45 protein-coding genes (1 of these 45 running past the window's edge) are annotated in these 57,671 nt (G+C 69.1%); 22 read left to right on the top strand and 23 right to left on the bottom strand.

Going from position 1 to position 57,671, the window contains the following annotated elements; genetic code table 11:
• Together AB0L60_RS36595 and AB0L60_RS36590 are read left to right on the top strand one after the other, a co-directional pair.
• On the top strand, positions 1–392 hold the 3' portion of the coding sequence (locus AB0L60_RS36595) for a phosphotransferase family protein (protein ID WP_364623976.1). 745 nt of this gene lie to the left of the window's left edge; the window shows 392 of its 1,137 coding nt (coding positions 746–1,137); the start codon falls outside the window, past its left edge; the stop codon is at positions 390–392.
• A 3-nt stretch (positions 393–395) separates the two neighbouring features.
• Positions 396–1,508, top strand: a complete 1,113-nt coding sequence (locus AB0L60_RS36590) for a hypothetical protein (RefSeq protein WP_364623974.1) — start codon at positions 396–398, stop codon at positions 1,506–1,508.
• 142 nt (positions 1,509–1,650) lie between these two features.
• Here AB0L60_RS36590 and AB0L60_RS36585 read toward each other — a convergent pair whose 3' ends face one another.
• The 8 genes from AB0L60_RS36585 to mqo all read right to left on the bottom strand — a co-directional run bounded on the left by AB0L60_RS36585 (position 1,651) and on the right by mqo (position 10,906).
• Entirely contained in the window at positions 1,651–2,013 is a 363-nt protein-coding gene (locus AB0L60_RS36585) for a hypothetical protein (RefSeq protein ID WP_364623972.1), read from the bottom strand.
• Between the two features lie 402 nt (positions 2,014–2,415).
• A complete protein-coding gene (locus AB0L60_RS36580; RefSeq protein ID WP_364623970.1) occupies positions 2,416–3,867 on the bottom strand; it encodes a DUF222 domain-containing protein in 1,452 nt (483 codons plus the stop codon).
• A gap of 75 nt (positions 3,868–3,942) precedes the next feature.
• Positions 3,943–4,311: a cobalamin biosynthesis protein gene (locus tag AB0L60_RS36575; protein ID WP_364623968.1), complete on the bottom strand. Its 369-nt coding sequence runs from the start codon at positions 4,309–4,311 to the stop codon at positions 3,943–3,945.
• Positions 4,298–5,683, bottom strand: a complete 1,386-nt coding sequence (locus tag AB0L60_RS36570; protein WP_364623966.1) for a cobyrinate a,c-diamide synthase — start codon at positions 5,681–5,683, stop codon at positions 4,298–4,300. The genes AB0L60_RS36575 and AB0L60_RS36570 overlap by 14 nt, the downstream gene beginning before the upstream one ends.
• Positions 5,677–6,297, bottom strand: a complete 621-nt coding sequence (gene cobO / locus AB0L60_RS36565; protein ID WP_364623964.1) for a cob(I)yrinic acid a,c-diamide adenosyltransferase — start codon at positions 6,295–6,297, stop codon at positions 5,677–5,679. Before cobO ends, AB0L60_RS36570 begins: the two co-directional genes overlap by 7 nt.
• A 287-nt stretch (positions 6,298–6,584) precedes the next feature.
• Positions 6,585–8,741 carry a magnesium chelatase subunit D family protein gene (locus tag AB0L60_RS36560; protein ID WP_364623962.1) on the bottom strand — a complete coding sequence of 719 codons (2,157 nt, stop codon included), beginning with the start codon at positions 8,739–8,741 and terminating at the stop codon, positions 6,585–6,587.
• A 140-nt stretch (positions 8,742–8,881) separates the two neighbouring features.
• A complete protein-coding gene (locus tag AB0L60_RS36555) occupies positions 8,882–9,331 on the bottom strand; it encodes a GNAT family N-acetyltransferase (RefSeq protein WP_364623960.1) in 450 nt (149 codons plus the stop codon).
• A gap of 18 nt (positions 9,332–9,349) precedes the next feature.
• Positions 9,350–10,906 carry a malate dehydrogenase (quinone) gene (mqo, locus tag AB0L60_RS36550; RefSeq protein ID WP_364623958.1) on the bottom strand — a complete coding sequence of 519 codons (1,557 nt, stop codon included), beginning with the start codon at positions 10,904–10,906 and terminating at the stop codon, positions 9,350–9,352.
• Positions 10,907–11,145: 239 nt separating this feature from the next.
• On the opposite strand from mqo, the gene AB0L60_RS36545 reads away from it, so the two are divergent.
• On the top strand, positions 11,146–12,084 hold the full coding sequence (locus AB0L60_RS36545) for an alpha/beta hydrolase (RefSeq protein ID WP_364624035.1): 939 nt from the start codon (positions 11,146–11,148) through the stop codon (positions 12,082–12,084).
• Here AB0L60_RS36545 and AB0L60_RS36540 read toward each other — a convergent pair.
• The 4 genes from AB0L60_RS36540 to map form a co-directional block, all read right to left on the bottom strand.
• On the bottom strand, positions 12,064–12,627 hold the full coding sequence (locus AB0L60_RS36540) for an alpha/beta hydrolase (RefSeq protein WP_364623956.1): 564 nt from the start codon (positions 12,625–12,627) through the stop codon (positions 12,064–12,066). The two genes, AB0L60_RS36545 and AB0L60_RS36540, sit on opposite strands and share 21 nt — an antisense overlap.
• Before the next feature lie 66 nt (positions 12,628–12,693).
• On the bottom strand, positions 12,694–14,235 hold the full coding sequence (locus AB0L60_RS36535) for a cobyric acid synthase (RefSeq protein WP_364623954.1): 1,542 nt from the start codon (positions 14,233–14,235) through the stop codon (positions 12,694–12,696).
• Positions 14,236–14,542: 307 nt separating this feature from the next.
• Complete coding sequence (locus tag AB0L60_RS36530) at positions 14,543–14,884, bottom strand: hypothetical protein (protein WP_364623952.1); 342 nt, start codon at positions 14,882–14,884, stop codon at positions 14,543–14,545.
• Positions 14,885–14,892: 8 nt separating this feature from the next.
• Positions 14,893–15,756: a type I methionyl aminopeptidase gene (map, locus tag AB0L60_RS36525; RefSeq protein WP_364623950.1), complete on the bottom strand. Its 864-nt coding sequence runs from the start codon at positions 15,754–15,756 to the stop codon at positions 14,893–14,895.
• A gap of 128 nt (positions 15,757–15,884) precedes the next feature.
• Between map and AB0L60_RS36520 the strand changes: the two genes are divergently transcribed.
• A complete protein-coding gene (locus tag AB0L60_RS36520; RefSeq protein ID WP_364623948.1) occupies positions 15,885–16,898 on the top strand; it encodes an LLM class flavin-dependent oxidoreductase in 1,014 nt (337 codons plus the stop codon).
• Positions 16,899–16,904: 6 nt separating this feature from the next.
• Here the strand turns inward: AB0L60_RS36520 and AB0L60_RS36515 are convergent, their stop codons facing one another.
• On the bottom strand, positions 16,905–17,636 hold the full coding sequence (locus tag AB0L60_RS36515; RefSeq protein WP_364624033.1) for a GntR family transcriptional regulator: 732 nt from the start codon (positions 17,634–17,636) through the stop codon (positions 16,905–16,907).
• Between the two features lie 160 nt (positions 17,637–17,796).
• On the opposite strand from AB0L60_RS36515, the gene AB0L60_RS36510 reads away from it, so the two are divergent.
• The 7 genes from AB0L60_RS36510 (at position 17,797) to AB0L60_RS36480 (ending at position 25,758) form a co-directional block, all read left to right on the top strand.
• On the top strand, positions 17,797–18,912 hold the full coding sequence (locus tag AB0L60_RS36510; protein ID WP_364623946.1) for a TIGR03364 family FAD-dependent oxidoreductase: 1,116 nt from the start codon (positions 17,797–17,799) through the stop codon (positions 18,910–18,912).
• Between the two features lie 25 nt (positions 18,913–18,937).
• Positions 18,938–19,624 carry a phosphonatase-like hydrolase gene (locus AB0L60_RS36505; RefSeq protein WP_364623944.1) on the top strand — a complete coding sequence of 229 codons (687 nt, stop codon included), beginning with the start codon at positions 18,938–18,940 and terminating at the stop codon, positions 19,622–19,624.
• A gap of 141 nt (positions 19,625–19,765) precedes the next feature.
• A complete protein-coding gene (locus AB0L60_RS36500) occupies positions 19,766–20,797 on the top strand; it encodes a 2-aminoethylphosphonate ABC transporter substrate-binding protein (protein ID WP_364624031.1) in 1,032 nt (343 codons plus the stop codon).
• Between the two features lie 41 nt (positions 20,798–20,838).
• Positions 20,839–22,020 carry an ABC transporter ATP-binding protein gene (locus AB0L60_RS36495; RefSeq protein WP_364623942.1) on the top strand — a complete coding sequence of 394 codons (1,182 nt, stop codon included), beginning with the start codon at positions 20,839–20,841 and terminating at the stop codon, positions 22,018–22,020.
• 166 nt (positions 22,021–22,186) lie between these two features.
• Positions 22,187–23,080: a 2-aminoethylphosphonate ABC transporter permease subunit gene (locus tag AB0L60_RS36490; protein WP_364623940.1), complete on the top strand. Its 894-nt coding sequence runs from the start codon at positions 22,187–22,189 to the stop codon at positions 23,078–23,080.
• Positions 23,081–23,083: 3 nt separating this feature from the next.
• Positions 23,084–23,881: an ABC transporter permease subunit gene (locus AB0L60_RS36485; RefSeq protein WP_364623938.1), complete on the top strand. Its 798-nt coding sequence runs from the start codon at positions 23,084–23,086 to the stop codon at positions 23,879–23,881.
• A gap of 173 nt (positions 23,882–24,054) precedes the next feature.
• On the top strand, positions 24,055–25,758 hold the full coding sequence (locus AB0L60_RS36480; RefSeq protein ID WP_364623936.1) for a hypothetical protein: 1,704 nt from the start codon (positions 24,055–24,057) through the stop codon (positions 25,756–25,758).
• Positions 25,759–25,769: 11 nt separating this feature from the next.
• On the opposite strand, the gene AB0L60_RS36475 is transcribed toward AB0L60_RS36480, so the two are convergent.
• Entirely contained in the window at positions 25,770–26,123 is a 354-nt protein-coding gene (locus tag AB0L60_RS36475) for a hypothetical protein (RefSeq protein ID WP_364623934.1), read from the bottom strand.
• Complete coding sequence (locus AB0L60_RS36470) at positions 26,120–26,602, bottom strand: hypothetical protein (RefSeq protein WP_364623932.1); 483 nt, start codon at positions 26,600–26,602, stop codon at positions 26,120–26,122. The genes AB0L60_RS36475 and AB0L60_RS36470 overlap by 4 nt, the downstream gene beginning before the upstream one ends.
• A gap of 276 nt (positions 26,603–26,878) precedes the next feature.
• On the opposite strand from AB0L60_RS36470, the gene AB0L60_RS36465 reads away from it, so the two are divergent.
• Positions 26,879–27,514 carry a LysE family translocator gene (locus AB0L60_RS36465; protein ID WP_364623930.1) on the top strand — a complete coding sequence of 212 codons (636 nt, stop codon included), beginning with the start codon at positions 26,879–26,881 and terminating at the stop codon, positions 27,512–27,514.
• A 132-nt stretch (positions 27,515–27,646) separates the two neighbouring features.
• Here the strand turns inward: AB0L60_RS36465 and AB0L60_RS36460 are convergent, their stop codons facing one another.
• Both AB0L60_RS36460 and AB0L60_RS36455 read right to left on the bottom strand, forming a co-directional pair.
• A complete protein-coding gene (locus tag AB0L60_RS36460) occupies positions 27,647–28,009 on the bottom strand; it encodes a hypothetical protein (RefSeq protein ID WP_364623928.1) in 363 nt (120 codons plus the stop codon).
• Between the two features lie 320 nt (positions 28,010–28,329).
• A complete protein-coding gene (locus tag AB0L60_RS36455; protein ID WP_040859778.1) occupies positions 28,330–28,689 on the bottom strand; it encodes a DUF4254 domain-containing protein in 360 nt (119 codons plus the stop codon).
• Positions 28,690–28,951: 262 nt separating this feature from the next.
• Here AB0L60_RS36455 and AB0L60_RS36450 point away from each other — a divergent pair, with 262 nt between their 5' ends.
• From AB0L60_RS36450 to AB0L60_RS36415, 8 genes are all read left to right on the top strand, one after another.
• The gene (locus tag AB0L60_RS36450; RefSeq protein ID WP_364623926.1) at positions 28,952–29,815 is read left to right on the top strand and encodes a helix-turn-helix transcriptional regulator; all 864 of its coding nucleotides are present in this window, start codon (positions 28,952–28,954) and stop codon (positions 29,813–29,815) included.
• A gap of 147 nt (positions 29,816–29,962) precedes the next feature.
• Positions 29,963–30,370: an AMP-binding protein gene (locus AB0L60_RS36445; protein ID WP_364623924.1), complete on the top strand. Its 408-nt coding sequence runs from the start codon at positions 29,963–29,965 to the stop codon at positions 30,368–30,370.
• A 37-nt stretch (positions 30,371–30,407) separates the two neighbouring features.
• The gene (locus AB0L60_RS36440) at positions 30,408–43,757 is read left to right on the top strand and encodes an amino acid adenylation domain-containing protein (RefSeq protein WP_364623922.1); all 13,350 of its coding nucleotides are present in this window, start codon (positions 30,408–30,410) and stop codon (positions 43,755–43,757) included.
• A gap of 65 nt (positions 43,758–43,822) precedes the next feature.
• Complete coding sequence (locus AB0L60_RS36435; protein ID WP_364624028.1) at positions 43,823–44,863, top strand: ATP-binding cassette domain-containing protein; 1,041 nt, start codon at positions 43,823–43,825, stop codon at positions 44,861–44,863.
• Positions 44,860–45,693 carry an antibiotic transporter gene (locus AB0L60_RS36430; RefSeq protein ID WP_364623920.1) on the top strand — a complete coding sequence of 278 codons (834 nt, stop codon included), beginning with the start codon at positions 44,860–44,862 and terminating at the stop codon, positions 45,691–45,693. Before AB0L60_RS36435 ends, AB0L60_RS36430 begins: the two co-directional genes overlap by 4 nt.
• Before the next feature lies 1 nt (position 45,694).
• A complete protein-coding gene (locus AB0L60_RS36425) occupies positions 45,695–46,519 on the top strand; it encodes an ABC transporter permease (protein WP_364623918.1) in 825 nt (274 codons plus the stop codon).
• 83 nt (positions 46,520–46,602) lie between these two features.
• A complete protein-coding gene (locus AB0L60_RS36420) occupies positions 46,603–47,103 on the top strand; it encodes a peroxynitrite isomerase (protein WP_364623916.1) in 501 nt (166 codons plus the stop codon).
• A 223-nt stretch (positions 47,104–47,326) separates the two neighbouring features.
• Positions 47,327–47,524 carry a hypothetical protein gene (locus tag AB0L60_RS36415; protein ID WP_364623914.1) on the top strand — a complete coding sequence of 66 codons (198 nt, stop codon included), beginning with the start codon at positions 47,327–47,329 and terminating at the stop codon, positions 47,522–47,524.
• Positions 47,525–47,543: 19 nt separating this feature from the next.
• Here AB0L60_RS36415 and AB0L60_RS36410 read toward each other — a convergent pair whose 3' ends face one another.
• The 3 genes from AB0L60_RS36410 to ispG form a co-directional block, all read right to left on the bottom strand.
• Positions 47,544–49,343 carry a penicillin-binding transpeptidase domain-containing protein gene (locus tag AB0L60_RS36410; RefSeq protein WP_364623912.1) on the bottom strand — a complete coding sequence of 600 codons (1,800 nt, stop codon included), beginning with the start codon at positions 49,341–49,343 and terminating at the stop codon, positions 47,544–47,546.
• 88 nt (positions 49,344–49,431) lie between these two features.
• A complete protein-coding gene (locus AB0L60_RS36405; protein WP_364623910.1) occupies positions 49,432–50,295 on the bottom strand; it encodes a GNAT family N-acetyltransferase in 864 nt (287 codons plus the stop codon).
• Between the two features lie 234 nt (positions 50,296–50,529).
• On the bottom strand, positions 50,530–51,687 hold the full coding sequence (ispG, locus tag AB0L60_RS36400) for a flavodoxin-dependent (E)-4-hydroxy-3-methylbut-2-enyl-diphosphate synthase (RefSeq protein WP_364623908.1): 1,158 nt from the start codon (positions 51,685–51,687) through the stop codon (positions 50,530–50,532).
• 184 nt (positions 51,688–51,871) lie between these two features.
• Between ispG and AB0L60_RS36395 the strand changes: the two genes are divergently transcribed.
• Positions 51,872–52,570, top strand: a complete 699-nt coding sequence (locus AB0L60_RS36395; RefSeq protein ID WP_364623906.1) for an endonuclease V — start codon at positions 51,872–51,874, stop codon at positions 52,568–52,570.
• A gap of 35 nt (positions 52,571–52,605) precedes the next feature.
• Here the strand turns inward: AB0L60_RS36395 and AB0L60_RS36390 are convergent, their stop codons facing one another.
• The 3 genes from AB0L60_RS36390 to dxr all read right to left on the bottom strand — a co-directional run bounded on the left by AB0L60_RS36390 (position 52,606) and on the right by dxr (position 56,865).
• Positions 52,606–54,309, bottom strand: a complete 1,704-nt coding sequence (locus tag AB0L60_RS36390; protein WP_364623904.1) for a TerD family protein — start codon at positions 54,307–54,309, stop codon at positions 52,606–52,608.
• Between the two features lie 191 nt (positions 54,310–54,500).
• On the bottom strand, positions 54,501–55,703 hold the full coding sequence (locus AB0L60_RS36385; protein WP_364623902.1) for a M50 family metallopeptidase: 1,203 nt from the start codon (positions 55,701–55,703) through the stop codon (positions 54,501–54,503).
• A 22-nt stretch (positions 55,704–55,725) separates the two neighbouring features.
• The gene (gene dxr, locus AB0L60_RS36380; protein ID WP_364623900.1) at positions 55,726–56,865 is read right to left on the bottom strand and encodes a 1-deoxy-D-xylulose-5-phosphate reductoisomerase; all 1,140 of its coding nucleotides are present in this window, start codon (positions 56,863–56,865) and stop codon (positions 55,726–55,728) included.
• 93 nt (positions 56,866–56,958) lie between these two features.
• On the opposite strand from dxr, the gene AB0L60_RS36375 reads away from it, so the two are divergent.
• Positions 56,959–57,243, top strand: coding sequence for a DUF2631 domain-containing protein (locus AB0L60_RS36375; protein ID WP_364623898.1), 285 nt, complete (start codon positions 56,959–56,961; stop codon positions 57,241–57,243).
• Positions 57,244–57,671 lie beyond the last annotated feature (428 nt).

Raw genomic sequence — 57,671 nt, 5'->3', positions numbered from 1 at the left:
CGGGCAATGTCATGTTCGACGAGTTCGATCCGGTCGCGGTACTGGACTGGGAGATGGCCGCCATCGGCCCGCGGGAACTCGACGTGGCCTGGACGATTCTCATCCACCGGTTCTTCCAGGACATCGCCACGCGGTTCGACCAGCCGGGCCTGGCCGACTACATGCGGCGCGCCGATGTGGAGAAGCTCTACGCGGAGGCCAGCGGGCACGCCGTGCGCGACCTGGACTGGTACCTCATGTACGCCGCGCTGCGGCACGGCATCGTGATGGCCCGCATCCGGCGGCGGATGATCCACTTCGGCGAGGCGGCCGACAACGACGATCGCGACGACTACGTGATGCACCGGCACCTGCTGGAATCCATGCTCGACGGCACCTACTCGTGGGATTGAGAGATGACGCAGAATCAGATCAACTCGCTCGACGAATACCCGATCCACCAGACCCCGCTGTCCATGTCGCGGGTCGGGACCAGTGATCGGAACTTCTACGACCGCAACTACTTCAACGCGCTCGACACCGGCAGTGACACCTTCCTGGTCACCGGTTTCGGCGTATATCCGAACCTGGGCGTGACCGACGCGTTCGCGACCGTGCGCCGCGGCGACACCCAGCGGGCCGTGCGGTTCTCCGACACCCTGGCCGAGCGCAGCCTCGAGCCCAAGGTCGGCGGCTACCGGATCGAGATCGCCGAACCGCTGCAGAAGATCCGCGTGCTCTGCGAACACGAGGACCTGTCCTTCGACCTGACCTGGGAGGGTTCCTTCCCGGCCGTGGCCGAACAGCCGCACACCATCCTCACCGGCGTGCACCGGCCCATCATCGACGCGCAGCGCTTCGCGCAGGTCGGAACCTGGTCGGGCACACTGCATGTCGACGGCACCGATATCAGCGTGGACCCGTCCGCATGGTGCGGCACCCGCGATCGCTCCTGGGGGATCCGCCCGGTCGGCGAATCCGATCACCCGGGCCGGCTGGGGTCCGAACCGTCCGAAGGCTTCTGGTGGCTGTACGTGCCGCTGCTGTTCGACGAGTTCTCCATCATCGTCATCGTGCAGGAGGAGCCCAACGGCTTCCGCACGCTCAATGACGCCACCCGGATCTGGAAGGACGGGCGAGTCGAGCAACTGGGCTGGCCCCGTGTGCATCTGACGTACAAGTCGGGCACGCGCATCCCGACGCGGGTGCGCCTGGATCTCACCACGCCCGACGGCAAGCCGCTCGAGGTCGAAGTCGAGGCCGGAACCTTCATGGCCCTCAATGTCGGTTGCGGTTACGGCGGCGACCCCGACTGGCAGCACGGCCAATGGAAGGGCCGCGACTGGTCCGAGAGCAAGCTCTACGACCTGACCGACCCGGCCATTGTCGGGCGCATTCCGTTCGGCGTCATCGACCATGTCGGCAAGGCGCGCTGCGGCGACGCCGAGGGCTGGGGACTGTTCGAGCACGGCACCATGGGCCGCCATGATCCGACCGGATTCGCCGATTGGGGTGCTGTCGCACCCTGATCGCGCACAGCCGCAGCCCTCGCCGGCAACCAACCACCCGGCGGGGGCTGCGGCGTGTGAGAGTGACGTCAATGTCGGCAATTCCGGTGGCCTACTGTGGAATTCACTGATCGCGGACACCACGGCCCGGATGAGGAAGTGGTCAGGTGGAGGGCCACCAGTAAGTGGCGACCATGTAGAGGCTGAGTAGGAAGCCTGCGACGAAGATCAGGGCACCGATCGCGAGTGCCCAGGTGGGGCGCCAGCCGTGGCGTCGAGCTATGCGACCGAGCTGCCAGGAGACGGCTCCACCGGCTGCCCAGGTGTACAGGGGGAACGCGCCCAGGCCCAGGATGATCTGGGGTGGGCAAGGGTGCCGCCAGCCGCAGAACTCTGGGATGCCGTCCAGGTCTCTGATGATGAGGAAGGACAGGAAGGCTGTGGCGCAGAAGCCGACAGTGCCCCAGAAACGCCACCACATCAGGAAGGTGCGCCAGCCGTCGGGTACGAGGGTGGGATACGCCACAAGGCAAAAGATAAAGAACAAAACGCAAAAGACAAAAGACCAAAGGACGCCTGGAGAAGGGAGGGGGACGGGCTTGGGGGCGCGCCTTCGTCTACCAGCCCGCTCACCTTTGAACCTGCATGTGGGTGTCGCTGCAGGAGGTATTCGCTTGGATCTCGGGGTTGGGGTATCCGCAGGATGGGATGTCGCGAGGAGGAGACCGCTGTGGTTGTTCGGTGTTCGAGGATTTCAAGGTGGTCTTGCGGTGGGTTTTGTCCGTAGAAGGTGATGCGTGCCGTCCGTGGGCCGGGATCGGCGGGAGATGGCTCCCAGCCCGGCGGCAGCCCAAGTCCGGCAGGGCAGGCGAGGGTGACCACACTCCCCGGTCCCTGCGCACACCAGCAGCACACGAGCAGCCGGGAATCACGCCGCCCGTGCACCCCACCTCCGGCAACTCGAATCGATCGCAGCGGCGACCCACTCCCCCACGTAATGTCGATCGTTCACCCGCGCCATGCCCGTGGGGTCAAGACGTTTCGGGGCAATCCACCCGGCACGCCCCCGATACGGGGAATCCTTGCCCATGACAACGGTTTTCCAACCCCCGGCACTGCCATTCACCAGCGCATGGCAGCGATCGCAGGCCAGGGTCAGATTGGTCAGATCCGTGGACCCGCCCTTGGCCCAGTCCGTGATGTGGTGCACCGCACACATGCTCGCGGGGGCCTCGCATCCCGGGCGGGTGCAACCCTTGTCGCGAGCGATCAACGCCAACCGCTGAGCCGGGCTGGCCAGGCGCTGGCAACGCCCCAGATACAGCGGCAACCCGTCCGCGTCGAGGACCGCCAGCACCGGACGCGTGCCCTCGGCCATCTTCAACGCCTCGTCGATCGAGACGTGCCCGCCGGAAGCGGTGGTCGCGACCCCGGCCCCACGCTCGAGATCGGCCAGGTTCATGGTCAGGATGGCCTGCACCGGCAAACCACGATGCGAACCCAGCCTGGCCGGGTCGACACCGGGCTGCAGCAACGCGAACAACGCGTCGTGGGTGCGCTGACCAGCATCACGACGGTCACGACGCGCAGCAGCCTCGAGGACCGTCGAATCGACGACCTTGGCCGTGGCGGAAACGCTGTCGGTGTCGTCGAGGTTGCACATGCCCGGACGCGCGAGCTTGGCGAACACCGCATCGAGCAGAGCCCGCAGCTCAGGGGTGATCCAGCCTTCGATCCACGACATGCCATCCACCCCGGGACGGCCCAGGATCAGGCCACGGCGACGACGGCGATCGGCATCGGAGACGACCTTGCCGTCGGGGTCGATGCGGGCGAGGATGTCGCGCCCGATCTTGGGCAGGTCATCAGGCCAACCAGTGCGGGAATGGCCGACCAGGATGTCCTCGGCCTCCGCGCGCGTCTCGGCGGGAATGTCGGCAGGCAGGTGGGTCATCACGTCGATGATGTTGCGAACATGATCACGCGAGATATCGCCTGCCTCAAAGGCTTCGGCGGTCTTCTCCAACGCGGCCGGACGCAGATGACCGGTGGGCTCGAAGAACTCCCCGCACCGGCGGGTGATCTTCACCCGCACCGACGCGTCGTACCGCGACAGGCCCAACGTCTGCCGCAGGAACGACACCACGCCCTTCGCCCCACTGCCCTCGGGCAGCGAACGATTGCAGGCTTCGACGATCAAACGTGAATCCAGCGCCGACAGTTGACGTTTGCAGGTTTCCAGCCGCTGCATCAACTCCACGACATCACCATCGGAAAACGGGTTCAGGTTGCCGTGGAGGACGGAATTCGACAGGGTTTCCACAGCGGCTGCCAGATCGGCGATACCGCATGCGTCGAGTGTCACCCCCATCGAGTTCATGCATTGATTTTACCGCTACAGCAACAACATAGGAATCCGAAATGTCCTGTATTACTCCGCTTTTCACATCTGTGACTACGAATTTAATTCTGCCGCAGCGATAACAACCCCACCAAAAACGGTTTTGGCGATGACCAAATTCCCGCTATCGCCGGCAAGCACAGCAGCCGCCTCAGCGACGCTAGCGCTCCCCACGGCAAGCGCGACCCGCTCCGACGGATTGGGAACGGAAACGGCCTCCAGCTCCGTGAGCGTGAATCCCACCAGCTCGACACCCAACCGGTCGGCGGCCGCTCGGATCCCGGGCTCTCCGATCCGCCGCTCGACGGTCGCCAAGCAGCGGATCTCCCTGTCGCCCAACGCGTTCCGAATGGCAGCGAGGATCGCGTCGGCGGTTGTCCCGGGACGGAGTCCAACCCCGACAGCCAATTCAGGCCGGGGCATGGGTGCGGGCGAAATCAGCTGCGGTGGTGATGAATCGGTCGATGGCCGCTGGATTCCCGGCGGGGTGGGTGTGCAGGTAGGACGCGTGGACGCGATGCACTGCCGCACCCTCGCGGACGGTCTCGCCGGAGGGAGCGCGCCAGGCCCAGGCCGCAGCGGCGGATCCGGGGGTGACCAGGCGGGTGCGGTGGAATTCGTGGCCGCGCACGCGTGCGCCCGCGCTCCAGAGCGGAGTATCGGTGAGCGCCACCGCGTCCCGGTAGCCGAGGGTGAGGCGCGGGCCGAATTCGGCTTCGGCGTCGATGACCCCGGCCATGCGGTGACCGTCGAGGGTGCGGGTCAGGTAGAGCAGGCCCGCGCATTCGGCGTGGATCGGGAGACCGCGGCCGGCCTGTTCGGCGATGGCGTCGAGCAGGCCCGTATTGGCCGCGAGTTCGGCGGCGTGCTCTTCGGGGAAACCGCCGGGAAGGACCAATCCGGCCGCACCGGAGGGCAATTCGTCACGCAGCGGGTCGAAGACTCGCACCTGCGCGCCCGCCGCCGCCAGCAGCTCGCGATGTTCGGCGTACCCGAAGGTGAACGCCGGTCCGCCCGCCATCGCCACCACCGGCCCGGATTCGGCCGCCGCCACCTCGGCACCGGGATCCCAGTCCTGCCCCTGTGCGCTCGACGCGGCCAAGGCGGCCACCGCCGCGAGATCGATATGTGCCGCAACGAGATCCGTCATGGCGTCCACGGCGGCCTGGGCCGCCGAGCCGTGCTCCACCGCCGGGATCAGGCCGAGATGCCGTGACGGCACCGTCAATTCGGCCAGCCTCGGCAGTGCACCCAGTACCGGCAGCCCGACGCGGGCGCAGGCCGCACGCAGCACCTGCTCGTGGCGTTCGCTGCCGACCCGGTTGAGGATCACTCCGCCGAGCCGGATTCCGCTGTCGTAGGTCGCGAATCCGTGCAGCAGGGCCGCCAGGCTCTGGCTGTGCCCGCGCGCGTCGACCACCAGGATGACCGGCGCGCCCAGCATGGCGGCGATCTGGGCGGTCGAGCCCTCCGCGACGGGTTCGGTGTGGTGCTCGTCGATGCGCCCGTCGAACAGGCCCATGACGCCCTCGACGACCGCCAGATCGCAGCCCTGGCTCCCGTGCCGGTACAGCGGCACCACGCGGTCGGGCCCGACCAGCACCGGATCCAGGTTCCGCCCGGGCCGTCCGGCCGCCAGACCGTGGTATCCCGGGTCGATGTAGTCCGGGCCCACCTTGAACGGCGCGACCCGGTGCCCGGCCCGGCGCAGCGCGCCGATCAATCCAGTGGCCACGGTTGTCTTCCCGCTCCCCGAGGCGGGCGCGGCGATGACGACCGCGGGCGTGTTCACCATTCGATGCCGCGCTGGCCCTTGCGGCCCGCGTCCATCGGGTGCTTCACCTTGGTCATCTCGGTAACCAGGTCCGCGGCCTCGATCAGCGCCTGCGGTGCGTCGCGGCCGGTGATCACCACATGCTGGTTGCCCGGCCGGTCGCGCAGCGTCTCGACGACCTCGTCCACGTCGACCCAGCCCCATTTGAGCGGGTAGGTGAACTCGTCCAGCACATAGAACCGATGCTGCTCGGCCTCCAGGCGACGGCGAATCTCCTGCCACCCCGCCAGCGCCGCGGCCGCATGATCCTCATCGGACCCCTGCTTCCGCGTCCACGACCAGCCCTCCCCCATCTTGTGCCACTCCACGGCCCCGCCGACCCCGGTCTCATCGTGCAGCGTCCCGAGCGTACGGAACGCGGCCTCCTCGCCCACCTTCCATTTCGCGCTCTTCACGAACTGGAACACCGCGACATCGAACCCCTGATTCCAGGCCCGCAGCGCCATTCCGAACGCCGCCGTCGACTTCCCCTTCCCGGGCCCGGTGTGCACCGCGAGCACAGGCAGATTCCGACGCTGCCGCGTCGTCAGCCCGTCATCCGGAATGCTCTCCGGCAGCGGCACACCCTTCGGCATCGTCTCCAGCTCCTTCCACACCGACTCGTCGGTGAATCACGGTGCCATACGCACCCGGCGCGCCGACCCGCGCCCCGGTCCAGGACGACGACCGGTCACCGGTTGTGGTGATGGCCCGGGCCGCTCCGGAACCCCGGCGCACGCCCCGATCCGGATCCGCCGACCGCCACGGTGCGGCGTCGCCAACGTCGGCGAGGCCTCGGACCCAGAGTCCGCCAAGGGTTTCGGCGGCCATGTCACGGGTAATCTCATCCGCCGCAACTGGCGGCGGCGGAACGGGTGGGTGGTCAGGCGGCTCGGGTGGCGCGGACGATGCCGGCGACGGAATCGCCGGTGAGGGCTGTCAATTGGAGGTAGCCGGCGCGGAGGGCGGTGGCTATGTCGCGAGCGAGGTTCAGGCGGATCATGCCGCGTTCGCAGTCGATGACCATGGCGGTGACGGCGTCGGCGGCGAGCATGCGGGCGGCGGTTCGGGCGCGCGGGAGCGGGTCGGTGCCGCCGGTGGCCCGGCCGTCGGTGAGGAGGACGAGGAGGGGGCGGCGGTGGGGGTCCCGGGTCCGTTCGCGGCGGATGAGGTCGCGGGCCTTCAGGAGGCCCTGGGCGAGTGGGGTTTTGCCGCCGGTGCGGAGGTCGGCGAGGCGGCGGACGGCGATGTCGACCGATGTGGTGGGCGGGAGGACCAGTTCCGCGTCCTGGCCGCGCATGGTGATGACGGCGACCTTGTCGCGGCGCTGGTAGGCGTCGCGGAGCAGCGCCACCACCGCGTTGGTGACGGCGGCGAGGCGGTCGCGGGCGGCCATGGAGCCGGAGGTGTCGACGACGAAGACGACCAGGTTGCTTTCGCGGCCTTCGCGATACGCGCCCCGCAGGTCGTCGGGGGCGAAGGCGAGGGGGCCCGACAGGCGGCCACGCTCGAACTGGCGCGGGGCCGCGGCGAAGATGGTGCCCAGCAGATGCAGGCCGGTGGAGGTGTCGTCGGTGGTGCGCACGACGCGGCCCTGCCGGGTGCGGGCACGGGAGCGGCGGCCGGGCGCGCCCTCGCCGACGCCGGGGACCTCCCAGCGCGGGGGCTTGGGCAGGGTTGCGGTGGGGGCTGCGACGCGGCCCTCACGGCCGGCCGAGTCGTTCCGGCCACGCCGATCGTCGTCATCCGAGCGCGGGTCACCCAGTGAATTCTGCCCTCCCCCAGGGAAATCCGGGCCGCTGTCCGGCTCGAGGCCATGATCCGAATCCGGGCCGTCACCCGGGGTGTCGGAGTCACTCGGCAAGGGGTCCGAGCCATCTATCGACCCACCGCCGCCATGGCGCGAGTCCGGTTCGGCGCCAGGTGAATCGGCGTGTTCCGGGTTCAGGCCGGGATTCTCGGCCCCGTCCGCCGGATCCTGCGGTCCCGCACCGTTGTCCGGCGGGACCGCTTCACCTTTTCCCAGGCTGTCGTCCTCCTCGGCGCGCGCCGCTTCCTCGGCCGCGTTCCGCATGGCGTCGTCGAGTTGCTCCTCGCTGATGCCGGGCTCGTCGAAGGGATCACGGCGACGGCGGTGCGGCAGCGCCAGTTCGGCGGCCACGCGGACGTCGGCCTCGGTGACCGCGGTCGCCCCGCGCCAGGCCGCATGGGCGGTCGCGGTGCGCGCCACCACCAGGTCGGCGCGCATGCCGTCGACATCGAAGCTCGCGCACAGGGCGGCGATGCGGCGCAGCTCGACATTGTCGAGACCGACGTCGGCGAGTTTGTCGCGGGCGGTCAGAATGCGTTCGGCCACTTCACGATCCGCGGCGGCGTAGCGGCCGGCGAAGGCGCCGGGATCCGCCTCGTAGTCCAGGCGGCGGCGGACGACGGCCATCCGCACGTCCACATCGCGGGAGGCGACCACGTCCACGGTGAGCCCGAATCGGTCCAGCAGCTGCGGCCGCAGCTCGCCTTCCTCCGGATTCATGGTGCCCACCAGGACGAATCGCGCCGGATGCGTGTGCGAGACACCGTCGCGCTCGATGTGCACCCGCCCCATGGCGGCCGCGTCGAGCAGCACATCCACCAGATGGTCGTGCAGCAGGTTCACCTCGTCGACGTAGAGCACGCCGTGATGCGCGGCGGCCAGCAGCCCCGGCTTGAACGCCTGCTCCCCGTCCCGCAGCACCCGCTCCAGATCCAGTGACCCGACCACCCGGTCCTCGGTGGCGCCCACCGGCAGTTCCACCAGCCGTGCGGGCCGCGCCCCCGACTCGTCCACCACCGGTGGCAGCAACTGCGCCAGCGCCCGCACCACGGTCGATTTCGCGGTCCCCTTCTCCCCGCGCACCAGCACCCCACCGATCCCCGGGTGCACCGCGCACAGGATCAGCGCCAGCTGCAACCGCTCCTGCCCCACCACCGCGGAGAACGGAAACCCGGCCTCGTCACCGGCCGTACGAACACTCTCGGAGTAAGCCACAGGAGAAACGGACACGACCCCAACTCTAAGGGCGTCGCCGTCTCCCACCCCGAGCACCCCTTCCCGGTCGCGCTGCCGACCTGGGCCACTGGGTGAAACAGCAGCGCCCGCTGTGGGTTTCACAGCGGGCGCGGGGTTGTTCGGTGGGTGCGGGGTCAGCCGCGGCGCATCGGGATGTGCGGGATGCCGTCTTCGATGTACTCCTCGCCGTCGGGCTTGAAGCCGTGCTTGGTGTACATGTCGAGCAGGTAGGTCTGGGCGTTCAGGCGGACGGTCGCCGAGCCGGCTTCGGCCAGGGCGGCCTGCAGCAGGCGGGTGGTGTAGCCGTGACCGCGGGCCTCGGGGGCGGTGCAGAGGCGGCCGATGCGGAAGGACTTCACGCCCTCGTCGTGCTCCTCCATGAGGCGCAGGGTGCAGATGACCTCGCCCTCATCGTCGAGCCAGAAGTGCCGGGTTTCCGGTAGCAGGTCGAACCCGTCCAGTTCCGGGTACGCGCACTTCTGCTCGACGACGAACACCTCGACGCGAAGTTTCAACAGCTTGTACAGCGTCGCGGTGTCCAGGTCTTGGGACCACGACCGTTTGAGAGCAACCGTTGACATCATCGCGTCTTGCTATCACATCTAGGCGTGAGAAGCGATACCGACGGGCTTGGGCGTGTTGTCCGAATCCACCGAATCCAGCTGCAGAGCCTTGGTGGACCAGTCCCAGACCTCGCGATACAGGGCCTGGTTCTCGGAGAGCTTGACGCCCAGCGACGGCACCATTTCCTTGAGTTTCGGCTCCCACGTGGAGAATTCGCGCGGGAAGCACTTCTTCATGACGTCCAGCATGGCGCTGACACAGGTGGACGCGCCGGGGGACGCGCCGAGCAGACCGGCGATGGTGCCGTCCTCGGCCGCCACGACCGCGGTGCCCAGCTCCAGCACGCCGCCCGCGCCCTTGCGGCGGATGACCTGAACACGCTGACCGGCGATGATCAGCTCCCAATCGTCGCCGTCGGCGCGCGGAATGAACTCCTCCATGGCACCGATGCGACCGGCCTGCGACGTGAGCAGCTCACCGACCAGGTAGTTGACCAGGCCCATCTCGGTGACACCGACACCGAGCATGGAAAACAGGTTGTTCGGCTTCACCGACTTGATCAGGTCGGTCATCTTGCCGTCCTTGAGGAACTTCGGCGTCCAGCCGGCGTACGGGCCGAACAGCAGGCCCTTCTCGCCATTGATGACGCGAGTGTCCAAGTGCGGCACCGACATCGGAGGCGCACCAACCGACGCCTGGCCATATACCTTGGCCTCGTGCTGAGCCACCAGGCCCGGATTGGTGCAGCGCAGGAACAGACCCGACACCGGGAAGCCCCCGAAGCCGCGGATCTCCTTGATGCCCGATTTCTGCAGCAGCGGCAGCGCGCCGCCGCCCGCGCCGACGAAAACGAACTTCGCGTTGATGACCCGCACCTTGTGGCTGCGCAGGTTGCGGACCTTGACCAGCCAGGAGCCGTCGGACTGCTTGGTCAGGTTCAGCACCTCGTGGCCGAAGGCGATGTCGGCACCCGACGCGCCCAGGTAGGCCAGCAGTTCCTTGGTCAGCTCACCGAAGTCGATATCGGTGCCCGCCTCGGTCCAGTTCAGGGCGACCGGGTCGGAGAAGTCGCGCCCCTTGGCCATCAGGGGCAGGCGACGGCTGAATTCGGCTGCGTCGTCGATGAATTCCATGCCCTCGAACAGCGGGTGCTTGGACAGCGCCTCGTGGCGCTTGCGCAGGTACTCCACGCCGTCCGGTCCGTGGGTGAAGCTCACGTGCGGGATGGGGTTGATGAAGTTCGACGGGTTGGCCAGCACGCCGTTCTCGACCGAGTAGGACCAGAACTGGCGCGAGACCTGGAAGCGCTCGTTGATGTCGATGGCCTTGGTGATCTCCACCGAGCCGTCGGCGTTCCGCGGCGTGTAGTTCAGCTCGCACAGGGCGGAGTGGCCCGTACCGGCGTTGTTCCACGGGTCGCTGCTCTCCGCGGCCGCGGCCTCCAAGCGCTCGAAGATGGTGATCGACCAATCCGGCTGCACCTGTCGAAGCAAGGCACCGAGGGTGGCACTCATGATGCCGGCACCTATGAGTACTACATCGGTCTTTTCAATCGTGGCAGCGTTCGACACGGCGTTGATCGACTTCCTTGTCATTTGTGGGTCACCAGGTGGAGGTTAGGTTACCCGTCGTTCACTTGGACTCAATTCTGCCCCTGACCATTCCCGAATCCTGCTTCGAAATCCCCGAATGTGAGAGATCCCTCCCAAATGGACATCGTCGGGACGCGGTCTATGTTGGGCGTGTGACCTCCGAAACGTCATCCACCACGTCGTTGACCACCACCTGGCAGCCCGATGTGCTGGGTGCCGACTACCAGCAGCTGACCATTCCGATGGGTCCGGATCCGGACGGTGAGGGCGACGTGGTCGCCACCCTGGTCCGTTATGCCCCGGCCGACGCCCCGGTCGCCACCCGGGCCGTGCTGTACGTGCACGGGTTCACCGACTACTTCTTCCAGGAGCACCTGGCCCAGCACCTGGCCGCCCAGGGCTATGCCTTCTACGCGCTGGATCTGCGCAAATGCGGACGCTCGCAGCGGGCCGGGCAGACCCCGCACTACGTGAGCGATCTGGCGCTCTACGACGGGGAACTGAACCGGTCGCTGCAGGTCATCCGCGAGGAGACCGAGCTGCCGGTGCTGATCATGGCGCACTCCACCGGTGGCCTGGTGACCTCGCTGTGGCTGAACCGATTGCAGGCCACCGGTGGCGCTCGCGCGCAGGGCATCACGGGCCTGGTGCTCAACAGCCCCTGGTTCGACCTGCAGGGCCCCGGCTACTACCGCTCGGTGGGCACGCCGCTGCTGGAGGGCCTGGGCCGGTTGCGGGGGTTCGCGAAGCTGCCGCTCGGCGTCTCCACCGCGTACGGTGACAGCCTGCACCACAGCGTCTCCGGCGAGTGGGATTACAACCTGGACTGGAAACCGTTGAGCGGCTACGCGGTTCACGCCGGCTGGCTGCGGGCGATTCGCCGCGGTCAGCTCCGGCTGCACAAGGGCCTGGACATCGGTGTGCCCGCGTTGATCCTGCGGTCGAAGGCCACCAAGTTCATGAGGAAGTACGGACCCGCCGCCGACCTGGCGGATCTGGTACTCGACGTCAAGCAGATCCAGCGCTGGTCGGGCTGCCTGGGCGAGCGCACCAATATCGTGCCCATCGAGGGCGCGCGGCACGACGTGTTCCTGTCGTCGGAGACGCCGCGCACCCAGGCGTTCAGGGAGCTGAATTCCTGGCTGAAGTGGCTGGCCGATTCACCAGAGGCTGGTGCGTAGCACCACTTCGGTGGCCAGCTCGTGGCCCGCTTCGGCGGCCACATCGGCGACATCCATGGGGACCAGCCGGAATTCGCCGTAGACGAACCGGCTGGAAGCCTCGGCCACCGGACGCGGCAGGCGCTTGGTGGCCAGCAGGGTGGTGGGGATCTCCACCGGCGGGCAGGAAGGGTCCTTGACGGCGCCGTTCGCGCCCGGCGCGGCCGGATGACCGCCGCCGGCCACGATGAGGCTCATGAAGCGGCCGAAGCCGCGGGCGGCCAGCTGCCAGGCCAGGTCCGCGCCCGCGCCGCTGCCGACCAGGTTGGCCCACGGGACCTTCAGCTGGTCGAGGATGGCGAAAACGGTGGTGGCGTCGAGACCGTCGATCGATTCGATCGCGATGGTGTGCAGGTCCGAGGTCTGCAGCCGGGCACAGACCTGGTCGTAAATATCGGCCGGATCGCCCGCATCGGGTAGCAGCAGGACGTGGTGCCTGGTTTCGGGTCCGCCGACTCGCACCGCCCACTCGCGGTCACCGACCGTGATCCGCCGAGATTCCATGTTCGATCACGCTACAGGAGCGCCGGAGGGGCCGAATGCGAGTCGGGCGGATTTTTGTGACGGCGGTCACTTCTTGACGGTCAGAACGGGGAGACCCGCGGGCGCACCCGCGGTGATGAGCTGTTCGAGCGCGTCCTGGTCGAGGTGCTTCTCCATGAGGTCGGCCAGCAGATCCAGCTGGGCGGCGCGCACCTCGGCGACCGAAACAGTGTCGGAGACAACGAAATCGGTGCGGCGCGCCCGTTCGGCAACTACCCGCAGCCAGGCGCGGCGAAACTCGTCCGACTCCAGGGCTCCGTGCAGATGGGTACCCCAGATCGCCTCGCGCACACTGCCTTCGGGAGCGCCGTCGAGTTCGAACCACGGGTCGTCGCCCTGCCGGGTGACACGGCCGTGGTGGATCTCATAGCCGTGCACCGGGAGATCGCTGTCACGGCCCGGCACACCATGATTCGGGACACGGCCGCTGGAACGGCGCAGCACCTTGGGGTCGGCGAACTCGATCTCCAGGTCCAGCAGGCCCAGGCCGGGGACGGTGCCCACGGCGGATTCGACCGGATCGACGATGGTGCGGGCCAGCATCTGGTAGCCGCCGCAGATGCCGAGGATGGGGCCACCGGCCGCCGCACGCACCGTCAGGGCGTCGGCAATCCCGGTGCGCCGCAACCACTCCAGGTCTCCGACGGTGGATTTGCTGCCGGGAATGACGACCAGGTCCGCTCCGGCCAGACGAGACGGGTCGCTCACCCAGCGCACGGACACCCCGGGTTCGCAGGCCAGGGCCTCCACATCGGTGGAATTGGAGATGCGTGGCAGCCGGATCGCGGCGACCGTCAGCCACTCTGCACCAAGCGGCGGGCGGGAACGGCCGACGGGGGCGTCGGCGACGGTGCCGAGCGAGTCCTCCGCGTCGATCCAGAGGTCCTCGGCAAACGGGATGACACCGAGCGCAGGCCGCCCGGTCAGCTCGGCGAGCTGGTCCAGCCCCGGTCGCAACAGGTCCACATCGCCCCGGAACTTGTTGATGATGAACCCGGAAATCAGTTGCTGGTCTTGGGGTTCCAGAACCGCCACGGTCCCGAACAGGTGGGCGAGCACTCCCCCGCGATCGATGTCGCCGACCACCACGACCGGCAGATCCGCCGCTCGCGCTAAACCCATGTTCGCCAGATCCGTTGCCCGCAGATTGATCTCGGCGGGCGACCCCGCGCCCTCGCAGATCACCACATCGAATTCGGCTCGCAGCGAGGCCAATTCCTCGGCGACAATGGCACGCAACTGCTGCCGATGCCGGAAATAGTCCTTCGCCCCCACGGTGTCGACGGCCTTGCCGCGCACCACCAGCTGCGAGCGCCGATCACTCCCGGGCTTGAGCAGCACCGGGTTGAATCGCACGCTGGGTTCCAGCCCACAGGCGCGAGCCTGCAAGGCCTGCGCCCGGCCGATCTCCCCGCCGTCCAGGGTGACGACCGAGTTGTTCGACATGTTCTGCGCCTTGAACGGTGCGACCCGCACCCCGCGCCGCGCCAGCATGCGGCAGAGCCCCGCCACCACAACGCTCTTCCCCGCATCGGAGGTGGTCCCCGCGACCAGCAGAGCGCCCTTCACCCGGGTCACCCGATACCGTCCACCGCAGAGCCGCTCCCCATGCTCCGCGGTACGACACTCAGCCCACGCCTCGCCGACATCCGGCGAAGCCCGGCCGCGACCATGCTCACCCCCGCTTCGGAGGTGGCGCCCGCCGCCGACGGAGCACCCTTCACTCCTGCGATCCGACGCTCCACCGGCAGCTGAAGTCGAGGACGGTGACGCCGCACGCGTTCCGCGCTCTCTACTGCGAACTGGCGGCAAAATCCGTCCACCACAACGCTTTTCCCGGCGTCCGAGGTGACACCCGCGACCGGCGGCGCACCCGTCACCGCGAGCTGTTCCCCGCTCGCGAACCGCCGGTGTAGGCGTCCCGGCCGAGGTAGGAGTCTCGGCCGCTACTCGTGTAGGCATCCCGGCTCGTGTAGACGTCGCGGCCGTCGTCCGCTTCTACGTCCGCGCTGTCGCTCACTTCGACGTCGGGCTGCTCGCCGGGGGCGTCGTCCGCTTCCGGCACCTGCCGTCCCGCGGCGAGTTCGACGTGGCGTCGCATGGTGGCGCGGAGCGCGCCCAGACCCTCGTCGCGGGGGTTGGGCGGGAGGACCCGCGAATTCTTCCGCCGCGGGCCGCGGGAGCCGATGGCCCGAGTTCTGGTACCCCGCTGGGGCATCGCGACCCTCACGGGAGCGTCAGGATCTCGGCGCCGTCGTCGGTGACGACGAGGGTGTGTTCGAACTGGGCAGTCCACTTGCGGTCCTTGGTGACCACCGTCCAGCCGTCGTCCCAGATCTCGTAGTCGATGCCGCCCAGGTTGATCATGGGCTCGATGGTGAAGGTCATGCCCGGCTCGATGACCGACTCCACGGCGGGCTGGTCGTAGTGCAGGATGACCAGCCCGGAGTGGAAGGTGGGGCCGACGCCGTGGCCGGTGAAGTCGCGGACCACGCCGTAGCCGAAGCGGTTGGCGTAGGCCTCGATGACGCGGCCGATGACGTTGAGCGCGCGGCCCGGCTTGACCGCCTTGATGGCCCGCATGGTGGCCTCCTCGGTGCGCTCGACCAGCAGGCGCACCTCCTCGTCCACATCACCGGCGAGGAAGGTCTTGTTGGTGTCGCCGTGCACGCCGTCGATGTAGGCGGTGACGTCGATATTGACGATGTCACCGTCCTCGATCACGGTCGAGTCCGGGATGCCGTGGCAGATGACCTCGTTCAGCGAGGTGCAGCAGGACTTGGGAAATCCCTTGTAGCCCAGGGTCGACGGGTACGCGCCGTGGTCGAGCATGTACTCGTGCGCGATCCGGTCCAGCTCGTCGGTGGTGACACCGGGCGCGACGGCCTTGCCGGCCTCTTCCAGGGCCTGGGCCGCGATCTTGCCCGCTATCCGCATCTTCTCGATGGTCTCCGGGGTCTGCACCCAGGGCTCGTGCCCCTCCTTGGCGGTCTTCTTCCAGACGTACTCGGGTCGCTCGATGTTCTTCGGGACCTCGCGAATGGGCGACTGCTGCCCGGGTACGAGGGGCTTGCGGGTGCGCACAGACATGGGTACCAGACTATCTGCCGGTCCGGATCGCGAGATTCCCAGGTCCGGGTACGGGGGAATTCTTCCGGACCGTGGTCCGTTTATCCTCTCGGTTGACTTGGAAACAAGACTCGAGAGGGGTTCCGGCCGTGGAACTGGGACTGACGACATTCGCTGAAACTCATCCCGTCGGCGGAGACGGGCCGGTGCCGACCGCGGGCGAGCGGTTGCGGCAGGTGGTCGAGGAAGCAGTGGCCACCGAGCAGGCCGGGCTGGACGTCTACGGCGTCGGTGAGCATCACCGCAAGGACTTCGCCGCGTCCTCGCCGGCCGTCGTGCTGGCGGCCATCGCGTCACGCACCGAACGGATCCAGCTCACCAGCGCGGTGACCGTGCTGAGCTCCGCCGACCCGGTGCGGGCCTTCCAGGACTTCTCGACGCTGGACGGGATTTCGAACGGTCGGGCCGAATTGATGGCCGGGCGTGGGTCGTTCATCGAATCGTTCCCGCTGTTCGGATACGACCTCAGCGACTACGACGAGCTCTTCGAGGAGAAGCTCGCGCTGCTGCTGAAGATCCGCGAGGAGGAGCCGGTCACCTGGTCCGGCAGGTTCCGCGCACCGCTGACCGACGCGATCGTCTACCCGCGCACCGAGAATCGGCCGCTGCCGGTGTGGATCGCGGTGGGCGGCAGCCCCGAATCCGTCGTGCGCGCGGGGCTGCTGGGCCTGCCGCTGGCCATCGCCATCATCGGCGGGCAGCCGGCGCGGTTCAAGCCGCTGGTGGATCTGTATCACCGGGCGTTGGAGGAAGGCGGGCACGAGCCGCAGCCGGTGGCGGTGCACGCGCACGGGTATGTCGCCGACACCGACAAGGAAGCCGTCGAGGACTTCTACGCGCCGTACGCGCGGGCCATGTCCGGAATCGGGCGCGAGCGCGGCTGGGGTCCGATGACGCGGCAGCAGTTCGATGCGCTGCGCTCGCAGAGCGGTTCGCTGTTCGTGGGCACGCCGGACCATGTCGCGGAGAAGATCGCCGATGTCCGTGACACGCTCGGACTGGACCGGTTCATGCTGCACGCCAGCGTGGGCACGCTGCCGCACCAGAAGGTGCTGCACGCCATCGAGCTGCTGGGCGGAAAGGTCGCCCCGCAACTCGGCTGATCGGCGTCAGTAATCGGTGAGTCTGGCCTGGAACGCGATGCGGTCGCCGCGGTAGAGCGAGCGCACGCGTTCGATGGGCACGCCTTCACCGTCCACGCTGCGGCGGTGCAGCAGCAGCATCGGCAGGGCCGTCGTGCATTCCAGCAGGGCGGCCTCGCGCGGTGAGGCGAGCACGGTTTCGATGCGCTCGGTGGCGACCGCGTAGACCACGCCCATGCCGCGGGTGGCGGCGTACAGCGAGGTCTCCGGGTTGTAGAACTCGCGCAGCACGGCGAAGCGGTCCAGCGGCATCCAGGTGCTCTCCAGGCCGATGCGCTCGCCGTCGGCGAGCAGGATGCGCTCCAGATGCATGACCGGTGTGCCGCGTTCGAGCGCGAGGTCCCGGGCGGTGTCCTTGTCCGCCGGAATATCGGTCCATTCGACGAGCAGACGACCAGGTTTGCGGCCGAACTTGATCGCGCCCTCGGTGTAGGAGCGCAGCGACAGGGGCTGCACCATCTTCGGGCGCGAGACCACCGTGCCGCGGCCCTGACGGCGAATACGGCCTTCCACCAGGAGTTCTCGCACCGCCTGACGCACGGTTTCGCGGGCGACGCCGCAGCGCAGGGCCAGTTCGCGTTCCGAGGGCAGCGGGTCGCCCTCGGAGAGTTCGGCGAGCAGCGCCTCGAGTTCCGCGCGCACGCGGTACGACTTCGGCAGGCGCGCGTTCGGCGCGGAATCGGTTCCAGCGCCGGGCATTTCGCCCAGCGGACGGCCTGACCCCACCTGGTCTTCCACCCCGGCAGCCTCCCTCGTGTCCATGACCCCAGCCTACACAGAATTGGTCTATACCAATTATTAACCTACCGTTTCCACACGAAACACTCGTAGGTCTAGACCATTGCCCAGGATGATTCCCATGCGATTGGTCATCATCGGCGGAGGGATCCTCGGTACCGCCCACGCTCTGGCCGCCATCCGGCGCGGCCACCACGTCATCCACCTCGAGCGCGAGGTCGAAGCCCGCGGCGCGACCGTGCGCAACTTCGGTCTGGTGTGGGTATCGGGGCGCAGCGCACACGAATTGGAGCTCACCCTGCGCTCACGGCAGCTGTGGGAGGAGATCGGCGGCCAGGTCCCCGGCGTCGGCTTCCGCGCGGCCGGTTCCCTCACGCTGGTGCGCTCGGAGAACGAGCTCGCGGTGGCCGAGGCCGCCGCGGCCCACCCGTCGGCCGCCGAACGCGGCTTCGAACTGCTCGACGTCGACCGGGTGCGCGCGCTGAACCCCGCGCTGCGCGGCAAATTCCTTGCGGGCCTGCACTGTTCGACCGATGCCGCCGTGGAGTCCCGGCAGGCGCTGCCCGCCCTGCGGCGCTACATGGAGGCCACTGAACGCTACGCCTTCTACGCCGGCACCGAGGCCCGCGCCGTCACCGGCACCACCGTGATCGACGACCGCGGCCGCCGCCACGAGGGCGATCTGGTGCTGGTCTGCCCGGGCGCCGCGCACACCGGCCTGACCCGCGAACTGGTGGGCGACATTCCGGTGCGCCGGGTGCGGCTGCAGATGATGCAGACCGCTCCCCTGGGCGAACCGCTCACCACCGCCATCGCCGACGGCGACAGCTTCCGCTATTACCCGGCCTTCGCCGGCCCGGAGCTGGACCGGCTCAATCGTGAAGAGGCGCAGCCCTTCACGGCCGCCCAGCACAAGATGCAGCTGCTGGCCGTGCAGCGCCTGCACGGCGGGCTCACCATCGGCGACACCCACGAGTACGACGAACCGTTCACCTTCGACGTGGACGAGGCCCCCTACGAACACCTCACCGGCGTGATGGAGGAACTGCTGGGCCGCAAGCTGCCGCCGATCGTGCGGCGCTGGGCGGGCGTGTACAGCCAGTCCATCGATCCGGGCACCATCGTCACCCGCGCGCAGGCGGCCGACGGCGTCTGGGTCGTCACCGGTCCGGGTGGCCGCGGCATGACGCTCGGCCCCGCCCTCGGCGAAGAGACCGCCGCCCTCCTCTCGCTCTGAGACCTCCTCGACCAAAGGAATCACCGTGTCCGACAAGCAGATCGAACTCGCCGTCCTCGATATGGCGGGCACCACCGTCGCCGACGACGGGCTGGTCGAGCGGGCATTCGAGGCGGCCATCACCGCCGCGGGCGTGCCCGCCGAGGGCCCGGAGCGCGCGGCGGCCCGCACCTTCGTGCAGGACACCATGGGCCAGTCCAAGATCTGGTGCTTCCGCACCCTGCTCGGCGACGAGGACCGCGCCCAGCTCGCCAACCGCGCCTTCGAGGCCGCCTACGCGGAATTCGCCGACGCGGGTGTGAATCCGATTCCCGGTGCCGCGGAGGCCATTTCGGCGCTGCGGGCGGCGGGCATCAAGGTGGCGCTGACCACCGGGTTCAGCCGCGAGACCCAGGACAGGCTGCTGAACGCGCTGGGCTGGAACGACATCGCCGATCTGGCCCTGGTCCCCTCCGACGCCGGGCGCGGCCGCCCCTACCCCGACATGGTGCTCACCGCCGTGCTGCGGCTGGAAGCCGACGCCGTGGATCGCGTTGCGGTGCTGGGTGATACGTCCAGCGATATCGCCACCGGCCTGGCCGCGGGCGCGCGCATCGTCGCGGGCACGCTGACCGGCGCGCACACCGAGGAGCAGCTGCGGGCCGCGGGAGCGACCCACGTGGTGCCGTCGGTCACCGAATTCGCGCAGCTGCTGCTGGCCGAGCGCGGCTAGAGAATTCCGCCGCCCGGGCGCGCCGCGCCCGGGCGGCGGAGTACCCCATCCCTTCGATTCCATCCGGTCTTCGACTCGACCGTCCCCTGAACCGAAAGTGCAGTCACCGTGCGTATTTCGAACAACCGCCTCGCACGCAACATCGCCCGCACCGCTCTCATCCTGACCTCCGCCACCGCGGTCGCCTGCAGCCTGACCGCCTGCGGCGGCACCGGCAGCGACTCGAAGGACGGCAAGACGGTCACCGTCTACTCCGTCGATGGCCTCGGCGACTGGTATAAGCCCGTCTTCGAGAAGTTCAAGGCGCAGACCGGCATCACGGTCAACGAGGTGGAAGCCGGCTCCGGCGAGGTCGTCAGCCGGGTGGAGAAGGAACAGTCCAACCCGCAGGCCGACGTCGTCGTCACCCTGCCGCCGTTCATGCAGAAGGCCGACAAGTCCGGGCTGCTGCAGGCCAGCGGCGTAGACACCGGCGCGGTCGCCGCCGCCGACAAGGACGCCAACGGCAAGTGGGTTTCCCTGGCCGGCAACTACCTGTGCTTCATCGCCAACCCGTCGGTCGACGCCACCAAGCTGACCTGGGACGACCTGCTCGAGCCCGGCTACAAGGGCAAGCTGCAGTACTCCACCCCCGGCCAGGCCGGTGACGGCACCGCGGTGCTGGTGCTGCTGCAGCAGCTCATGGGCAAGCAGGGCGCGCTCGACTACCTGGCCAAGCTGCAGGCCAACAATGTCGGCCCGTCCTCCTCCACCGGCAAGCTGCAGGCCAAGGTGGACAAGGGCGAGATCCTCATCGCCAACGGCGACGTGCAGATGAACCTGCAGAGCGTCAAGAACGGCTCCAAGTTCAACGTCTTCTTCCCGGCGTCCGCCGACGGCAAGAAGTCGACCGTCTCACTGCCCTACCTGATGGGCATGGCCAAGGGCGCGCCGCATTCGGACGCGGCCAAGAAGCTGATGGAGTTCCTGCTCTCGGCCGACGTGCAGAAGTCGCTGCCCGACACCTTCGCCATCCCGTCCCGCACGGATCTGGCGAGCGCCCCCGCCACCGGCAACGGTCCGTCCCCGGCCTCGACCATCAAGGACGTGACCGTCCTGCACCCCGACTGGACCTCCGTGCTCGACAATCTCGACGCCGACGTGGCCGCCTACACCAAGGCCACCGGTAGCTAGCGCACGGCGTCAGTCCGATACCAGCCCCAGGAGCAGCAACCATGTCCTCCGCGTTGACGACATCCACGGTGGCCGGCGAGACCACCGACGAACCGGCCATCGTGTTCGACCGGGTCGGAGTCACCTACGGCCGCGGCCGTAGATCCACTGTGGCACTGGCCGATTTCAACCTGCGGGTGGCCGCGGGGGAAACGGTCGCGCTCCTGGGGCCCAGCGGTTCCGGCAAGTCCACCGCGCTCAAGGCGCTGGCCGGGTTCGTCCGGCCCACCGCGGGCGCGGTGCGGCTGGCCGGCCGCGACGTCACCGACCTATCCCCCGCCAAGCGCGGCATCGGGGTGGTGGTGCAGTCCTACGCGCTCTTCCCGCACATGCGGGTGCACGACAACGTGGCCTTCGGGCTTAAGGCACATCGTGTGCCGCGCAAAGAGATCGGGGCCCGGGTGACCGAGGCCCTGGACATGGTCGGCATGGGCGCCTACGCCGAGCGGCTGCCGCGCGAGCTGTCCGGCGGGCAGCAGCAGCGCATCGCCATCGCGCGGGCGCTCGCCATCCGGCCCCGGGTGCTGCTGCTCGACGAGCCCCTCGCGGCGCTGGACGCGCAGTTGCGCCAGAACATGCTCGGCGAGCTGCAGCAGCTGCGAAAAGCCTTGCCGGACACGGCAATGCTGTACGTGACCCACGACCAGGCGGAGGCGCTGGCGCTGGCCGACCGCATCGCGGTCATGCGCGACGCGCGGCTGGTCGACATCGATACCGCGCACAAACTGTGGCAGCAGCCCGCCACCGAATTCACCGCATCCTTCCTGGGCGGCGCGAATCTGCTGGCCTGCTCGGTCAAACATGTCTCCGGCACCGCCGCGCTGGTGACCGTCGGCGAGCACACGCTGCGCGCGGACGCGCCGCCACCCGGCGTGGGACGCCCGGATTGGGCACCGAATGCCGACGCCCAGCTGTGCGTCCGGCCGCACACCGTGCGCATCGTGCCGCTCACCGAACGAGATGCGTTGCACGCCACCGTGATCACCAGCGTCTGGAAGGGCGCCTCGACCCGGCTGCACCTCGATGTGGCGGGTATCCCCGCCGAGCTCACCGCGGATGTCCTGGGCCACACCGAGATCGCGCCCGGTGACCGCATCGGCGTACACTTCCCCGACCCGGCCGGGGTGCTCATCCCGCCGGGCATCGGCACCGACTCCGCCGCCGACGGCGAGGTCCGCGCATGACCGCCTCCCCGACCCGTCGAGATACGGGTGAATTCGACTATGCCGCAGTGACATCGAGCCCACCGCTGGAGGAACGGCGGACGGTGTCGCGACGGCGCGCGGCGACCGCCGACGAGGGGTCCGAGCTGTTCGCCGGATCGGCCGCGGCGCGGGACGGGAGGCCGTCATGACCGCGCTGCTCGAGTCTCCTTCCGCGGCAGAGGCTCCCGGGACTCGCGAGCCGGGACGGTCGTGGCGGCCGGTGCTGTGGACACTGCCGCCGGTGCTGACGGTGCTGCTGATCGCGGTGTATCCGATCGTGCGGGTGCTATTGGAATCGACCAAGACCAAGTCCGGGCGAGGGGTCGGGACCTGGTCGGCGGTGCTGGCCGAAGAGTCGTTCCGGAATGCGCTGATGCGCACCGTGACCATCGCGGTCAGCTCGACCATCGGCTGCCTGCTGCTGGGGACATTCCTGGCGATCGTGCTGGCATTCGTGCCGTTTCCGGGTTCGCAGCTGGTGGGCCGGCTCATCGACTCGGTGCTGACACTGCCGTCCTTCCTCGTGACACTGGCCTTCACGTTCCTGTACGGGACAGTGGGGGCGGTGAACGCGCTCATCAACCAGATCGCCGGTGGTACGCGGCCGGTGGTGAACTTCCTCAGCACGCCCTGGGGTGTGATCCTCGCCGAGGTCACCTTCTTCACGCCGTTCGTAGTGCGGCCGCTGCTGGCCGCGTTCGCGCAGCTGCCGCGCGAACAGCTGGATGTGGCCTCCAGTCTGGGCGCCTCACCGTGGCGGGTGCTGGCGCAGGTGGTGATGCCGGAGGCCTGGCCCGCGCTGGCGGCGGGCGGCAGCCTCACGCTGCTGTTGACCCTCAACGAATTCGGCATCGTGCTGTTCACCGGGGCCAAGGGTGTCATCACGCTGCCCGCGCTGATCTACACGCGCGGCATCGTCACCTTCGATCTGCCGGGGGCCGCGGTGCTGGCCTCGGTGCAGGTAATGCTGTCGCTCGGCCTGTATCTCGGATACCGGCTGCTGTTCGCGCGCCTCACCGGTGCGCGGAAGGAGAGCTGAACCATGCTGGTGTGGACCAGGCGCGGGCGGGCCGCGGTGCTCGCCGTGTTCGGGGTCGTGGTGGCCGTGGTGTTCGTGGCGCCCATCGCGACCGTGGTGGCGGCGGCACTGGCCGGACGCTGGAACGGGCCGCTGCCCTCACAGCTGGGGTTCGCGAACTTCTCCCGGGCGCTGTCGGGCGAGGAGTCCGCGAGCCTGTCGGTGAGCCTGCAGACCGCGCTGCTCGCGGGACTGCTCTCGCTGGCGCTGGGCACCTGGGCGGCGCTGGCGTCGATGGAGGCGCCCGGCTGGCTGCGGCGGCTCACCGACGCGGTGTTCCATGTGCCGGTCGCGGTGCCGTCGGTGGCGATCGGCCTGGGCGTGCTCATCACCTTCAACGAGCGGCCGCTGCTGCTGGGCGGGACCAAATGGATCGTGATCCTGGCGCACACGGTGCTCGTGCTGGCCTACGCCTTCAGCGGGGTCTCCGCGGCGCTGGATCGGCTCGACCCCGGCTACCGGCAGGCCGCCGAATCGCTCGGCGCCGGACCGGCGCGGGTCCTGTTCCGGATCACGCTGCCGCTGCTGCTGCCCGCGCTCGGCGCGGCGGCGGGGCTGGCCATCGCACTGTCCATGGGTGAGCTGGGGGCGACCATCATGGTCTACCCCGCGACCTGGAAAACCCTGCCGGTGGCCATTTTCGCGGCCACCGACCGCGGCGAAGTCTTCGATGCCGCGGCCAGTACCACGCTGCTGGTGCTGGTCACCCTCCTCACCCTGGTGATCCTGGGCCGCTTGAAAGGTCGTGCGGCGCTGCGCTGACTGCCGGGTCAGCTTTCGGGTCGACCGCACCACACCGCTGACCGCGAATGAGGGGACGGTCAGCGGTGTCTTGCGTTTATTGCCGGGCGTAGCGGACAGTTGAACGGTTAGGCTCGCCGGGTTATCGGGTTCGTTCGCGTTGTCGGAGTTACTGCTCGGGCGGGGGTAGTTCGATGGTGGTCGTAGCAGGGTTGTCCGGTGAGTCCTATGACGTGGACAACGAACCGTTCTATACCGGGGGCAGCCGGTCAGTGCAGTACCTGTGCCGGGATCCGCGCGGGCAGCAGCGGCTCTACAAGCTGTACCGGACTCCGGTCACCGGTCTCGACGCCATCGAATCGGCCCGGCAGGCCATGCTCTTCGGGCGGCAGACCGTCCTCGCCGCCGAGGCCGCGGGCGGATCCACCGGGGACGCCGCCGAGGCGGTGAACTGGCCGATCGATCTGGTAATGCACGAGGGAATGCCGGCCGGGACCGTGCTGCCGTTGATTCCCATGGACTTCCTGCAGCCGGACGGGCGGCCGCGCACGCTGGATCAGTTGTGGGCCGCGCCCGGGCAGGTGGCGTCATATTTCCGGGCCGGACTGACGATCCGGCTGAGCGACATCGCGCGGGTGCTCGAAGAGCGGCAATTCGTGCACGGGGACCTGTCCGCCAAGAACGTGCTGTGGCAGCCGGCCGCGCCGCTGGCGTACGTCATCGACACGGCCGGGCCGGCGACGCTCGATCCGGTCCACGACCGGTTCAAGGATCGGTACGACCTGGCGGTGCTGGTGTATCGGACGTTGCTGCCGGATGCCGGGGCGGGGGCGCCCGGTGCGCCGTGGCAGCCGTCCGGGGTGCCCGCAGATCTCGATCCGCGGGTGCGGGCACTGTTCGACCGGGCCTTCGGCAATGGCGGATTCGGGCCGGACGCCCGGCCCTCCGCGACGGAGTGGAGTGACACGCTGCGGGCGGTGTACCTGACGCCCGACGGTGCGAACTATGTGCCCGAGGCGCTGGCGGTGCTGGATCGGCACGCCGGGCAGCCGGCCAGTGCGCCCGCCGTGCCGACGGTGGCATTCGGCTCGCCGACCACGCCGAGCCCGCCGAGCGGGTGGTCCACGCCGCAGCAGCCGGTGGCGTATTCGACTGCACCGCAGTCCAATACGGCGAACACGGCACTCAAGGTGATCCTCGGCGTCCTGCTGGTGGTACTGGTCATCGCCATCGCGGTGGGCGCGGTGGTGCTCACCGGCAAGGACTCCACCAAGAATTCTGCCGCCGGGACCTCCACGACAGCCGCCGTGACCACGACGGCCCCGCCGACCAGCACCACCGCGGGCTTCGACAAGAACACCCTCAACAAGCAGTCCACCGACAAGACCCCGTTCACCGCGGACGCCCTACTGCCGCAGAGCTTCACCGACAGCAAGGGCGTGGCGTTCACCCGCCACTCCTTCGGCCCCAAGGACTGCGTCTCCAGCAACATGTCGCAGAACGTGAAGACGGCGCTGCAGAACAACAAGTGCCAGCAGATGATGACCGGCGTCTACCTCGACTCCTCCGAGAAGATCCTGACCTCCATCGAGGTCTTCGCCTTCCCCTCCAACACCGAGGCCGAAACCCTCTACAACGGCCTCAAGGGCCAGGACCAGATCTGGGACGTCTGGTGCCCCACCCAGGGCGTCGGCTCCAGCGTCTGCCAGGCCAACACCGACACCCTCTTCAAGGCCACCTACTCCAGCTGGGGCAGCCAGGAATACCGCTACCTCTACGAGTCCTACTCCCTCTACATCAACCTTACAGTCGACGCCTCCCTCGAACCCAACCTCGAGGCCTCCGCCCGCACGATCCTCAACCTGGTAGGCCCCGACAACTACTGGAAAGACCGCTGACCCAACCCATCTCAATCGGTGAGCTTGGGATGACCCGTGCCGGCGTGCATGATCCAAACGGTTCGCTTGTCGTCGTCGATCAGGTACCAGATACGGCCACCGCCGGTCACTTCGTACTGCCAGCGCTCCAGGGTGGCCCCCTTCCACAGCGTTGATCCCAGTGCACCTTTGAGACGGTGGTGCCGGTCCGGATTCGCGGTGGAGCGTGGGTCGTCGCGAATCGTTTCGAAGGCGCGGCGCAGGTTGGCCCCGGCCTGTCGAGCAAGGTCCTCCCATCCGGCAACGGCTTCGGTTGTGGCGAAACGGATTTCAGATTCCGGGTCGATGGCAGGCGGGGCGACGCGATCACCTCGTTTGGGACTCACTCGTCACCCCCGGGGAGATCCGGCGGTTCGACCGCACCCAGATCGCCTTCGGGCTCGCGAGTCAGGAGCGCCAGCAGGGCGGGGTCCGCATGGATTTCCGCGGTGTGCCGCCATTGAGTCAGCAGGGTGGCGAGCGGGGCCAGGTTCTCCAGCGACGCGGCACCCTGCGCCACCGATACCAGCTCGGTCACAAACTGATCGACGTCCGAATCCGGCAGGAATGTCACCCACGGCAATGCGTCGGGCAGTACCTCCCGGACCGCGTCCGCACCCAGACGCCGGACCAGCCCGGCCAGCAGCCGGGACGTGAAATCGACGACCGCTCCCTCGGCATCCAACTGCTCCACCCGCATCAGTGCCAGATCACCGGCGTCGCGCCGCCGCAACCGCAGCGCGCGCACCCGATCCAACCGGCCGGCGGTCACCGCCGGCTTGTGTAGCAAATCGCTGAATGGGACCACGTCATAGGCAGCGCTCATAACATCCACACTACCTCGGATGTCTAATAATCGGCTGCTGATCAGGTGAAATACGACCTGAATCGGCGACGCCACCGCGGGATGTCCGTAAGGCCTTGCAGCGGGACACCGGCGGGACCAGTTCTATCTGTGTGCACGTGCGTACCTCGGAGTGGAGAGCGGCGGGCTACCGGGCGGATCGAGCGTGGTGGCTACCAAAGGCGCTCGACGGATAGATCATCAGCGGGCCAACGGTTTTCGGCACTCACAGCCGCTGGGTGCCGATACTCTGGGGTGATGGTGCCTGTGTCGCATGTGGTGGCATTCGGGGTGGCGGCGGTGATCCTGATTGTGATTCCTGGGCCCAATGTGATGTTCGCGGTGGGGCGGGCGTTGGTGTTGGGGCGGCGGGCGGCGGTGTTGTCGGTGGTGGGGACAGGGGCGGGGACTGTCGTGTGCTTGGTGGGGGCGGCGGTGGGGTTGGGGGCGTTGTTGATGGCCTGGGCGATGCTGTTTCTGGTGGTGAAGATCGCGGGGGCGGCGTATTTGATCTGGTTGGGGGGCATGGCTATTCGGGGGCGGCGGAAGCTCGGGGAGAGTTTGCGGGCGGGAGTGCCGGAGGGGGCGCAGCGGCGGGTGATGCGGCAGGGGTTCGTCGTGGGGGCGACGAACCCGAAGACCGTGGTGTTCTTCGCGGCGGTGCTGCCGCAGTTCGCGGTGCCCGCCAACGGGTGGCTGCCGGTGCAGTTCCTGGTGCTGGGGGCGATCTTCCCGGTGCTGCAGGTGCTTTCGGATGTGGTGTGGGCGCTCGGGGCGGCGTCGGCGCGCGAGTGGTTCGTCCGGTCACCGCGGCGACTGGAGGCGGTGGGGGCCACCGGCGGCGCGATGATCATCGGGGTGGGGACGACGGTGGCGCTCTCCGGGAACGGATGAGATCGGCTGCGGCGGAACGGGTTGGCGGTCCACCGACGGCGCCGGGTCCGGACGACAAGAATTGGGCCGGTACCCGTTCGACGGATACCGGCCCAACCTTCTCCGGGTGAGGGATCAACAAGACCCGAAGTCTCAGAGGCCGGCGGTGGTGGCCAGCAGGGTGCGCGAATAGGTGGCGTCGGTGGCCTCGATCAGGCCGGCTGCCAGCAGGTAGGCGGCGGCCATGTCGAGGGCAGAGTGCCGCAGGGCGGTCAGGGCCTCGGTGAGCTGGCGGCCCTTGTGTTCGAAACCGCGCCGGAGTTGGTGGGCGGAGTCGAAATCCCCGAAGCCGCTGAGGGTATGAGTATCGTGGCTGCGCTCGATTTGCGGGTCCAGTGCGTCTGCGAACCGCAGGAAGTGTGCGGCGCAGTTACGCGCCGCCCCCACCTCCAGGCGGAATGTGCCATCCTGGGCCCGCCGGTAGAGCTCGGTGGCCGTGCCCTCGCCCGTGTTCATGACGAACTCCCTCCCTCGAATTGTGAAACGCCGTATTACAGCCGCATTGTTGTGAATCCGCCGCCATGTGAATGAAACATGGCGTGAACAAAAACCGCGCGGATGGTTTTGGGGCGCTCCGCGATTTATCCAGGCGGGCGTGCCGCGCCAGTCGACCACGCGGCACGCCGGGCGGGGCGCCCCGTTGCGCCCGCCGTCTCGGGCGGGCGACGTCCTACGGTTCGAGCGACCTATTGGTCCGATAACACGACTCGGCTGACGTCACCGCTGACGATCAACGATTCGGTGGCAATACATCAATTGTGTCAATGCATTTGGAATCATTGTTCTGGTAAACGGCGGCGGCCACCGGCCACGTCGATTACGAGATCAGTGTAGCCGTCCACCAGTTCGGCCAGGTGGTACCAGTGTTTATGGGTGTTGTCACTGGCCGCGCCCTCGTGATCGATCACCTGGTTGGCCTCCACCCAGCTCCGGGCCATGCGGTCGACGACCGCGCCCAGGCTCTCGGTGTGCAGCGTGGCGCCGTTGCGGTGTTGCGGCAGTTCCTGTTCCACCCAATCATTGATATCGTCAACGAGTTCACTGCGGCGACAATCGATCTCGCTGACCATCATGGGATCCCGTACCTGGCCGCGACGTTCGTGCAGTTCGGCGAGAGCGTGCGCCGACCGTAGCAACACTCGATCTTGAAATCGCCTCCCCTGGAAGGCACAGAGCAATTGCGGAGCGGTCGGCAGGACGCCGGCTATCGACATGGTCATCGAGACTCCCTATACGCACCCGACAGCATCACTAATCGCACCAACATGATTGGTCTCCGGATTCAGCTATACCGGTCATCGGATCGGTTGTTCACGAATAGGCTAGCTGGATCATGCTCTTACAAATGCAAGAACGCAATACTGCGTTCTAGCAAGTGCGACAAGGGAAAGGGCTGTCATGGCAGGCAAGCGCACCGTGCTCACCGTCCGTTTGCGGCGGCTCGCCGCGATGCTGCACGAGATGCGCGAGAACGCGCAGCTCAGCAAAGAAGTGGTCAGCGCCAAGACCGGCATCAACGTGACCACCCTCTACCGCATCGAAACCGCTCAGGCCAGGCCCCAGCGCCGCACCCTGACGGCCATGCTGGACCTCTACGGCATCGGCGAGCCGCAACGTTCAGATGCCTTGCAGTTGCTGGTGGATGCGCTCCGCCCAGGCATGGCACGGTCTTTCGAGGATGCGGTGTCGGAGGTCTACGGCGCCTACATCAACTTCGAAGCCGAGGCGCTCTCGGCTCGGTTCTTCCAGTCCACCTATATCCCCGGCCTGCTACAGACCGAGGCGTACGCGAACGCGGTCTACCAGACCACCATGCCCAAGATCTCGGATCAGGTTATCGAGCAACGGATCCGGGCGCGCCAGGAGCGGGCCAAGGTGCTCACCAAGGACGATCCGCTGGAGCTGTGGGTGGTGCTGGACGAGGCCGTCATCCGCCGGCTGGTGGGCGGCCCGGAGGTGATGTTCCAGCAGTTCACCCTGCTGCTGGAGCACACCGAGAAGCGCAATGTGATCCTGCAGATCCTGCCCTTCGACGCCGGCGCGCACCCGGGCATGCTGGGCTCCTTCACGCTGCTGGACTTCCCGGACCCCGCGGACCCGGAGCTGGTCTATGTGGAGGGCATCGCCAGCGACGAGCTCATCGAGGGCCATCCGGAGGTGCGCCGCTACGGCGTGATGTTCGACCAGCTCCGGGCCATGGCGCTGAGCCCGCGCGACTCCATCACCATGATCTCCCAGACCATGGAGGGTCTGGGCGGCTGATCTTCCACCCACCCCAGGGTGGGTTCACCCGCACCCTCGGAGCGGGTTTCGGCAGCACTGTGGTCGCTATCGGCCACGGCACGCGGCGGCGACAGTAGATACATACCGAACGCCACCGCAAGCGCCCCTCCGAGAGGATGATGTTCGATGTGCAAGCCGGTCGAATCGCCCGCCGCCATCGCGATGACCGCCGCCGACTGCGAACTGAGCTACGCCGAACTGGATCGCTGGAGCAACCGCCTCGCGCGCATGCTGCTGCGGCTCGGAGCCCACCCGGGGGCCCGCATCGCGATCGCGGAGACCCCGCAGCTGGAGGCCGCGGTGTCCCGTCTGGCCATCACCAAGATCGGCGCGATTCCGGTGCCGCTCACCACCGAAACCACGGTGGCTCGTGCCGATTTCGGCGTCACCACCAAGGACGGCCGGGAGCGGATCACCGATCCGAGCCGCTGGCTGGTGCTCGACGAACGCTCGACGCTGGTGCAGTACCTCACCGGTTCGGATGCCCCGCTCACCGCGGCGGAACTGCCGCCGGCACGGGAGGCCGCAGCCTGACCGTACCGAATCATTGTCGCCCGCAGGATGTTTCAGAATGGTTTTCAGCACCCTGTCCACATCCACCCCTGATTCGTCCGCGGCCTTCGCTCTCTCGGCGGCCCAGCGCGGCATCTGGTTCGCCCAGCAGCTGGCGGGTGACACGCCCGTCTCGATCGCCCAGTACGTGGAACTCACCGGCCCCGTCGACGTGCAATTGCTCGCCGACGCGACCCGCCGCGCCGGGCGCGAGTTCGGCACCGGATACCTGCGCCTGACAGAAATCGACGAGCTGCCCTGGCAGCTCGTGGACACCACGCTCGACGACACGATCGACACCGTCGACCTGAGCGGCGCGCCCGATCCGGTGGCCGCCGCGCGGGCGTGGATGCATGCCGAATACACCGCGCCCCTGGACCTGACCCGCGACCGGCTGTGCCTGATCGCCATGCTGCGCCTGGGCCCGGACCACTGGTACTGGTACTCGCGGTTCCACCACATCCTGATCGACGGCGTCGGCGCGCTCACCATGCTGCAGCGCACCTCCGAGATCTACAACGAGGCCGCCGTCGGGCACGAGATTCCGCCCGGCCGGGCCGAACCGTTGCAGCGCATCGTGGAAGCCGATGCGGCATACCGGGATTCGGACAAGCTCCAGGCCGACCGGGAGTACTGGCGCGCGCATCTGGCGGGCCTGCCCGAACCGGCGCAGCTGGGCAAGCGCACCGGCGCGGTCGACGCCCACCCCCGCCTGCTCAGCGGCACGCTGCCGGAATCCACGGCGGCCCTGCTGGATTCGCTCACCACCGCCCTGTCCACCAGTCCGGCGCCGGTCGTGGTGGCCGCCTTCGCCGCCTATGTCGGCGCCATGACCGGGGCGGGCGAGATCGTGCTGAGCCTGCCGGTGTCCGGCCGCACCACCGCCGTGCTGCGCCGCTCCGGCGGCATGGTCGCCAATGTGGTGCCGCTGCGGCTGCGTCCCTCCCCCACCGCCACGGTCGGCGATCTCGTCCGCGCCACCCAGGGTGAGCTCACCGCCGCGCTGCGCCGCCAGCGGTACCGGCAGGAGGACATCATCCGCGACCTCGGCTGGGCCATGGACGAGGTGGCGGGCTTCGGCCCGACGGTCAATCTCATGCTCGCCGACACCCGGATCCGCCTGGGCGGGGTCACCGGGCAGCTGCACGTGCTGACCTCGGGCCTCATCGACGACCTGTTCGTGAACGTCTATCCGGGCGGCGGCGCGGAACGCACGCACATCGACTTCCAGGCCAATCCGAACCGCTACGACGAGCCCGAACTCGCGGTGCTGCACGCGCGCTTCCTGGAGTTCCTGCACCGCTTCCTGGCCGGTGGCGCCGAACAACCGCTGGCGGCGGTGACCACGCTCTCCGACACCGAACGCGCCGAACTGGTCCCCGCACAGGGCCGCGACGGCACCGGTCCGCGCACGCTGCCCGAGATCCTCGCGGCGGGGGCGGGCCGGGACCCGTCGGCCATCGCCCTGCGGGTGGACGGGACCGCGCTCACCTACCGTGAACTCACCGAGTACACCGATCGGCTGGCCCGGGTGCTGATCGCGGCGGGGGCCGGACCCGAACGCACGGTGGCGATCTCGATCCCGCGCTCCGCGGAGTCGGTGCTGGCCATGTGCGCGGTCGCCCAGACCGGCGCGGCGTTCGTGCCCGTCGACCCCGGCTATCCGGTCGACCGCATCGAGCACATGCTCACCGACAGCGGCGTGGTCGCGGGCGTGACGGTGGCGGGTTCCCGGGCGGCCCTGCCGGATCGGGTCGAGTGGCTGGTGCTGGACGACCCTGCCACCGAGAAGCTCTTCGCCGCAAGCGATTCCGGTCCGATCACCGACGCCGACCGGCGTGCGCCCCTGCATCTGGACCAGGTCGCCTACCTCATCTACACCTCCGGCTCGACCGGGCTGCCCAAGGGCGTCGCGGTCACCCATCGTGGCCTGACGAATCTGGTCACCGGTTCCGGGTCCGCGTTCGGCGTCGGATCGGATGCCGTGGTGGCGCACGCCGTTTCGCCGAGTTTCGACATCTCCGTGGAGGAGCTGCTGGTCGCTCTCGCGGTCGGCGCGACGGTGGCGGTGGTACCGCCGGCCGCCTACGCGGGCGAAGAGCTGGCGCGGGTGCTGCGGCACCTGGAGGTCACCCACCTGAATGTGACACCGGCCGTGGCGGGTTCGCTGGAACCGGACACGCTGCCGCGGCTGCGCACCGTGGTGGTGGGCGGCGACTCCTGCCCGCCCGAGCTGCCGGTTCGCTGGGCCGGGCGGTGTGTCATCAATGGCTACGGCCCGACCGAGGCCACCGTCACCGCCACCCTGAGCGCCCCGCTCGCCCCCGGCGATCCCATTACGATCGGCGCGCCTTCGCGGGGCATGGGGGCGGTCGTCCTCGATCCGTGGCTGCGTCCGGTGCCGCCGGGCGTGACGGGTGAACTGTATTTGTGCGGGCCGGGTCTGGCCCGCGGCTACCACCAGCGCATCGGCCTGAGTGCCGAACGTTTCGTGGCCAGCCCGTTCGCCGCGGGCGCGCGCATGTACCGCACCGGCGACCTGGTGCGGTGGCGCCGGCGCGGCGGCCGCTGGGAACTGGAGTACCTGGGCCGCGGCGACACCCAGGTGAAGGTGCGCGGCTTCCGTATCGAACTCGGCGAGGTGGACGCCGCGGTGGCGCGGTATCCGGGGGTCGAGATGGCGGTCACGGTGGGCGCGACCACGCCCGGCGGTGCGACGGCGCTGGTGTCCTACGTGCTGGCGGCCGATTCGGTGGTCGCGCCGGAGGAGGTGAAAGCCACGGTGGCCCAGTCGCTTCCGGCGCACATGGTGCCGTCGGTCGTGATGGTGCTGCACTCGCTGCCGCTCACCCCGGCGGGCAAGGTGGATCGCCGCGCACTGCCCAGACCCGATTTCGGATCCGGCCCCCGCGCCGGTCGCGCACCCGCCACCGAGCGGGAACGTGCGCTCGCGGAGGTCTTCGCCGCGGTGCTCGGGGTGGAATCGGTTGCGGCGGACGACAATTTCTTCGCCCTCGGCGGCGACAGCATCGTGGCCATCCAGCTGGTGGCGCGCGCCAAGGCGGCCGGACTCGGGCTGCGGGCCCGGGATGTGTTCGAGCACAAGACCGTCGCGGCGCTGGCCGTCGTCGCCACCGAGGTGACCGCCCCGGTGGTCCAGGAACTGCCCGGCGGCGCGGTGGGCACGGTGCCGCTCACCCCGATCGTGCACGCCATGCTCGAGCAGGGCGAGACCTGGCCCAGGTTCGCTCAGGCCGTGCTGATTCCACTCCCCCGGGCTGAAGACATTTCCGCCTCCGGCGCTGAAGACAAATTCGCCTCCGGCGCTGAAGGCATTTTCGCCTCCGGCGCTGAAGGCATTTTCGCCTCCGGCGCTGAACACATTTTCGCCTCCGGCGCTGAACACATTTTCGCCTCCGGCGAAGTCGGCCGATCCCGGCTCACGGTCGCGGTGCAGGCCCTGCTCGACCGGCACGACCTGCTGCGCAGCACCCTCACCCACCGGCCCGCGAACGGCAGCGGCCCGTGGGAGTGGCGGGTCGGCGCGCCCGGCACGATCGAGGCCGGGGCCCTCATCGAAACCGTGACCGCCGCACCCGGCACCGACGGCGAGGACGAACTGCAGCGCGCGGCCGACCTGCTGGATCCCGCCGCCGGGATCGTGGCCCGCTTCGTGCTCATCGACCGTGAGGCCGCCCCGCCACTGCTGTGGGTGGTGCTGCACCACCTGGTCACCGACGGCGTGTCCTGGCGCATCCTGCTGCCGGATCTGGCCACCGCCTGGGCGGGCGGACCGCTCGCGCCGGTGGGGACCTCGTTCCGGCGCTGGGCCCACGGGCAGGTCGAGCAGACCGCCGCGCGCGCGGCCGAGATCCCGCAATGGCGGCGGATCCTCACCACACCGGACCCGCGGCTGGGCACCCGGGCCCTGGATCCCGAGCTCGACACCGTGGCCACCATGGGGCAGCTGCGGACCGTCATCGACAGCGATACCGCCACGGCCGCACAGGAACTCATTCCGGCGCGCTTCCACTGCGGACTCGACGACGCCCTGCTCACCGCGCTGGCGCTGGCGGCGAGCCGCTGGCGGCGCACCCGCCGGACGCTGCTCACCGTGGAGGGGCACGGGCGCGAGGAATCGGTGCTGCCGGGTGCGGACATCTCACGCACCATCGGCTGGTTCACCAGCGTGTTCCCGGTGGCGCTCGACCTCGGCGACCTCGACCTCGACGACGCCTTCCGGGGCGGGCCCGCGGCGGGCGCGGCGCTGAAGGCGGTGAAGGAGCAGCTGCGGGCGATTCCCGACAAGGGCGTGGGCTTCGGCATGCTGCGCTACCTCGGTACGGGACCCAACCGACTCGACGATTCGCCCACGCCGCAGATCAGTTTCAACTATCTCGGCCGCACGGGCGCGGGCGTGGAGCATCCGGGCGGCGCGGAAATCCCGTGGGTGCCGGTCAGATTCGCCGCCACCCAGGACGATCGCGCACCGCTGGCGGCGGTCGTCGACATCAATGCCTTCCACACCGCCGCCGGCCTCGAGGTGACCTGGGCCTATGCCTCACGGCTGCTCACGCCCGGGCAGGTGCGGGAGTTCGCGCGGCTGTGGGGGCGGGCGGTCACCGCGCTGGTGACCCATGCCCGGCACGCCGGAGCCGGCGGGCACACGCCCTCGGACTTCCCGCTGGTCACGGTGGATCAGGCGCAGATCGACGCCTGGGAGCGGGAGTACGCGGACCTCACCGCCGTCTGGCCGCTGTCGCCACTGCAGTACGGCCTGCTGTTCCACGCCCGCTACGACACCGACACCGCCGACGGGTACACCGTCCAGACCCGGCTGTCGCTGGCCGGCCGGGTCGATGCCGGGCGGCTGCGCACGGCCGCGGCGGCGCTGACGGCCCGGCACGAGGTGCTGCGGGTGGCCTATGTCGAGACCGCCGACGGCCCCTGTCAGCTGGTGCTAAGCGAGGCCGAGATCCCCTGGCAGGACATCGATCTCACCACCATCGAGGAACCGGCCGAACGGCAGCGGGAACTGGCCCGGCTGATCGCCGTGGACGCGGGCACCCGCTTCGACCTCGCGCGGCCGCCGCTGCTGCGCTTCAGCCTGATACGCACCGAACCCGAGGCGTACACGCTGCTCATGACCAATCACCATCTGGCCCTGGACGGCTGGTCCACGCCGCTGGTGGTGCGCGAGCTGCTGGCCGGATACCTGGCCGCGGTCACCGGGCACGAGATCGCGCAGGCGCCGGCGCACTCGTATCGCGAATTCCTGGCCTGGCTCGATCAGCAGGACGACGCCGCGTCCCTGGCGGCCTGGACCGAGGCGCTGGCCGGGGTCGACGCACCGACGCGCGCGGTGCCCACCCTCGCGGGCATCGCCTCGACCGAATCCGGCATGGTCTCGGCCGAATTCACCGCGGCGCGACTGGAACGGCTCACCGACACCGTGCGCACCGCCGGGGCCACGGTGAACACCGCCGTGCAGGCCGCGTGGGCGCTGCTGCTGACCATGCTCACCGGCCGCACCGACGTGGTGTTCGGCGGCACGGTCTCCGGGCGGCCGCCGCAGCTGGCCGGGGTCGAGGAGATGGTGGGGTTGTTCATCAACACCCTGCCGGTGCGAGTGCGGCTGGATCCCGGTGAGCGCGTGGGCGATCTGCTGGCCCGGGTGCAGGCCGAGCAGGCGCGGCTGCTGGACCACCAGCATGTCGGGCTGGCCGCCATCCACCGGGCGGTCGGGCTGCCCGAGCTGTTCGACACCCTCACCGTCTTCGAATCCTATCCCATCGACCGCGAAACCCTCTCGCGCGCACTGGATATCGCGGGCATGCGGATACTCGACGTGTCCGGCACCGACGCCACCCCCTACCCGCTGAACCTCATGGTGATCCCGCAGCGCGCCGCCGACGGCAGCGAAAGCCTCACCATCACCGTCAAATTCATGGCCGACGAACTGCCCGAGACCGCCGCGCGCCGGCTGCTCGACCGGTTCGTACTGCTGCTCGACCAGATCGCCGACCATCCCGAGCGCCGCACCGCGCAACTGCAGCACTGCGATCCGATCGAACGCACCCGGCTGCTGCCCGTCCGCGGCGGCACGCCCACCCCCCTGCACACCCTGCCCGACATCCTGGCCGCGGGCGCGCGTGTCCATCCGGACGGCATCGCCCTCAGTTCCGGCGCCCTCAGCATGACCTACCGCGACCTCGACGCCTGGTCCAACCGCTTCGCGCGAGTCCTGTTGCGGCGCGGGGTCGGCCGCGAGAGCTTCGTGGTGCTGGCCCTGACCCGGTCGGTGGAATCCGTGGTGGCCGTCTGGGCGCTGGCCAAGACCGGGGCGGCGTTCCTGCCGCTGGACCCCAGCTATCCGGTCGAGCGCATCGAGCACATCCTGAGCGACTCCCGCGCGCCCATCGGGGTGACGGTGTGCGCGGTCGGCGAGACCCTGCCCGGCAGTATCGACTGGCTGCTGCTCGACGACCTCAACACCATCCGCCGGGTCATGACGGTGTCCGACGCGCACATCACCGACGCCGAACGCGGCGGGCCCATCAACCTGGCCCAGACCGCCTACCTCATCTACACCTCCGGCTCGACCGGCAAGCCCAAGGCGGTGCTGCTGAGCCATCGCGGACTCGCCAATCTCGTTGCCTCGCAACAGAGTCTGCTGGACCTCGACGAAACCTCCAGCACCCTGCAGGTGGCCTCGCCCAGCTTCGACGCCTCGGTGCACGAACTGCTCATGGCACACGGCGCGGGCGGGCGGCTGGTCATCTCGCCGCCGGATGTGTACGGCGGCAGCGCACTCGAGGAACTGCTGCGCACCGAAGGCGTGACACACGCGGTCATCACGCCGTCGGTACTGGCCACCATGAATCCGGCGGGACTCGACGAACTCGGCTGCCTCTCGGTGGCCGGTGAGGCGGCCGGACCCGAACTGGTGGCCGCCTGGTCCGCCGGGCGGCGGCTGGTGAACCTGTACGGCCCCACCGAATTCAGCGTGTGGGCCACCGGGCCGGGTGAGCTGCTGGCGGGCGAACCCATCACCATCGGCGCGCCCATTCGCGGCGCGGCCGCCCTGGTGCTCGACGGCTGGCTGCGGCCGGTGCCCGTCGGGGTGACCGGGGAGCTGTATCTGGCCGGTCCCGCGCTGGCCCGCGGCTACTTCAACCGATTCGGGCTCACCGCCGCCCGTTTCGTCGCCAACCCGTATACCGCGCCCGGCGCGCGCATGTACCGCACCGGCGACATGGTGCGCTGGGTGGAGGTCAAGACGCCCGACGGCGCACGGCTGGAGCTGGAGTACCTGGGCCGCAGCGACTTCCAGGTCAAGATCCGCGGCCTGCGCATCGAACTCGGCGAGATCGACGCGGTGCTGGCCGCCGACGAGCAGGTCGACTACGCCGCCACCCTGGGCTGTCCCGGCCCGAGCGGGCAGACGGTGCTGGTCTCCTACGTGGTCGCCGCGGCCGGGCACACCCTCGACACCGAACTGCTGCGCACCCGCGTCGCCGCCGCGCTGCCGGGCTACATGGTGCCGAGCTACCTCATCGCACTCGACGACGTGCCGCTGACACCGGTCGGCAAGCTCGACCGGAATGCGCTGCCCGCACCGGATTTCGCGACCCTCGACCAGCGCTACCTGGCCCCGCGCACCGCCGTCGAAACAGCCGTCGCCCAGGTCTTCGCCGACGTCCTCGACGCCGAGTGCGTCAGCATCGACCGCTCCTTCTTCGACCTCGGCGGCAACTCGCTCACCGCCACCCGCGTGGTGGCCCGCGTGAACGCCGCCCTCGGCGCGACCATCGCCCTGCGCGACCTCTTCGACGCGCCCACCGTCGCGCAACTGTCGTCCCGCATCGTCCCGGGCACCGAGACTCCCGGGCTGCCGGCACTGGCCCCGCGCATCCGCCCGGACCGAATCCCGTTGTCCCCGGCACAACAACGGATGTGGGTCCTCAACCGCCTGGACCCGGGCTCCGCCGCCTACAACATCACCGCGGCCCTGCGCCTGCGCTCCGCCTCCCCGCGCTTCGGCGAGCTGGATACGGCGGCCCTGCGCGCGGCGGTCGCCGACGTGGTCGCCCGGCACGAATCGCTGCGCACCATCTACCCCGCCGACGCCGACGGCCCCCGGCAAGTGGTGCTCAGCGCCGAAGCCGCCGCGCCGCAGATCAGCTTCGCCGAGACGGACGACGGCCCGGAGCTGCGCGCGGCCATTGCCGAAAGCACCGGGGCGGGTTTCGATCTCACCCGCGAAGCCCCGCTGCGGGTCCGGGTGCTCCGGCTGACCGGCCCGGCCGAGGTGCACGTGGTGGTGCTGGTGGTGCACCACATCAGTGCGGACGGGGCCTCCATGGCACCGCTGGCCACCGACCTGGTGACGGCGTATCTCGCGCGCAGTGGCGGCGCGGAGGCCGAGCGGCCGCCGCTGCGGGTTCAGTACGCCGACTATTCGATCTGGCAGCGGGAACTGCTGGGCGACGAGGCCGATCCGGAATCGCGTGCCGCACAGCAGATTCGGTACTGGAAAGAACGGCTGGCGGCGACGCCCGACGTGCTGGAGCTGCCGACCGACCGGCCGCGGCCGGCGGTGCAGAGCCTGCGGAGCACGGATCTGGAGTTCCGGCTCGACGCCGGATTGCACGCTGCGCTCACCGAATTGGCGGCCGCCACCGACACCAGCCTGTTCATGGTGCTGCACGCGACGCTGGCGGTGCTGCTGTCGCGGCTGTCCGGCACGCCCGACATTCTGATCGGGACCGCGGTGGCCGGGCGCGGGGAGGCGGCCCTCGACGACCTGGTCGGCATGTTCGTGAACACGCTCGCCCTGCGCACACCCGTGGATCCCGCCACCGGGTTCCGGGAGTTCCTGGCGCAGGTGCGGGCCACCGATCTGGACGCCTTCGCGCACGCGGAGGTGCCGTTCGAGCGGCTCGTGCAGGTCCTGGACCCGCCGCGGTCGACGGCCCAGCATCCGCTGTTCCAGGTGTCGTTGTCGCTGCAGAACTTCCAGCCGCCGACGGTCGAATTCCCCGGGCTGAAGGTGACGGTCGAGCCCATCGAGCGGGACGCCTCGCAGTTCGACCTGACCTTCGATCTGCGCGCCCCGCTGCCCGGCACCGAGGCAGCCGGACTCGACGGCACGCTCACCTTCGCCACCGACCTGTTCGACGAGGCCACCGCCGCGCGGCTGGTGACCCGGTGGCAGCGGATCCTCACCGCCGTCACCGCCGACCCCGGGGTCCGACTGTCGGATATCGACCTGCTCGACGCCGCCGAACGGACCGCGCTGGTGCCGCTGCGCGGCCCGCGGCGCCAACGGACCACCACGCTCGCCCAGGTTTTCCGGGCCGCCGCCACCGCCCACCGCCTGTGCCCGGCCATCATCGCCGACGGGCGCGCGGTGTCCTATCGCGACCTGGACACCGCCTCCCAGCGGCTGGCCATGCAGCTCTCGGCCGCCGGAGCGGCATCGGAAACGATTGTGGCGCTGGCCCTCTCGCGCGGCGTCGAGCTGATCACCGCGATCTGGGCCTGCGCCAAGGCCGGAGCCGCCTTCCTGCCCATCGACCCGCGTCACCCCCTGGACCGCATCGATCACATGCTGGCCGACTCGCGGGCGGTGCTCGGGCTCACCACCAGCGCGCATCGGCCGCTGCTGCCCGACACCGTCGGCTGGCTGGTACTCGACGATCCCGCCGCGTCCAGCGTGCGGATCGCAGTGGGGCAGAGCCGGATCCGCGCCATGACCACATACCCCGATCAGCCCGCATGGCTCATCTACACCTCCGGGTCCACCGGCACACCCAAGGGCGTCTCCGTCTCGCATCGCGGCATCGCCGACCTCGTGCGGGCTCAGCGGGAACTGCTGGGCCTGGGTGAGCACTGCCGCGTACTCCAGGTCGCCTCACCGAGCTTCGACGCCTCGGCCTTCGAGGCGCTCATGGCCTTCGGGTCCGGCGGCACCGCCGTGGCCGCCCCGCCCGAGCTGTTCGGCGGCGAGGCGCTGTCGGATCTCATTGCGGCGCAGGGTGTCACGCACCTGGTGATCACGCCCTCGGCGCTGGCGACCCTGGACCCGCAGGCGGTGTCCAGCGTGCGGGTGCTGGCCGTGGCGGGCGAGGCCATCGGCCCGGACCTGGTGGCCCGGTGGTCGAGCGGGCGCACGCTGGTCAACCTCTACGGGCCCACCGAATTCACCATCTGGGCAACGGCTTCCGAACCCCTGACCGCCGGACAGCCGGTCACCATCGGCACTCCGATCCGCGGTGCGGGCACCCTCGTTCTCGACGATCGCCTGCGCCCCGTGCCAATGGGTGTTGCCGGGGAGCTGTACCTGGCCGGACCGGCCCTGGCGCGCGGTTATCACGCGCGCCCGGGTCTCACCGCGGCCCGCTTCGTCGCCGACCCGTACGGGCGGCCCGGTGAACGGCTCTACCGCACCGGCGATCTGGTGCGCTGGATCGGCTACCTCGACGAACCGCGCCTGGAATACCTGGGCCGCACCGACTTCCAGGTCAAGGTGCGCGGCCAGCGCATCGAACTCGGCGAGATCGATGCGGCACTGTCCGCCGCCGAGGGCGTCGAATTCGCCGTCACCCTGGGCGTTCCCGGACCCGGCGGCGCCACCGCGCTCGCGGCGTATCTGCTGCCGGAGCCGGGGCGCGAGGTCGACCTGGCCGCCGTGCGCGCCCACGCCGCCGACCGGCTGCCCGGTTATATGGTGCCGACCGCGTTCGTGGTGCTCGACGCCATCCCGCTCAATGCCGTCGGCAAGCTCGACCGCAGGGCGCTGCCGGCGCCGGTATTCGAGGCCGCGACCGAATACCGGGCACCGAGCACCGAGCTGGAAACCGTGCTCGCCGAGCTCGTCGCCGAACTGCTCGGCCGCGACCGGGTCGGCGTGCACGACTCGTTCTTCGCCCTCGGCGGCGACAGCATTCTCGCCATCCAGCTGGTCTCCCGCGCCCGGCTGCGCGGCATCGAACTCACGCCCTTGCAGATCTTCGAGCATCGCACCGTCGCGGCGCTGGCCGCGCTCGCGGCGGCCGCGGGCGAGACCGTCGTCCTCGAAGAGCTGCCCGGCGGCGGAGTCGGCGAGCTGCCGCTCACCCCCATCGTGCGCTGGATGCTCGAACGCGGCGGCGACCACCGCAGATTCGCGCAGACCGCGGTGCTGGAACTGCCGCAGGGCATCGAGCGCGACCAGCTCGTCGCCACCGTCACCGCCGTCGTGGACCACCACGACGCATTGCGCGCCCAGCTCGCCTACGCGGGCGACTGGCGGATGAGCATCCGCGAACCCGGCTCGGTCGATGTCGACGCGCTCCTGCATCGCATCGAATTCGACACCGCAGACGCGGTCGACCTGCGCGAATACGCCGTCACCGAACTGGATTCCGCACTCGGCCGCCTCGACCCGGCCACCGGGACCGTCCTGCAGCTGGTGTGGCTGGACCCGGCTCCGGACAGCCCCGCCGACCGCCGCGGCCGCCTCATCCTGGTGGCCCACCACCTCGTCATCGACGGTGTGTCCTGGCGCATCCTCATTCCGGACCTGATCGCCGCTTGGGCGCAGATCAGCGGCGACACGCCACCGATCCTGCCGGAGACCGGCACCTCCCTGCGCCGCTGGACGCACGCGCTCGAGGAAGCCGCGCAACGCGAAACCCGCACGGCTGAACTGGATTACTGGCGTGAGGTGGCCGCCACCCCCGACCCGCCGATCGGGCCGCGCGCGCTCGATCCCGCCGTCGACCGGGTGCCGGCCGTCCGCACCGTCGAGGTCGAGCTCGACGCGGACGTCACCACCGCCCTGCTCACCGCCCTGCCCGCACTGTTCGACGGCACCGTCGAGGACACCCTGCTGGCCGCGCTCACGCTGGCCGTCATGCGCTGGCGCATGGAACCCGGCGCGGCGGTGCTGATCCGGCTCGAAGGGCACGGGCGACAGCAGGAAGTCGTTCCGGGAGCCGATCTGTCCCGCACCATCGGCTGGTTCACCACCGTGTACCCGGTGCGACTCGACCTGTCCGACATCCCGATTCGCGACGCCTTCGCCGGCGGACCGGCCATGGGCACGGCCATCCGGGCGGTCAAGCACCAGCTGATGTCCGTGCCGGACAAGGGCATCGGCTACGGCATGCTGCGCTACCTCAACCCCGAGACCGCCGCCGAACTACCCGGCCGGGTGCCCGGCCGCATCGGCTTCAACTACCTCGGCCGCTACGCCACCGCCGACATTCCGGCCGGGCTCGAAGATCTCGGCTGGCTGCCCACCGACGAGTTCGGCGACCTGCACGCCACCGAACACGCCGACGTGCCCGTCACCGCCGAGATCGAGATCAATGCCGTCGTGGCCGGGGAACGCCTGCAGGCCGCCTTCACCTTCCCCGAAACCCTGCTGCCCCGCCACGAGATCACCATGCTGGCCCACCTGTGGACCGACGCGCTCGCCGCCGCAGCCTATTTCGGCACCTCACCGGCCGCCGAACTCGCCGCCGAGGCCGAACGCCAGTATCAGCGCGACCAGCAGGCCGCGGCCGAACTCGCTGCCATCCGGGCGGATTCGCCGCCGGGACTCGGCCTGGACGTGGTGCTGCCCATCCGGCCCGGCGGCGACGAGCCCGCCCTGTTCTGCATCCATCCGTCCTCCGGCATCGCCTGGACCTACCTCGGCCTGGCCGACACGTTGAACCCCGGCCGTCCCATCTACGGCCTGCAGGCCCCCGACCTGTCCGGCGAACCGCACGCCCGCAGCATCGCCGACTTCGCCGCGCGCTACGTGGCCGAAATCCGCCGACTGCAACCCCGCGGCCCCTATCATCTGCTCGGATGGTCCTTCGGCGGCCTGATCGCCCACGCAATCGCCGCCCAGCTGGCGGCAACCGGAGACGAGGTCGGCACCCTGGCCCTGCTCGACGCGGACAGCACCGATATCGACGGTGACAGCATCGACAAGCTCACCGCCGGCTCCTTCGTCGCGGCCTTCGGCTCGGTCTTCGGGATCACCGACATCCCCGCCGACACCAGCGCCGAACAGGCCGCGGCCATGATTCGCGACCGCATGGGCGGCGTCAGCCTGGTCGACGCACAGACCCTGGAACGCATGGCCGCCTCCTACAACGCCTCCGCCGCCACCCGTACCGGCTACCAGCGGCCCGTATTCCACGGCGACGCACTGTATTTCAGCGCCACCGTGCACACCTCCGACATCTTCGGACCCGCCGGCTGGCGACCCTGGATCACCGGGACCATCAGCAACCACGACATCGACGTCAGCCACGACGAACTCACCGCACCGCACGCGCTCGCGGCCATCGCACGCATTCTCGACGCACACCTGGGAGGGACGCCGTGAACACCGACAGTGGCAAACCCGATACAACAAACGTGGAAACCAGGACGGTCGCACGCCCGAGCAGCGTGCACACCGGCGTCGACGGCGTGGTCGTCGAAGACGTCGAGAAATCCTTCGGCGCGGTCCGGGCGCTGCGCGGCATCACCTTCAAGGCCGCGCCCGGCGAGGTGCTCGGCATCCTCGGACCCAATGGCGCGGGCAAGACCACCACGGTCAATATCCTGTCCACCCTCATCGCCCCCGACAGCGGGCGCGCCCTGGTCGCCGGGCACGACGTCGTCACCGACGCCGCCGCAGTCCGCCGATCCATCATGCTGACCGGGCAGTTCGCGGCCCTCGACGACGCCCTGTCCGGGTACGAGAACCTCGTCATGTTCGGCCGCCTCATGGGCCTGCGCAAACGCGCCGCCCGCGCCCGCGCCGACGAACTCGTCGAGGAATTCGACCTGGTGCAGGCCGCTGGACGCCGCGTCGGCACCTACTCCGGCGGCATGCGACGGCGCATCGACATCGCCTGCGGACTCGTGGTGCGGCCCGAGGTGGTCTTCCTCGACGAACCCACCACCGGTCTGGATCCGCGCAGCCGGCAGGGCGTCTGGGACCTGGTCGGCGGATTCCGCAAACACGGCATCACCACCCTGCTCACCACGCAGTACCTCGAAGAGGCCGACGCGCTCTGCGACCGCATCATCGTCATCGACCACGGCCTGGTCATCGCCGACGGCACCGCCGACGAGCTCAAGGCCCGCACCGGCGGCAGCTACTGCGAGATCGTGCCGCTGCGCATCGAGGACCTGCCCGCCATCGCCCGCGCGCTCGGCGACCTGCTGCCCGCCGCCAATCGCGAAGCGCTGACCGGGGATTCGGACCGGATCGCCATCCCCGCGCCGGAGGGCGCCAAGACCCTCGCCGAGGCGCTGCGCCGGCTCGACACGGCCGGAATGGAACTCGTCGACATCGCGCTCCGGCGTCCCTCCCTCGACGACGTCTTCCTCCAGATCACCGGGCACATCGCCAAATCCGAAGAGGCCGAAGACGATTCGCCGTCGGTCCGGTTCCGGACGACGGACGGGCGCTTCAGCGCCGAGGATCGGAACCGGGCATGACTGCCGTCGAGGCCGCACCGGCCGGGTGGCTCACCAACGTCCGCGCCACCCCCGCGACCCTCGCCCAGTGGTGGGTGCTCACGGTGCGGCTCATCGTGCCCTCGGTCAAAACCGGCGAAATCATCACCGCCATCCTGGCACCCGTCACCTTCACCGCCAGCTTCTACATCCCGCTCAACCGCGTGATGTCCTTCGCCGGACTGGGATTCAGCAGCTACGCGCAGTTCATGGCGCCGATCGTCATCCTGCAGGCGTGCGCCTTCACCGCGGTCTCCGCCGCCTTCCGCGCCGCCACCGACGCGGTCTCCGGCCTCGACCGGCGCTTCGACGCCATGCCCATGCACCCGCTCGTCCCCGCCGCGGCGCGCATGTCCTCCAATGTGTTCCGGCTGCTCATCGGGCTCGCCTCGGCCGTGGTCAGCACCCACGTCATCGGGTTCCGCTTCGTTGGCGGCACGGTGCACACCCTGGGGTTCCTGGCCCTCGGACTGGCCATCGGCATCGCGTTCTGCCTCGGCGCGGACGCCATCGGCACCGCCACCCGCAGCCCCGAGGCCACCACCCAGGTGCTGGTACTGCCGCCGCTCATCCTCGGCATGCTCTCCACCGGTCTCGCCCCCGCCCACCAATTCCCGCACTGGGTCCAGTTCTTCGTCCGCAACCAGCCGGTCTCCCAATTCGCCGAGGGGCTGCGCGCGTTCGGCGGCGACACCCTCGGCAAGGCCCACCCGGTGACCTGGTCCCTCATGATGCCGCCGCTGCTGTGGCTCGTGGGCAGCACCGCGCTGGCCTGCTACTTCATCGCCCGGCAGAACCTGAAGAGGTCCTGATATGGCCACCCTCGACCACCCCGAACTCGCCGCCGACACCATCGGCTTCGGCGAAGGCTCGGCCCCAGCTCTGCTGCGGCATACCTGGATTCAGACCCAGCGCCTGCTGCTGCGCTGGGTCCGCGACCCCATCACGCTGCTCGAAACCCTCATCGTGCCGTGCCTGCTGCTGCTCATGCTCGATATCGTGGTGGGCTCGCAGATCCAGAAGTTCTCCGGCCACAGCGCCCTCTACGGATCCACCCCCATGGTGACCCTGGTCGGCGCACTCTCCGGAACCGTGGCCAGCGGCGTCATGCTCGGCCGGGAACGGGAGGCGGGCATCCTGTCCCGCTTCTGGGTGCTGCCGGTGCACCGTGCCTCCGGGCTCGCCGCGCGCATCATCGCCGAGGGTTGCCGCATCTTCGCCGGAACCGTCGTGATCATCTGCTTCGGCGCCGCGCTCGGCTTCCGCTTTCGGCAGGGACCGTTGCAGGCCTTCGCCTTCCTGTGGATTCCGGTGCTGTTCGGCCTGGCCTTCGCCACCATGGTCACCGCCATCGCCGTGTTCACCGCCAAGTCCACCCTGGTCGAGGCCGTCGCACTGCTGTCGTCACTGCTCATGTTCTTCAGCACCGGATTCGTGCCGCTCCCGGCCTACCCCCAGTGGATTCAGCCCGTGGTCCGCGATCAGCCCATGTCGGTCGCCGTCGACACCATGCGTGCGCTGGCCGAGGGCGGACCCGTGGCGGGCCCGCTCATCCGGACCCTCGCCTGGTCCGCCGGCCTGATCATCGTATTCGCCATCCCCTCCGCCTACGGCTACCGCCGGGCCAGCCGCCGCTGAGATCAATACCCCTATCCGGGAATGTCGGCGCCCGGGCGCGGCTACCTCCCGCGGCTACGCGCCGGCCGATTAAGCTGTCCGCCGTGCTCGAACCCGAAACCACCGTCGCGCCGCACCCCGATATCGCCCACCTCGCCCCGCTGCTGGGCACCTGGCGCGGCCGCGGCCGCGGCGAATACCCGACCATCGAACCGTTCGAGTACCTGGAGGAAGTGCACTTCGGCCACGTCGGCCGCCCCTTCCTCACCTACCGGCAGCGCACCCGCGCCGCCGACGGCAGCCGGCCCATGCACAGCGAGGCCGGATACCTGCGGGCGATCAGCCCCGACCGCATCGAGCTCATCCTGGCCCATCCCACCGGCATCACCGAGATCTGCGAGGGCAGCCTGGTGACCGAGGACGGCGAGCTGCGCCTGGAACTCGACTCCACCTCGATCGGCCTCAGCAGCACTGCGAAATCGGTGACCGCGCTGGGCCGCACCATCACCGTCGCGGGCGACACCCTCGAGTACTCGCTGCGCATGGCCGCAGTCGAGCAACCGCTGACCCATCACCTCGCGGCGACCATGCAGCGGGAAAACTGACAGGGAACTTCGGGCTCCAACCTAGCCCGTCACCTGCCGCATCTTCGCCCAAACGGAATGCGGCAGCACACTTGTGGGTTGCCTCGGCATAAGTGACCGATTACCGTTTCTTCCATTGGCAAACAGTCAGCCAACCCTTAATGAGCACCGGATCACCACCGTGTTCGCCGATAGCGGCGAACGTTCGGGTCTCCCAACTCATCCCCAAACAAGGGAGAGGGACATGAAGCGCTCGGCCCTTCTGCTGATCACCACCGCAGGCATGATCCTCGCCGGTGCGGGCGTCACCGAGATCCTCGGCGACGCGTCCAGTGACGGACCACCCGTCCAAGCCCTTGCCGACCAACGCTTCGTGACCGACAACTCCGGCGCGATCCATCCTGTCGCCTGCTCGCGACTCGACACCTACAGCGAGCGCTGACGCTGCCGGGCGGTGGTCCTCAGTAGCCCGGGGGCAGGGCCGCGAGCATGTCCCGCGTCACCGCCACCGCATTGTCCGAACTGCCACCGCGCACCAGCAGGGTCGCCCAGGCCAGATCACCGCGGTAGCCGATGAACCACGAGTGCGAACCGCCGTCCACCTCGGCCTCACCGGTCTTCCCGTAGACCTCGCCCTGATCGACGATGCGCTCGGCCGTACCGCCGAGCACCACCTTGCGCATCATCAACCGCAACCCGTCGATGACCTGCGGCTTCAACTGCGGCCGATCACCCGACACCTGGGTCGGATGGCCCGCGATCAGATACGGCACCGGCGTCGAACCGTGCGCCACCGTCGCCGCCACCATCGCCATGCCGAACGGGCTGGCCAGCACCTTGCCCTGACCGATGCCGTCCTCGGCGCGCTGCACCGGATCATCGTCGAGCGGCACCGAACCCGACACCGTCGGCAGGCCCGCCATCGTGTAATCCGGGCCCAGCCCCAGCGCGGACGCGGCCGTGCGCAGATCCTGGCCACCCAGCTCCGAGGCGAGCTTGGCGAACGAGGTGTTGCAGGAACGCTCATAAGCGGTCGCCATGGCCACGTTGCCGACGCTGAACAGGTCGTAGTTGGGAATCGTGCGCTCCCCCACCACGATCTGGCTCGGGCACGGCACCACGGTGTCCGGGGTGGCGTGGCCGGCGGTCATGGTCGCGGCGGCGGTCACCGTCTTGAAGGTCGAGCCCGGCGGATAGAGGCCGATCGCCGCCACCGGGCCGTCGGCATCGGCCGCCTCGTTCTGGGCGATGGCCAGCACCGCGCCGGTGGAGGGTTGCAGCACCACCATCATGGTCTGCTCGGTGCGGGCATCCACCGCGCTCTGGGCGGCGTTCTGGATGTAACGGTCGACGCTGAGCGAGAACGACGGGGAGGTCTGGGGATCGACCTCCTGCAGCACATCGGTGTCGACGCCATTGGCGTTCACGGTCACCACGCTCCAGCCCGCCTTGCCGTCCACCTCGTCGATGACGGTCTTGCGGACCTGGGTCATGAGGTCGGGGGCGAAGTGGCGGTCGGTGGGGACCAGATCGAATTCCTTGCTGAAGGTGACCCCGGACAGCCCCAGCAGCTGCGAATTCACCTCGCCGAACTCCCATTCCGAGAGCAGCGCCGCGGTGTAGGCGCCGTCGGCCTTGCCGGCCGCGCGCGACAGCGAGTCCGGGGTGAGGTGCGCGTCGAAGCGGTGCAGGGCGTTCGCCAGTGCCGCGGAGACCCTGGTCGGATCGGACGATGCCGACGGTTTGAACAGCACCCGGTACAGCGTGCCCGGCACCATCACATCACTGCCCGAGCGTTCGTTCACCCGCGCCCGGGGCGCGGGATTCGAACGCAGTTGCAGCGTCTGGGTATTGCCCAGCTGCGGGTGGATGTCGGCGGAGGACCAGCGCACCTGCCACTGCCCGTTGGCGCGGCCCATCTGCAGCTGGCCCCGGTATGTCCAGACGCGGTCCTTGGGCAGATGCCATTCGTAGGTGTAGTCGACGATGGCGGTGTCGCCGGTGACGCGGGCGGCGCCGGTGGTGGCCACCAGCTTCTCCGCCTGCAGCTGGTCCCACGCCGAAGCCAGTGCGGCGCCGGCCTTTTCGGGCTGGCTGGTGCGGTCGGCCGCCGCCTGCACCTCATGGTCGGCGAAGGCGGAGACGAAGGCCTCGGCCGCCTGCGCGGGACCCTGCGGACCCGACGAGCAACCGGCCGCGGCGGCGGTGACCGGGAGGGCGACCGCAGCGGCGATCAGCATGACGAAGACCCGTGTTGACATCGGCTCAGATGCTAGAGCCAACTACTGGCAAACCGGCGCGGACACACTGCACCGGAACGGATTTCATGCTCACATCACAGAATGTGGCTCAATCCAGCAGCACGGTCGCAAAGGTGGCGACCTGACGGAACCCCACCTTGCTGTACGCACGGCGCGCAATTTTGTTGTAGCAGTTGACATATAGGCTGGCCGTGCGCCCGGAGGAGACCACCACATTGGCCACGGCCGCGGTGCCCGCCGTGCCGTAGCCCTGGCCACGCTTGTCCGGATGGACCCATACGCCCTGAATTTGTCCGGTGCGTCGCGACAACGCGCCGACTTCCGCCTTGAAGACGACCTCACCGTCCTCGAATCGTGCCCAGGCCCGGCCGGATTCGATGAGCCCCGACACCCGGCGGCGATAACTGCGCCCGCCGTCACCCGTGCGGGGATCGATCCCGATCTCCTCGGTGAACATGGCGACCGCCGCGACCAGATACCGGTCGATCTCCTCGGGCCGGACCCGGCGCACCCGCAAATCCGGCGCAATACTCGCGGGCCGTTCCAGCGCGAGCAGCGGCTGATCCTCGCGCACCTCCCGCGGCGTCCCCCAGTGCTCGGCCAGCAACTCCCACAGCGGCAGGGCCAGCTCGCGCCGCCCCACCACCGACGAGCACAGGCGGGGCCCCTTGATCGCGCGCTCCGCGAAGGCCTTCATATCGTCGCGACCACCGCGCAGCGGAACCAGATTCGCGCCCGAGAAACACAGCGACTCCGCCGGCCCACCCCGGGTCCACAGTTCGCCGTACACCCCGCGCGGGTCCAGCCCGTACTCCTGCAGGCGCGCGGCGACCATACAGGTCGCCACCGGATCGGTGTCGAGCACACGCAAGACCTGCGTCAGATCGCGGTTCGCGAGCTGACGGGTCCCGGACGTCCGGCCCCTGCGAGTCGGCTCCAGCACACTCCGCACGCTCACAGCCTGCCAGAACTTCCCGGCCCGCGCCGCACGATTGTCCCCAACCGCCCACCCATCAGGCAAAAGCCCCAACCCCCAACCCAATCCAACCCCTCGGTACGACATCCGCCCCACACCACTCCGAACGCGGCGGCCGGTACGGGGTCCAGGGCCGAGGCGCGAACGACGAACGGCCCGGGCGGCAGCGGCGGTGATGCCGATGCGGACCGGGCCGGGGCTGGGGTGTGGCTAGCCGGCGGTAACGACCGGGGCGCCGGATTCGGTGGTGTCGCCCATTTCCTCCGCGAGGCGCATGGCCTCCTCGATGAGGGTCTCGACGATGAGGTGCTCGGGGACGGTCTTGATGACCTCGCCCTTGACGAAGATCTGACCCTTGCCGTTGCCGGAGGCGACGCCGAGGTCGGCCTCGCGGGCCTCACCGGGGCCGTTCACGACACAGCCCATGACGGCCACACGGAGGGGGACCGCCATGCCTTCGAGGCCCGCGGTGACCTGGTCAGCGAGCGTGTAGACGTCGACCTGGGCGCGGCCGCACGACGGGCAGGAGACGATCTCCAGCTTGCGGGGGCGCAGGTTGAGGGACTGGAGGATCTGGGTGCCGACCTTGATTTCCTCGGCGGGCGGGGCGGAGAGGGAGACGCGGATGGTGTCGCCGATGCCCTCGCTCAGCAGGGAGCCGAACGCGACCGCTGACTTGATGGTGCCCTGGAATGCCGGGCCGGCCTCGGTCACACCCAGGTGCAGCGGGTAGTCGCACTGCGCGGCGAGCTGGCGGTAGGCCTCGACCATGATCACCGGGTCGTTGTGCTTGACCGAGATCTTGATATTGCCGAAGCCGTGCTCCTCGAACAGGCCCGCCTCCCACAGCGCGGACTCGACCAGCGCCTCAGGGGTGGCCTTGCCGTACTTCTCCAGCATCCGCTTGTCCAGGGAGCCGGCATTGACGCCGATGCGGATCGGAATGCCCGCGTCACCGGCCGCCTTGGCGACCTCCTTGACGCGGCCGTCGAACTCCTTGATGTTGCCCGGGTTCACCCGCACGGCGGCACAGCCCGCGTCGATGGCGGCGAAGATGTAGCGCGGCTGGAAGTGGATGTCGGCGATCACCGGGATCTGCGACTTGCGGGCGATGGTCGCCAGCGCGTCCGCGTCCTCCTGACGCGGGCAGGCCACGCGCACGATGTCGCAGCCGGACGCGGTCAGCTCCGCGATCTGCTGCAGGGTGGCGTTGACGTCATGGGTCTTGGTGGTGGTCATCGACTGGACCGAGACGGGGAACTCACTCCCCACTCCGACATTGCCCACCATCAGCTGGCGCGTCTTGCGCCGTGGTGCGAGGACGGCCGCCGGTGCGGCCGGCATCCCCAAAGTGATGGCACTGCTCACGATCGGCTGCCTACTTTCGACTTAGTCCTCACCCTTACCGGCTCCGAGCTTACCGAGGCTCTGATACCGGTCGCCCTGTGACGGCGGCGACAAGGGTACCCGCGCCGACTGCAGGACTCGGAATCGGCCCGGGGCCCACGCTTCATATTCGTTGCCATCGACGCGAAGGTTTACGCTCCGAAAAGTGAAGGTAGCGAATCCAGATCCGTGGCCGGCGACACCGGAAGAGGCCGTGGCACTGCAAGATCAGCTGCGCACGCGGGTGATCGCCGCCAACCCCCGGCCACCGGAATTCCGGACGATTGCCGGGCTTGACTCGGCCTACGACGACGACGGCAATGTGGCGGCCGCCATTGTGGTGCTGGACGCCACCACGCTCGAGACCGTCGAGACCGCCACCGCGCGCGGCACCACCGATTTCCCGTACGTGCCGGGCCTGCTCGCCTTCCGCGAGCTCCCCACCACCCTGGCCGCCCTCGAAAACCTCACCGTCACACCGGATCTGCTCGTCTGCGATTCCCAGGGCCTGGCCCACCCGCGCCGCTTCGGCTTCGCCTGCCACCTCGGCCTCTTGACCGGCGTGCCGACCATCGGAGTCGCCAAGAACGCCTGGGGCGAGTTCGAGGAGCCCGCCCCCGAGCGCGGCTCCTCCACCGTCATCACCATCGACGGCGACCCGGTCGGCCGCGCCCTCCGCACCCGAGCCGACGTCAAACCGATCTACGTCTCGGTCGGCCACCTGATCGACCTGGATACCGCCTGTAGCCAGGTCCTCTCATTGACCCCCGAATACCGCCAGCCCGAAACGACGCGCCGCGCCGATCATCTGTGCCGCCAGCTCCTCCGCGAAATCTCCGCTACCGGAACAACTTCACCGCATTGAGGCGCGGGTTCCCCACGTTGAGGCGCGGGACACTGTCAGATGCGTGCGCCTTTGGCCAAGTTGCAGCCCCGGCACAGGATCTGAAGGTTGTCCACACTTGTCGCACCGCCTCGGCTCCAAGGAATGACGTGGTCGAACTCGAGGTACTCCTGGGCGCCGCATTCGGCGCATTTCCCGGCGTCACGCTGCCAGACCTGCGACTTCACATCCTGCGGAATCGCACGGGAGTCGCGTTGTCCCGGCGCGAGCACCCGACGTTTGGCGATGCGCAGCGTGCCCTCCAGCACGGCGGCGACGAACTCGGCATCCCGCACCCGGTAGCGACCGCCGCCCCGGGCCGTCGTCGCATCGATCACCACCGTGTCGTACTCGTGCCGAACGGACACGATCTTGGCCCACGCCAGTTCGCTCCCCGCACCATCGCCGATGAAACGCAATTTCCGGCTGCTGCCGATCAACCGCCCCGCGCTCTGTTTCGGACCGCTGGCCAGGTATCTGATCTGCACCGCGTCGACGTCCACGTGCAACAGCTCGTCCATCTCGAGGTGCAGATCGGGCCGGCTCACCCGGGGTAGTTCCCCGGCCCGCACCTGAGTGAGCGACCGACCGCGGAGCATCCGTTGCCGCAAACCATGGATCAGCGATCCCGCGGCGGACAGATCGGCGGCGGCCTCCAACTCGGAGACGGTCCGGTCGAAGTCGTCCAGCTCCTCCTGGTCGATCTGGTCGTCGGCGAAAGCGAAGGCGACCATCCGCTCCAGGTGAGCGATCGCCAGCGGCCGCAACGCCTCGCGTCCGGTGAACTCGCTGACCATATGGAAACGAAGCACGACCCAGAGTTCGGCCCAGCGCGCCCCACGGGGCCCGTCTGCGGTCAGCACCTGCCATGCTTGGCCTCGCCAAGTCTCCATCAGCTGGTGGACTTCGCGAAGACACCATTGGCACGGCGAGTCGACAACAAGTCGGCCTACCGCGGACCGGTCGGTGCGCCGGCTCGGTGGTGCGCCACCAACTCGACGCACCGCCCTCGGCCGGCCGCAGCGCTCGCAGGTCGCTGGATCGTGCTGTGGGTGTTGCGGCCGCCGGTCCCCTGTCCAGGCCGTCCCGTCCCACCACTGCAGTTGCCCGGCGCTCTGCGGCGCCACGTACCAGCCGGGAGCCATGACCGGCGCAGACACCTCGGCACCCGCCATTGGCGGCGGTACCGCTGGAACAGCCGGTGGCGATGGCGGCGCCTGATCGTCGTCCACCGCAACGCCGAACTCCTCGGCGAGGCCACGCAATCCGCTCGACCAGCCCTGTCCGACCGCACGGAACTTCCAGCCACCGTCACGGCGATAGAACTCACCGAACACCATGGCCTGCACCGATTCCGGGCTCGAAATACGGTGATCGAACAGCCGACGGCCGTCGTCCTGAACGCTGATCACCAGCGTTGGAACGTCCTGGAAGGAACCGGTCGCGACGGATCCCGCGATCACGACACGGTCCACCCCGGGCTCGATCTCGCTCAGGTGCACCGCCAGTCCGGCCCGCCCGATCGTGATCTGTTCCAGCACAACGGCACCGGACGGATGGCGGGGCGCATTGAAGAAGACGAAATCATCGTCGGATCGGATCTTCCCCGTCGTGGCCAGCAGCAGAGCATGTGGGTCGACTTCCCGATCGCCATCCCATTCCAACACCAGCGATACCGCCGACGCGGCCACGAGCGCATTTGCACCACGCGCCAACTCCACGACCCAGACCCCGTTCCTCGTGCACAGTTGATCTCGAGCCGCGCTCTGCGCCAGGAACTTTGGATTTCCGATCCGCACCCGAGCCCAGTTGCGGCCTCGGCGAGACAGACTACCCAGCCGCACCGACACCCATCAGCGGACCGCTCAGGTCGACTGATGCCGGTTCCGTTGGAAGCCAGCCGTTTTCAGGCTCAGGGGAACAGCTTGACCGGATTGACGATGTCGGCGACCAGGGTGAGGATCATGTAGGCGCCGCCTATGACGACTACGACGTAGGTTGCGGGGAGGAGCTTCAGGTAGTCGACCGGGGCGCCATCGGGGAGGCCCTTGCGGTTGCGGAAGAGGTTGCGGAGCTTTTCGTAGATGACGACGGCCATGTGGCCGCCGTCGAGGGGGAGCAGCGGGAGCAGGTTGAAGGCGCCGAGGAAGAAGTTCAGGCTGGCCAGGGTCAGGACGAACATCGACCAGAGGCCATGTTCGGCGGTCTCGCCGCCGATCTTGGAGGCGCCGTAGACGCTGACGGGGGTCTCGGGGTCACGGGTGCCGCCGGTGACGGCGTGCCACAGGTCGACGACCTTGGAGGGCATCTGGGCCAGGGATTCGACGGTGCGCACCGCGATCTGGCCGGTGAACGCGCCCGACGCGGGAATCGCGCTGAGGATGTTGTGCTGGACCGGCGCGTAGTAGTCCTGGCCGACGCCGACCTTGGCGACGGTTTTCGGGGTGCCGTTCTTGTCGGTGTAGACCGTCGCCATCTGCGGGGTGACCTGGATCGGCAGGGTCTTGCCGTCACGCTCGACGGTGTATTCGAAGGTGCCGGTCTGCTTCTCGGTCTGGGTGCGGAAGTCGTTCCAGGTCTTGATCGGGACGCCGGCGACCGCGGTCACCCGGTCGCCGCGCTGCAGACCCGCGAGCTGGGCCGGGCCCTGCCCGGTGCACGGCAGCAGCGACTGGTCGGGAGCCATATTGGCCACACAGCTCATCGCCCCGAGCTGGGTGGCCGGCGGCTGATCGAAACGCGGCAGCCCCCAGCCGACCGCGAGCAGCACGATGAGCAGGTAGCCGATGAGGAAGTTCATCAGGATGCCGCCGGACATCACCAGCAGCCGCTTCCAGGTGGCCTGCCGGTACATGGCCCGGTCGAGTTCCTCGGGTTCGAGCTCGTCGAGGGCGGTCATGCCCGCGATATCGCAGAACCCGCCCAGCGGCAGCGCCTTGAGACCGTATTCGGTCTCGCCGCGCCGCCAGGAGAAGACCTTGGGCCCGAAACCGATGAAGTAGCGGCGCACCTTCATGCCGGTGGCCTGTGCGGTCCACATGTGGCCGCATTCGTGCAGGGCGACCGAGGCCGTGATCCCGAGGGCGAACAGTACGAAGCCGATCGCGTAGACCATCCGGTTCCGAGCCCTCCTGGTGTCAGCCGCGCACGATCGTGCGTGCGGTGTCGCGCGCCCACGTATCGACCGCGAGCACCTCGTCCAAGCTACCGGGTTCGGCGCTCCAGCGGTCGGCGGACTCCACGACGCGCGCGACGGTGCGCACGATGTCGGGGAATCGGATGAGCCCGTCGAGGAATGCCTGCACGGCGATCTCGTTGGCGGCGTTGTAGACCGCGGTCACGCAGCCGCCGGCCTTACCGGCCTGCCGGGCGAGCTCGACAGCCGGGAAAACCGTGTTGTCGACCGGCTCGAAAGTCCAGGTGGAGGCGGTGGAGAAGTCGCATGCGGCGGCCGCGCCGGGAACGCGGTCCGGCCAGCCCAGGGCGAGCGCGATGGGCAGCTTCATATCGGGCGGGCTGGCCTGGGCCAGGGTCGAGCCGTCGGTGAAGGTGACCATGGAGTGCACGATGGACTGCGGGTGCACGGTGACGTCGATGCGGTCGTAGTCGATGCCGAACAGCAGGTGCGTCTCGATCAGCTCGAGGCCCTTGTTCACCAGCGACGCCGAGTTCAGCGTGTTCATCGGCCCCATGGACCAGGTCGGATGGGTCTTGGCCTCGGCCGGATTCACCGATTCCAGCATCTCGGTGGTCCAGCCGCGGAAGGGTCCGCCGGAGGCGGTGAGCACCAGTTTAGCGACCTCGCCCGCGCTGCCGCCGCGCAGGCACTGGGCCAGCGCCGAATGTTCGGAGTCCACGGGCACGATCTGTCCCGGCTTGGCCGCCCGGGTCACCAGCGAGCCGCCCGCCACCAGAGACTCCTTGTTGGCCAGGGCGAGTCGCCGCCCCGATTCCAGCGTGGCGAGGGTGGGCTCCAGGCCGAGCGAGCCGACCAGCGCGTTGAGCACCACGTCCGCGTCGGTGCGCCGGACCAGCTCGGTCACGGCGTCCGGACCCGACAGTGCCACACCGAGTTTCGCGGCCGCCGCCTGATCGGCCACCGCCACGTTGCCGGTCCCGGTGGCCGCGATCTGCTGGGCCAGCAGGTCCGCGTTACCCCCGCGCGCCGCGAGACCCACCACTTCGAAGCGGTCGGGGTTGGCCGCGATCACCTCCAGTGCCTGCGTACCAATCGAACCGGTGCTGCCCAGCAGCAGAACTCTCACAACGTCGGACACGGATCCATTGTCCCCTGCCCCCTGCTCGCTACGACGCTGGGTCGTATGTCACGATATTGGCCAGCAATCGATTCGAGCCGTAAAGGAGCCACAGTGGCCGCCACGGAACTGGAACCCGCGCACCCCTCTGAGGTTGTCACCAAGGTCGACACCGCCGAGGTTCCGTCCGCCGCGTGGGGCTGGAGCGGCGAGTCGCGCCGTACCGCTCGCGCCGCCGGCTGGGTCGTCGTCGTGATCCTGCTGGCCATGCTGTTCGAGAACCAGCAGGGCAGCTCCTCGGGCACCGGCAATGTCGGTTACATCTTCCTGGTGCTGTTCGCGGCCGGTATCGCCTTCGTGCTGATCCGCGACTCCATCGTGTCGCGCCGCCCGCGCTAGTTCGATACGAAATCCCTTGCCCCACGGACATGTCCGTGGGGCATTCGGGTTTTGCCGGACCCTTTCGGCAGCACCAACGAATTCGGGCCGGATCGCCCCCAAGCGATCCGGCCCGAATTCTGTTGTCACGCAATGCCTGACTCTGTTGCTACGCAATGCCTCCCGCACCGGCACTGCTGCTCGCCGCGGCGGGCGCGCCGCCCGCCGCGGCTCGGCCGGACCGTGGTGGTCCCGGTCCGGCAGTCGCTCAGCGGCTAGCTGGCCGGGGTGGAGTCCGGTGCGTTGAGGCGGTTGAACAGGCCGATGCCGACCGCGATGGCGGCGGGCCCGCCGACACCGATCAGACCGGCCGCGGCGCCCAGCGGGATGCCGATCGCGGCGCCGGCCACACAGCCCGCGATGCCGGTCGGAACCGACATGATCACGAC

Source organism: Nocardia sp. NPDC051981, from assembly GCF_040680715.1.
Lineage (GTDB): Bacteria > Actinomycetota > Actinomycetes > Mycobacteriales > Mycobacteriaceae > Nocardia.
Note: the sequence above shows the minus strand (reverse complement) of the source record. Positions and strands in the feature narration are given on the sequence as shown.

Excerpts from the sequence above, each read along its gene's own strand:
- AB0L60_RS36590 (WP_364623974.1), top strand. The coding sequence starts at position 396 with ATGACGCAGAATCAGATCAACTCGCTCGACGAATACCCGATCCACCAG.
- AB0L60_RS36580 (WP_364623970.1), bottom strand. The coding sequence starts at position 3,867 with ATGAACTCGATGGGGGTGACACTCGACGCATGCGGTATCGCCGATCTG.
- AB0L60_RS36575 (WP_364623968.1), bottom strand. The coding sequence starts at position 4,311 with ATGCCCCGGCCTGAATTGGCTGTCGGGGTTGGACTCCGTCCCGGGACA.
- AB0L60_RS36570 (WP_364623966.1), bottom strand. The coding sequence starts at position 5,683 with ATGGTGAACACGCCCGCGGTCGTCATCGCCGCGCCCGCCTCGGGGAGC.
- cobO (WP_364623964.1), bottom strand. The coding sequence starts at position 6,297 with ATGCCGAAGGGTGTGCCGCTGCCGGAGAGCATTCCGGATGACGGGCTG.
- AB0L60_RS36555 (WP_364623960.1), bottom strand. The coding sequence starts at position 9,331 with ATGATGTCAACGGTTGCTCTCAAACGGTCGTGGTCCCAAGACCTGGAC.
- mqo (WP_364623958.1), bottom strand. The coding sequence starts at position 10,906 with ATGACAAGGAAGTCGATCAACGCCGTGTCGAACGCTGCCACGATTGAA.
- AB0L60_RS36545 (WP_364624035.1), top strand. The coding sequence starts at position 11,146 with ATGGGTCCGGATCCGGACGGTGAGGGCGACGTGGTCGCCACCCTGGTC.
- AB0L60_RS36540 (WP_364623956.1), bottom strand. The coding sequence starts at position 12,627 with ATGGAATCTCGGCGGATCACGGTCGGTGACCGCGAGTGGGCGGTGCGA.
- AB0L60_RS36530 (WP_364623952.1), bottom strand. The coding sequence starts at position 14,884 with ATGCCCCAGCGGGGTACCAGAACTCGGGCCATCGGCTCCCGCGGCCCG.
- map (WP_364623950.1), bottom strand. The coding sequence starts at position 15,756 with ATGTCTGTGCGCACCCGCAAGCCCCTCGTACCCGGGCAGCAGTCGCCC.
- AB0L60_RS36515 (WP_364624033.1), bottom strand. The coding sequence starts at position 17,636 with ATGCCCGGCGCTGGAACCGATTCCGCGCCGAACGCGCGCCTGCCGAAG.
- AB0L60_RS36510 (WP_364623946.1), top strand. The coding sequence starts at position 17,797 with ATGCGATTGGTCATCATCGGCGGAGGGATCCTCGGTACCGCCCACGCT.
- AB0L60_RS36495 (WP_364623942.1), top strand. The coding sequence starts at position 20,839 with ATGTCCTCCGCGTTGACGACATCCACGGTGGCCGGCGAGACCACCGAC.
- AB0L60_RS36490 (WP_364623940.1), top strand. The coding sequence starts at position 22,187 with ATGACCGCGCTGCTCGAGTCTCCTTCCGCGGCAGAGGCTCCCGGGACT.
- AB0L60_RS36485 (WP_364623938.1), top strand. The coding sequence starts at position 23,084 with ATGCTGGTGTGGACCAGGCGCGGGCGGGCCGCGGTGCTCGCCGTGTTC.
- AB0L60_RS36480 (WP_364623936.1), top strand. The coding sequence starts at position 24,055 with ATGGTGGTCGTAGCAGGGTTGTCCGGTGAGTCCTATGACGTGGACAAC.
- AB0L60_RS36470 (WP_364623932.1), bottom strand. The coding sequence starts at position 26,602 with ATGAGCGCTGCCTATGACGTGGTCCCATTCAGCGATTTGCTACACAAG.
- AB0L60_RS36465 (WP_364623930.1), top strand. The coding sequence starts at position 26,879 with ATGGTGCCTGTGTCGCATGTGGTGGCATTCGGGGTGGCGGCGGTGATC.
- AB0L60_RS36460 (WP_364623928.1), bottom strand. The coding sequence starts at position 28,009 with ATGAACACGGGCGAGGGCACGGCCACCGAGCTCTACCGGCGGGCCCAG.
- AB0L60_RS36450 (WP_364623926.1), top strand. The coding sequence starts at position 28,952 with ATGGCAGGCAAGCGCACCGTGCTCACCGTCCGTTTGCGGCGGCTCGCC.
- AB0L60_RS36445 (WP_364623924.1), top strand. The coding sequence starts at position 29,963 with ATGTGCAAGCCGGTCGAATCGCCCGCCGCCATCGCGATGACCGCCGCC.
- AB0L60_RS36440 (WP_364623922.1), top strand. The coding sequence starts at position 30,408 with ATGGTTTTCAGCACCCTGTCCACATCCACCCCTGATTCGTCCGCGGCC.
- AB0L60_RS36430 (WP_364623920.1), top strand. The coding sequence starts at position 44,860 with ATGACTGCCGTCGAGGCCGCACCGGCCGGGTGGCTCACCAACGTCCGC.
- AB0L60_RS36425 (WP_364623918.1), top strand. The coding sequence starts at position 45,695 with ATGGCCACCCTCGACCACCCCGAACTCGCCGCCGACACCATCGGCTTC.
- AB0L60_RS36415 (WP_364623914.1), top strand. The coding sequence starts at position 47,327 with ATGAAGCGCTCGGCCCTTCTGCTGATCACCACCGCAGGCATGATCCTC.
- AB0L60_RS36410 (WP_364623912.1), bottom strand. The coding sequence starts at position 49,343 with ATGTCAACACGGGTCTTCGTCATGCTGATCGCCGCTGCGGTCGCCCTC.
- AB0L60_RS36385 (WP_364623902.1), bottom strand. The coding sequence starts at position 55,703 with ATGGTCTACGCGATCGGCTTCGTACTGTTCGCCCTCGGGATCACGGCC.